Origin of the sequence: Acinetobacter sp. GSS19, from assembly GCF_028621895.1 — a bacterium.
Taxonomy (GTDB): domain Bacteria; phylum Pseudomonadota; class Gammaproteobacteria; order Pseudomonadales; family Moraxellaceae; genus Acinetobacter.
The window spans coordinates 1,095,486-1,153,156 of record NZ_CP117520.1; the positions used below are offsets into that span (position 1 = coordinate 1,095,486).

General features: G+C 42.5%; 52 protein-coding genes, 1 other RNA gene, 2 pseudogenes and 1 other annotated feature (1 of these 56 only partly in view). Of the genes and pseudogenes, 23 read left to right on the forward strand and 32 right to left on the reverse strand.

Features of this window, described 5'->3' with window-relative positions; all coding sequences use genetic code 11:
* Window positions 1–51 precede the first annotated feature (51 nt).
* Window positions 52–897 carry a YbgF trimerization domain-containing protein gene (locus tag PGW99_RS05300; RefSeq protein WP_273779163.1) on the reverse strand — a complete coding sequence of 282 codons (846 nt, stop codon included), beginning with the start codon at window positions 895–897 and terminating at the stop codon, window positions 52–54.
* Between the two features lie 314 nt (window positions 898–1,211).
* Between PGW99_RS05300 and ffs the strand changes: the two genes are divergently transcribed.
* Window positions 1,212–1,308: signal recognition particle sRNA small type (gene ffs / locus PGW99_RS05305), an RNA gene on the forward strand.
* A gap of 9 nt (window positions 1,309–1,317) precedes the next feature.
* On the opposite strand, the gene PGW99_RS05310 is transcribed toward ffs, so the two are convergent.
* From PGW99_RS05310 to PGW99_RS05330, 5 genes are all read right to left on the reverse strand, one after another.
* Window positions 1,318–1,803: a regulatory protein RecX gene (locus PGW99_RS05310; RefSeq protein ID WP_273779164.1), complete on the reverse strand. Its 486-nt coding sequence runs from the start codon at window positions 1,801–1,803 to the stop codon at window positions 1,318–1,320.
* A gap of 51 nt (window positions 1,804–1,854) precedes the next feature.
* A complete protein-coding gene (gene recA, locus PGW99_RS05315) occupies window positions 1,855–2,907 on the reverse strand; it encodes a recombinase RecA (protein WP_273779165.1) in 1,053 nt (350 codons plus the stop codon).
* 146 nt (window positions 2,908–3,053) lie between these two features.
* Window positions 3,054–3,494, reverse strand: coding sequence for an RNA-binding S4 domain-containing protein (locus PGW99_RS05320; protein WP_273779166.1), 441 nt, complete (start codon window positions 3,492–3,494; stop codon window positions 3,054–3,056).
* A complete protein-coding gene (locus PGW99_RS05325) occupies window positions 3,478–4,167 on the reverse strand; it encodes an HAD-IA family hydrolase (RefSeq protein ID WP_273779167.1) in 690 nt (229 codons plus the stop codon). The genes PGW99_RS05320 and PGW99_RS05325 overlap by 17 nt, the downstream gene beginning before the upstream one ends.
* Window positions 4,168–4,349: 182 nt before the next feature.
* Window positions 4,350–5,447, reverse strand: coding sequence for a cation transporter (locus PGW99_RS05330; RefSeq protein WP_273779168.1), 1,098 nt, complete (start codon window positions 5,445–5,447; stop codon window positions 4,350–4,352).
* Window positions 5,448–5,783: 336 nt separating this feature from the next.
* On the opposite strand from PGW99_RS05330, the gene PGW99_RS05335 reads away from it, so the two are divergent.
* The gene (locus tag PGW99_RS05335; RefSeq protein ID WP_273779169.1) at window positions 5,784–6,638 is read left to right on the forward strand and encodes a 3'(2'),5'-bisphosphate nucleotidase CysQ family protein; all 855 of its coding nucleotides are present in this window, start codon (window positions 5,784–5,786) and stop codon (window positions 6,636–6,638) included.
* 65 nt (window positions 6,639–6,703) lie between these two features.
* Complete coding sequence (locus tag PGW99_RS05340; protein ID WP_273779170.1) at window positions 6,704–7,450, forward strand: phosphoglycerate mutase family protein; 747 nt, start codon at window positions 6,704–6,706, stop codon at window positions 7,448–7,450.
* Between the two features lie 89 nt (window positions 7,451–7,539).
* Here PGW99_RS05340 and rpsT read toward each other — a convergent pair whose 3' ends face one another.
* On the reverse strand, window positions 7,540–7,809 hold the full coding sequence (gene rpsT / locus PGW99_RS05345) for a 30S ribosomal protein S20 (RefSeq protein WP_273779171.1): 270 nt from the start codon (window positions 7,807–7,809) through the stop codon (window positions 7,540–7,542).
* Window positions 7,810–8,022: 213 nt separating this feature from the next.
* On the opposite strand from rpsT, the gene PGW99_RS05350 reads away from it, so the two are divergent.
* The 6 genes from PGW99_RS05350 to PGW99_RS05375 all read left to right on the forward strand — a co-directional run bounded on the left by PGW99_RS05350 (window position 8,023) and on the right by PGW99_RS05375 (window position 15,742).
* Window positions 8,023–8,688, forward strand: a complete 666-nt coding sequence (locus tag PGW99_RS05350; RefSeq protein WP_273779172.1) for a nucleoside-diphosphate sugar epimerase — start codon at window positions 8,023–8,025, stop codon at window positions 8,686–8,688.
* 14 nt (window positions 8,689–8,702) lie between these two features.
* The gene (gene rraA / locus PGW99_RS05355; RefSeq protein ID WP_273779173.1) at window positions 8,703–9,218 is read left to right on the forward strand and encodes a ribonuclease E activity regulator RraA; all 516 of its coding nucleotides are present in this window, start codon (window positions 8,703–8,705) and stop codon (window positions 9,216–9,218) included.
* Window positions 9,219–9,530: 312 nt separating this feature from the next.
* Complete coding sequence (locus PGW99_RS05360; protein ID WP_273779174.1) at window positions 9,531–9,887, forward strand: hypothetical protein; 357 nt, start codon at window positions 9,531–9,533, stop codon at window positions 9,885–9,887.
* Window positions 9,888–10,063: 176 nt separating this feature from the next.
* On the forward strand, window positions 10,064–13,525 hold the full coding sequence (gene mfd, locus PGW99_RS05365) for a transcription-repair coupling factor (RefSeq protein ID WP_273779175.1): 3,462 nt from the start codon (window positions 10,064–10,066) through the stop codon (window positions 13,523–13,525).
* Between the two features lie 231 nt (window positions 13,526–13,756).
* Entirely contained in the window at window positions 13,757–14,191 is a 435-nt protein-coding gene (locus PGW99_RS05370) for an HIT domain-containing protein (protein ID WP_273779176.1), read from the forward strand.
* Between the two features lie 63 nt (window positions 14,192–14,254).
* Window positions 14,255–15,742, forward strand: a complete 1,488-nt coding sequence (locus tag PGW99_RS05375) for an adenylate/guanylate cyclase domain-containing protein (RefSeq protein ID WP_273779177.1) — start codon at window positions 14,255–14,257, stop codon at window positions 15,740–15,742.
* 51 nt (window positions 15,743–15,793) lie between these two features.
* On the opposite strand, the gene fdx is transcribed toward PGW99_RS05375, so the two are convergent.
* The 8 genes from fdx to PGW99_RS05415 all read right to left on the reverse strand — a co-directional run bounded on the left by fdx (window position 15,794) and on the right by PGW99_RS05415 (window position 21,901).
* The gene (gene fdx / locus PGW99_RS05380; protein ID WP_273779178.1) at window positions 15,794–16,132 is read right to left on the reverse strand and encodes an ISC system 2Fe-2S type ferredoxin; all 339 of its coding nucleotides are present in this window, start codon (window positions 16,130–16,132) and stop codon (window positions 15,794–15,796) included.
* 15 nt (window positions 16,133–16,147) lie between these two features.
* Entirely contained in the window at window positions 16,148–18,007 is a 1,860-nt protein-coding gene (gene hscA, locus PGW99_RS05385) for a Fe-S protein assembly chaperone HscA (RefSeq protein WP_273779180.1), read from the reverse strand.
* A gap of 38 nt (window positions 18,008–18,045) precedes the next feature.
* Window positions 18,046–18,561: a Fe-S protein assembly co-chaperone HscB gene (gene hscB, locus PGW99_RS05390; RefSeq protein WP_273779181.1), complete on the reverse strand. Its 516-nt coding sequence runs from the start codon at window positions 18,559–18,561 to the stop codon at window positions 18,046–18,048.
* 81 nt (window positions 18,562–18,642) lie between these two features.
* Entirely contained in the window at window positions 18,643–18,963 is a 321-nt protein-coding gene (gene iscA / locus PGW99_RS05395) for an iron-sulfur cluster assembly protein IscA (protein WP_273779182.1), read from the reverse strand.
* Between the two features lie 35 nt (window positions 18,964–18,998).
* Window positions 18,999–19,385, reverse strand: a complete 387-nt coding sequence (gene iscU / locus PGW99_RS05400; protein ID WP_273779183.1) for a Fe-S cluster assembly scaffold IscU — start codon at window positions 19,383–19,385, stop codon at window positions 18,999–19,001.
* A 67-nt stretch (window positions 19,386–19,452) separates the two neighbouring features.
* Window positions 19,453–20,670, reverse strand: coding sequence for an IscS subfamily cysteine desulfurase (locus PGW99_RS05405; RefSeq protein ID WP_273779185.1), 1,218 nt, complete (start codon window positions 20,668–20,670; stop codon window positions 19,453–19,455).
* Window position 20,671: 1 nt separating this feature from the next.
* Window positions 20,672–21,145, reverse strand: a complete 474-nt coding sequence (locus PGW99_RS05410) for an Rrf2 family transcriptional regulator (RefSeq protein WP_273779187.1) — start codon at window positions 21,143–21,145, stop codon at window positions 20,672–20,674.
* Window positions 21,146–21,256: 111 nt separating this feature from the next.
* The gene (locus PGW99_RS05415; protein ID WP_273779189.1) at window positions 21,257–21,901 is read right to left on the reverse strand and encodes a hypothetical protein; all 645 of its coding nucleotides are present in this window, start codon (window positions 21,899–21,901) and stop codon (window positions 21,257–21,259) included.
* Between the two features lie 682 nt (window positions 21,902–22,583).
* On the opposite strand from PGW99_RS05415, the gene PGW99_RS05420 reads away from it, so the two are divergent.
* Both PGW99_RS05420 and PGW99_RS05425 read left to right on the forward strand, forming a co-directional pair.
* Window positions 22,584–22,856 (forward strand): HU family DNA-binding protein, encoded by a 273-nt coding sequence (locus tag PGW99_RS05420; protein WP_273779190.1) that lies wholly within the window; start codon window positions 22,584–22,586, stop codon window positions 22,854–22,856.
* Window positions 22,857–22,985: 129 nt separating this feature from the next.
* Complete coding sequence (locus PGW99_RS05425; RefSeq protein WP_273779191.1) at window positions 22,986–24,854, forward strand: peptidylprolyl isomerase; 1,869 nt, start codon at window positions 22,986–22,988, stop codon at window positions 24,852–24,854.
* A 187-nt stretch (window positions 24,855–25,041) separates the two neighbouring features.
* On the opposite strand, the gene PGW99_RS05430 is transcribed toward PGW99_RS05425, so the two are convergent.
* On the reverse strand, window positions 25,042–26,415 hold the full coding sequence (locus PGW99_RS05430) for an ABC1 kinase family protein (protein ID WP_273779192.1): 1,374 nt from the start codon (window positions 26,413–26,415) through the stop codon (window positions 25,042–25,044).
* A gap of 176 nt (window positions 26,416–26,591) precedes the next feature.
* Window positions 26,592–26,897 (reverse strand): hypothetical protein, encoded by a 306-nt coding sequence (locus PGW99_RS05435; protein ID WP_273779193.1) that lies wholly within the window; start codon window positions 26,895–26,897, stop codon window positions 26,592–26,594.
* 153 nt (window positions 26,898–27,050) lie between these two features.
* On the opposite strand from PGW99_RS05435, the gene PGW99_RS05440 reads away from it, so the two are divergent.
* The 3 genes from PGW99_RS05440 (at window position 27,051) to aroC (ending at window position 29,792) form a co-directional block, all read left to right on the forward strand.
* A complete protein-coding gene (locus tag PGW99_RS05440) occupies window positions 27,051–27,293 on the forward strand; it encodes a hypothetical protein (protein WP_273779195.1) in 243 nt (80 codons plus the stop codon).
* Between the two features lie 384 nt (window positions 27,294–27,677).
* Window positions 27,678–28,688 carry a 50S ribosomal protein L3 N(5)-glutamine methyltransferase gene (prmB, locus tag PGW99_RS05445; RefSeq protein ID WP_273779196.1) on the forward strand — a complete coding sequence of 337 codons (1,011 nt, stop codon included), beginning with the start codon at window positions 27,678–27,680 and terminating at the stop codon, window positions 28,686–28,688.
* Between the two features lie 12 nt (window positions 28,689–28,700).
* Window positions 28,701–29,792 (forward strand): chorismate synthase, encoded by a 1,092-nt coding sequence (aroC, locus tag PGW99_RS05450; protein ID WP_273779197.1) that lies wholly within the window; start codon window positions 28,701–28,703, stop codon window positions 29,790–29,792.
* 152 nt (window positions 29,793–29,944) lie between these two features.
* Here the strand turns inward: aroC and PGW99_RS05455 are convergent, their stop codons facing one another.
* From PGW99_RS05455 to PGW99_RS05465, 3 genes are all read right to left on the reverse strand, one after another.
* Window positions 29,945–30,436 carry a CinA family protein gene (locus PGW99_RS05455; protein ID WP_273779198.1) on the reverse strand — a complete coding sequence of 164 codons (492 nt, stop codon included), beginning with the start codon at window positions 30,434–30,436 and terminating at the stop codon, window positions 29,945–29,947.
* A 317-nt stretch (window positions 30,437–30,753) separates the two neighbouring features.
* The gene (locus tag PGW99_RS05460) at window positions 30,754–31,239 is read right to left on the reverse strand and encodes a MarR family winged helix-turn-helix transcriptional regulator (RefSeq protein WP_273779199.1); all 486 of its coding nucleotides are present in this window, start codon (window positions 31,237–31,239) and stop codon (window positions 30,754–30,756) included.
* 651 nt (window positions 31,240–31,890) lie between these two features.
* On the reverse strand, window positions 31,891–33,183 hold the full coding sequence (locus PGW99_RS05465) for a sigma-54 interaction domain-containing protein (protein ID WP_273779200.1): 1,293 nt from the start codon (window positions 33,181–33,183) through the stop codon (window positions 31,891–31,893).
* Window positions 33,184–33,386: 203 nt separating this feature from the next.
* On the opposite strand from PGW99_RS05465, the gene PGW99_RS05470 reads away from it, so the two are divergent.
* The 3 genes from PGW99_RS05470 to PGW99_RS05480 all read left to right on the forward strand — a co-directional run bounded on the left by PGW99_RS05470 (window position 33,387) and on the right by PGW99_RS05480 (window position 36,649).
* Window positions 33,387–34,076 (forward strand): MBL fold metallo-hydrolase, encoded by a 690-nt coding sequence (locus PGW99_RS05470; RefSeq protein ID WP_273779201.1) that lies wholly within the window; start codon window positions 33,387–33,389, stop codon window positions 34,074–34,076.
* An 18-nt stretch (window positions 34,077–34,094) separates the two neighbouring features.
* On the forward strand, window positions 34,095–35,762 hold the full coding sequence (locus PGW99_RS05475; RefSeq protein ID WP_273779202.1) for a bifunctional protein tyrosine phosphatase family protein/NAD(P)/FAD-dependent oxidoreductase: 1,668 nt from the start codon (window positions 34,095–34,097) through the stop codon (window positions 35,760–35,762).
* Window positions 35,763–35,857: 95 nt separating this feature from the next.
* Entirely contained in the window at window positions 35,858–36,649 is a 792-nt protein-coding gene (locus tag PGW99_RS05480; RefSeq protein WP_273779203.1) for a sulfite exporter TauE/SafE family protein, read from the forward strand.
* A gap of 88 nt (window positions 36,650–36,737) precedes the next feature.
* On the opposite strand, the gene ppk1 is transcribed toward PGW99_RS05480, so the two are convergent.
* Window positions 36,738–38,801: a polyphosphate kinase 1 gene (gene ppk1 / locus PGW99_RS05485; protein WP_273779204.1), complete on the reverse strand. Its 2,064-nt coding sequence runs from the start codon at window positions 38,799–38,801 to the stop codon at window positions 36,738–36,740.
* Window positions 38,802–39,292: 491 nt separating this feature from the next.
* Between ppk1 and PGW99_RS05490 the strand changes: the two genes are divergently transcribed.
* The 3 genes from PGW99_RS05490 to PGW99_RS05500 all read left to right on the forward strand — a co-directional run bounded on the left by PGW99_RS05490 (window position 39,293) and on the right by PGW99_RS05500 (window position 42,395).
* Window positions 39,293–40,147, forward strand: coding sequence for a hypothetical protein (locus tag PGW99_RS05490; protein ID WP_273779205.1), 855 nt, complete (start codon window positions 39,293–39,295; stop codon window positions 40,145–40,147).
* Window positions 40,148–40,227: 80 nt separating this feature from the next.
* Window positions 40,228–41,447 (forward strand): IS3-like element ISAba2 family transposase gene (locus tag PGW99_RS05495; protein WP_099527933.1). Its coding sequence is split into 2 segments (ribosomal slippage): window positions 40,228–40,504 and window positions 40,504–41,447, totalling 1,221 coding nucleotides; the frame shifts between segments, so codons are not numbered across the junction.
* Window positions 40,503–40,619, forward strand: a sequence feature (AL1L pseudoknot). It overlaps the preceding gene by 117 nt.
* A 60-nt stretch (window positions 41,448–41,507) precedes the next feature.
* Complete coding sequence (locus tag PGW99_RS05500) at window positions 41,508–42,395, forward strand: diguanylate cyclase (RefSeq protein ID WP_273779207.1); 888 nt, start codon at window positions 41,508–41,510, stop codon at window positions 42,393–42,395.
* Window positions 42,396–43,118: 723 nt separating this feature from the next.
* Here PGW99_RS05500 and mtlD read toward each other — a convergent pair.
* Window positions 43,119–45,260, reverse strand: coding sequence for a bifunctional mannitol-1-phosphate dehydrogenase/phosphatase (mtlD, locus tag PGW99_RS05505; protein ID WP_273779208.1), 2,142 nt, complete (start codon window positions 45,258–45,260; stop codon window positions 43,119–43,121).
* Between the two features lie 260 nt (window positions 45,261–45,520).
* Here mtlD and PGW99_RS05510 point away from each other — a divergent pair, with 260 nt between their 5' ends.
* The 3 genes and pseudogenes from PGW99_RS05510 to PGW99_RS05520 form a co-directional block, all read left to right on the forward strand.
* Window positions 45,521–46,903, forward strand: coding sequence for a TIGR00341 family protein (locus PGW99_RS05510; RefSeq protein ID WP_273779209.1), 1,383 nt, complete (start codon window positions 45,521–45,523; stop codon window positions 46,901–46,903).
* A 239-nt stretch (window positions 46,904–47,142) separates the two neighbouring features.
* Window positions 47,143–48,281, forward strand: a protein-coding gene (locus PGW99_RS05515; protein ID WP_100223103.1) for an IS3 family transposase whose coding sequence is annotated in 2 segments (ribosomal slippage) — window positions 47,143–47,401 and window positions 47,401–48,281 — 1,140 coding nt in all. Because the reading frame shifts where the segments join, the coding sequence is not laid out codon by codon here.
* Between the two features lie 389 nt (window positions 48,282–48,670).
* Window positions 48,671–48,820, forward strand: a pseudogene (locus tag PGW99_RS05520) (helix-turn-helix domain-containing protein); the annotation flags it as partial.
* 73 nt (window positions 48,821–48,893) lie between these two features.
* Here the strand turns inward: PGW99_RS05520 and PGW99_RS05525 are convergent.
* The 10 genes and pseudogenes from PGW99_RS05525 to PGW99_RS05570 all read right to left on the reverse strand — a co-directional run.
* Window positions 48,894–49,550, reverse strand: coding sequence for an ATP-binding cassette domain-containing protein (locus PGW99_RS05525; protein ID WP_273779211.1), 657 nt, complete (start codon window positions 49,548–49,550; stop codon window positions 48,894–48,896).
* Between the two features lies 1 nt (window position 49,551).
* Window positions 49,552–50,235 (reverse strand): molybdate ABC transporter permease subunit, encoded by a 684-nt coding sequence (modB, locus tag PGW99_RS05530; protein ID WP_273779213.1) that lies wholly within the window; start codon window positions 50,233–50,235, stop codon window positions 49,552–49,554.
* A 23-nt stretch (window positions 50,236–50,258) separates the two neighbouring features.
* Complete coding sequence (modA, locus tag PGW99_RS05535; RefSeq protein ID WP_273779214.1) at window positions 50,259–51,020, reverse strand: molybdate ABC transporter substrate-binding protein; 762 nt, start codon at window positions 51,018–51,020, stop codon at window positions 50,259–50,261.
* Between the two features lie 10 nt (window positions 51,021–51,030).
* Window positions 51,031–52,263 (reverse strand): molybdopterin molybdotransferase MoeA, encoded by a 1,233-nt coding sequence (locus PGW99_RS05540; protein ID WP_273779215.1) that lies wholly within the window; start codon window positions 52,261–52,263, stop codon window positions 51,031–51,033.
* Window positions 52,263–53,198, reverse strand: a pseudogene (gene moaCB, locus PGW99_RS05545) (bifunctional molybdenum cofactor biosynthesis protein MoaC/MoaB); the annotation flags it as partial. The pseudogene moaCB and the gene PGW99_RS05540, both read right to left, overlap by 1 nt.
* A gap of 48 nt (window positions 53,199–53,246) precedes the next feature.
* Window positions 53,247–53,777, reverse strand: coding sequence for a molybdenum cofactor biosynthesis protein MoaE (locus tag PGW99_RS05550; RefSeq protein WP_273779217.1), 531 nt, complete (start codon window positions 53,775–53,777; stop codon window positions 53,247–53,249).
* A 1-nt stretch (window position 53,778) separates the two neighbouring features.
* On the reverse strand, window positions 53,779–54,030 hold the full coding sequence (locus PGW99_RS05555; protein ID WP_273779218.1) for a MoaD/ThiS family protein: 252 nt from the start codon (window positions 54,028–54,030) through the stop codon (window positions 53,779–53,781).
* Between the two features lies 1 nt (window position 54,031).
* Window positions 54,032–55,060: a GTP 3',8-cyclase MoaA gene (gene moaA / locus PGW99_RS05560; RefSeq protein WP_273779220.1), complete on the reverse strand. Its 1,029-nt coding sequence runs from the start codon at window positions 55,058–55,060 to the stop codon at window positions 54,032–54,034.
* Between the two features lie 125 nt (window positions 55,061–55,185).
* The gene (gene mobA / locus PGW99_RS05565) at window positions 55,186–55,818 is read right to left on the reverse strand and encodes a molybdenum cofactor guanylyltransferase (protein WP_273779222.1); all 633 of its coding nucleotides are present in this window, start codon (window positions 55,816–55,818) and stop codon (window positions 55,186–55,188) included.
* On the reverse strand, window positions 55,815–57,671 hold the 3' portion of the coding sequence (locus PGW99_RS05570) for a nitrate reductase (RefSeq protein WP_273779223.1). 924 nt of this gene lie beyond the right edge of the window; the window shows 1,857 of its 2,781 coding nt (coding positions 925–2,781); its start codon lies off the right edge, out of view; it ends in the stop codon at window positions 55,815–55,817. The genes mobA and PGW99_RS05570 overlap by 4 nt, the downstream gene beginning before the upstream one ends.

Sequence of the window (57,671 nt, forward strand, 5' to 3'; positions counted from 1 at the left end):
AAGACACCCTAGGCGGTGTCTTTTTTTATGCAGGCATGTGCGAAGCAGATTTTATTTTTTCACAAAACCTGCTTCTTCAGACTTTGGATAAGTAGCCAACAATTTTGTGCGATATTGACTGGCTAAGATATTATTGCGGTCAACGTTCTTGGCAATACTGTAGAGTTGATACAGAGCACGGGGAGCCTTTGCTGACTGAGAAAATTTGGTGGAGACTATCGTATAATTCTTTTTCGCTTCCGCATAGTTTGGCGGATCAATCGCTAGATTAAATTCAGCTAACCAGTAATAGGCATTACCTGTGTAAACGCTGTTTGGATGGTTCTTCACAAAATTTTGCATGGGGGTAATGGCTTTTTTTGCTCCCCCTTGCTTATAGGCGTCTAATGCCACTGTGTAGGCTGCTTTTTCCAATTCACTCGATTCTGCTATTTTGCTTGCAGCCGTTATTGATGGGGGCGTACTTGCTATTGCAGAACTAGGCGTAGTTACTTGGGAAGTCGGTACGGCGGCTGGTTGACTTGGTGTTACAGTATCTTGAGGGGGTGTCTGATTCTCTTCTTCAGTAGATGTTTCAGGTTCAATTTTTTGTTGTAATAACTGTAGACGCTGATCTAGATCGGTATAGCGATTGGTCAGTTCACTTTTTAGTTTTTCAATTTCATTTTCTTGTTCTTCTAGTTTGCCCCGTAGGCTGCGAATATCATTTTCCAGTTGCTGATTCTTTTGAATGAGCTGCCAGTTTAAATTGCCTGCAGGTGATTCTTGTGGAGCAAGGGCATAGCTTGGGCTGCTGCGATTTGATTCACTCAAAGCACGTGATTCAATCGGAATATTGGCATAAACGGAAGCGGAACCCATTAGGGCAAGTAGAGAGAAAACATGCTGTTTGAGCATAAGAGTGTAATCCATCGTGTAATGCAAAGGGTATAAAGCCATTAGCTAAAGCTAGCAGATGCTTTTACCACCATAATTGAGTAATAGTGCCATTTAAAACGGCTCGTTTATGAATTGCAATCATGTTTTACAATGTTCAAGTATTTTTATTTAAATCTTATTGAGTGATCGGGCATTTTTATGGGGGGAATTATCATTATCTCTATATATTTGTTGAGGAAATAAGCAAATAGTATGGGAATGTCTCAAAATGAGTGGCTGGGGCTTGCAAGTTAATGAAAAATCTCTATACTCTGTTCCTGCAATGGTAGCCCTGCTGGTGGCTTCGCAATTGTACTCTGTAAACCCCGCCAGGACCGGAAGGTAGCAACGGTAGCAGATCTATAATGTGCCGAGGTTTTGCTAGTAGGGTTGCCACCATCATTCTTCTGTCGTTCGACAAATTGCTTTCATTATCGCTTCCATATCAAAACCTCTATATTGCAAAAAGCGGATCTGCTTGGCTTTGGTTTTCATATCTGGTGCGACTGCTGTTCCAAATTTCTTAACTTTTAATTGATAAGCCTGTTCAGCCCAATCCATTTCTTGTAAATCTTCAGCAATCAAAAGCGTATCGATCTGTTTATCTTTGAGTGCCTGTTTGATCCGGTTGGGTCCCTTGCCACGACGAATTTGGCTATTGACGATGAGTTCGGCCACACGCTGATCACTCTGATAGTGGTTTTCACTCAGTTCTTCGACCAGATGTTCGACTTCCTGTAAATCCGCTGCATGCAAACCCAGTTTGGCAAGTAGCTCTGCTTTGGAGTATTCCCGTTTGGTCAGTAGGGCAAAGGCATAAGAGCGTAAACGGCTGCCAGTCAGGAGCTGGCGCTGAGGTTTTTCATTTGCTGTCATATTGATCATGATCCCTTGATGTAAAAAACGCCCCGAAGGGCGTTTTTTATTGAATATCGGTTAGCCTTCTAAAAAATCAGGTTGTTCATCATCTTCAAGTTCTGCATTCGCAGGTGCGCTATTGGCTGAGGTTAGCAATTGATCGCGGATCATGCGTTCAATTTCGTCTGCCAAAGCCAGGTTTTCTTCTAGGTAACGGATAACATTGTTTTTACCTTGGCCAATTTTATTGCCCTGATAAGAGTACCATGCACCAGCTTTTTGGATTAGATCTTGTTGTACCGCTAAATCAACTAACTCGCCCATATGGTTGACCCCTTTGCCATACAGAATTTGGAAGAGGGCTTCTTTAAATGGTGGAGCCATTTTGTTTTTCACGACTTTAACTTTGGTTTCCGAACCAATAATCTCATCGCCTTCTTTGACTTGACCTACGCGGCGAATATCCAGGCGTACAGAAGCATAGAACTTCAGGGCATTACCACCAGTAGTGGTTTCGGGGCTACCAAACATCACGCCAATCTTCATACGGATCTGGTTGATGAAGATTACCATACAGTTAGAACGTTTGGCATTACCGGTGATTTTACGCAGTGCCTGACTCATCAAGCGTGCCTGCAGACCCATGTGGGAATCACCCATTTCGCCTTCAATTTCGGCGCGTGGCGTCAAGGCGGCCACGGAGTCGACGACAATCAGGTCAATCGCACCTGAACGAACTAGCATGTCGGCAATTTCTAGTGCCTGTTCACCATTGTCTGGTTGAGAGACCAGAAGATTGTCGATGTCGACACCCAGTTTACGTGCATATTGTGGGTCAAGTGCATGTTCTGCATCGATAAACGCACAGGTGCCACCAGCCTTTTGACATTGCGCAATTGCTTGCAAAGTCATAGTGGTTTTACCTGAAGATTCAGGACCGTAGATTTCCACGATGCGGCCTTTTGGCAAACCGCCAATGCCTAACGCGATATCTAGGGTAAGCGAACCTGTTGATACGGCTTCAACCGCCTGAACCGTGTTATCACCCAAACGCATGACGGTATTTTTACCAAATTGCTTTTCAATCTGGCTTAAAGCAGCATTCAGCGCTTTACTCTTATTCTCATCCATCTCGTAACCTCAAAACGATACACATTCACTATTCACTTAAGTGGATGGTTAAACTTTCAACTTGTTTCCACCGTTTTATAGTGACAGATCTTTCTTTTATATTCCATGTCATATCCGTCTGCTACGACATGATATGACGTCCTGTTTTAATCATCATTATAAGACCAATGCTGGTCATATTGTTGATCATTATCCTGTTTAAACTTGCTGATTTGACGACGGTCCTTTTTGCTTGGTCGATGATCAGGTCGTGCTAGATTATGCAATTTTCGTTGCGATGCGATTAATTCCCGACGAGCAACACTGACTTCTGTCTCGCGATACAGTTGCTGAGCGATCGGTGCAGGTCCACGTACAGCTGAAAGGGCTTCTACAACCACGGTTTTACGATCGAAACCCTGTTGAATCGTCAGTTCCATACCAATACGGATTTCTTTGGAGACTTTCACCCGTTCATTGTTGTGGTGGACTTTGCCACCTTCAATGGCCGCTTTAGCCATTGAACGGGTTTTAAAAAAACGTGCAGCCCAAAGCCACTTGTCCACACGCATACTTTCAGTGGTCGAAAGGTCAAGCTGTTTTTGCATCGAGGTCCTTTAAATTGAATTGAGCGAGTAGGGGAAGGAATTCGGTTAAATGATCAATAGCGGGGTAGTCAAGTTCATGTGACTGGCGCTGTGCTTTTTGGGTGGAGGGTTGGGTTATGGTCACCAAATGCTGGATCCCGAAACGTTGCGCACCAGCAAGGACGGCTGCAGTGTCATCGATTAATACAGCCTGGGTTGGATCGAAAGGATGCATGGATTGCAGGATCTGCCAGAACTCAACATATTCTTTGGAATAGCCGATCTGCTCACTGCTGATCATCACGTCAAAATAGGGTTGTAGGTCGACATTCTCAAGCTTAAGCGCTAGACCAGCACAGTCCGCATTCGTTACTAGCCAGCAGCGATAACCTTGCTCTTTGAGCATTTTGAGTAGTTCAAAGCAACCCCTACGAGGTTTGATGTGTGCCTGGAATTCTTTTTGCAGCTCTAACGTATCGACACCGACTTTTTCGGTCCAATAACGTGATGAATACCAGGAAATGGTATGTTTATGTTGCTGATAAAACTCAAACAAAGTGGCCTGGCTCTGCTGTAATGAACAGTGATGAGCAAGAGCATGACGTTCCGGTAAACGGTGATTCCAGATCAGATCATCGAAGGCCAAATCTAAAAGAGTACCGTCCATGTCAAACATGATAATCGGTCGGGTCATGTATGTTTCCTTATGGTACAGCAGGCTTGAAAATCGATCGGCACAGCGAAATTTTGCATGTTAAGGTGGCAACCTTGAGTTAATTTTAAAAGTCGAAATTTCATGAGATTTGAGTATTTGGCTTTTAGTCTTTTGCCAGAAACTTTGTTTATAGAATGGTGTGTTTTTCGGAATATTCAAGTCTATTTTAATGCGAGAATTTTGCACGCGCCTTTAAAAACCAGTACAGCGACAATTGAACCAATGATCAGGTCAGGATAGGCAGACTGTGTGACATAGACCAGTATTCCTGCCACAATGACACCGACATTGACGAGGACGTCGTTGGAAGAAAAAATCCAGCTTGCCTGCATATGTACCCCATCTTCCTTGTGACCAGAAATTAAATACAGGCAGTAAGCATTACCGGCAAGGGCAATCAGGCTAATGATCATCATTAACCCTGCCTCAGGTTCACTGCCAAATATAAAACGTCGGATCACATCGCTGATCACCATAAAGGCCAATAAAATCTGTAACCAGCCGGATATATGTGCTGCTTGCAGTTGATATTTTTGTGCTTTACCGACCGCATATAACGCGATGCCATAAACGGCAGCATCAGCAAACATATCCAGAGAGTCTGCAATCAGACCTGTTGAGGAAGCCAAAATACCCGTGACCAGTTCAACGATAAACAGCACAGCATTGATGGCTAACAGTGCGAGTAGAACTCGGCGCTGTTGTTCGGGGCTGTTTTGCACTGGTATTGAAGCATGAATTTTAGATGACGATTGTAAAGTACTGCCCAAATGTAATTGTTCAAGTGCAGAGCTAATCGCGGCTGTATCTCCTGAATGTTGAACTTCAAGCGTGCGCTGTTTGAGATCAAATGTGAGATGCTGGATATGCTTTAAGGGGGCTAAAGCCATACGGATCATTTGTTCTTCTGCTGGACAATCCATCTGTGAAATGTGGTAACACGTCGTATAGCTGATTTCTGCAGGGTTTGTAGCTGATACTGTTTGCAAGCATTCAGCACCTAAACGCAGGCTTTCTAAGGCTGTTGTAATTTCTTCTGCACGATCTTGATGCCAAACAGTCAATTTACGCTGTGGCAAATCAAATTTTAGTTGCTGAATTTGGCTGATATTGGCAAGCTTCATTCGGATCAATTGCTCTTCTGAAGAACAGTCCATCTGTGGGATTTTATAATCACTAATAAAGGAGAGTGTTGGTTCAATCAAAACAGCACGCTGTGGTGAGTCCGCTGGAGTCGATTTACATCCGCAGCCGCTCATAGTCATTTTCCCGATAGATAGCCTTGAGCGTTCAAGATTAGAGAATCCATTCTGATTCTACAAGGTGTGGAGTAAGGCGGGTGACGTAAGTGTGTGCTCTTTTCCAATGTTGAAAGTCAACAGCAATGCACCTATACAAGCTAGTCTGAAAGACTAATAGGTGTTTTAAGCAGGATTGGTCTAATATAGGAAGAAGAAATACCTTGAGTGATCAATCTGGAAGTGGATTCATAGACAGTTGTTCTTTTAACGGTATCACATTTATAAATCTTTCCAGATCTAGCACGCAGGTGATGTCTGTTGTTCAGCATCAGGTCGTGTGGAGATAGGTAATCTATGTTTGTACACACTCAAGCACCTACTGATGAGCTGATGCTCAAATTACTGCCTATTTTACAACAGGCTGGTCAGATTTTACTGGAGGAGTATCAGGCTTACTGTGCCGGTCAAGATTTTGATATCGATGAAAAGCATGATCAGTCACCCGTGACGCAAGCAGATTTGAAAGTCAATGCTTTTTTATTGGCACAGCTGGCAGAGCTCACCCCCAATCTTCCTGTGCTTTCTGAAGAGAGTGATTATTCGCAGCGCCATCACTGGCCACGTTGCTGGATGTTAGACCCGCTGGATGGAACCAAAGAGTTTATCCATGAGCGTGATGAATTCACCATCAATTTAAGTTTGATTGAGCAGCATCAAACTGTGCTGTCAATTATTGTGGTGCCTTGTGAGCAGGTGGTTTATCTGGGCTATACGCATGAGTTGCCTTACAAATATCAATTTTCACAGCAGGTCTGGTTACAGTACTGTTTGCAGCCACGTGCAGAGCAAACCATCCAGGTGGGCTTAAGCCATAACAGCCGTGATCCGCGCTATCAAAATTATATTGAATGGATTGAGCAGCATAAGCCTGTAGTGCGTCGTGAAGCGGGCAGTGCATATAAATTCTGTATGATGCTCGAGGGAGAAATTGATATCTATCCTCGTTTCCACCCGACCTCTGAATGGGATACCAGTGCAGGTCAGGGACTTTTGGAAAGTATTCAAGGTGGTTTGTTAACTTTACAAGGTAAGCCTTTTGTGTATAACCAGCGCGATACAGTATTAAATGAAGGATTTATCGCATTTGTAAGTCCTGAAACACGTCAGCTTGCCCTGGATGCCTTACAAAATCATGATAAGTGTAATTAACGGTTCCTCTGTCGTATGGATGGGGTATAGTGAAAGCATAACTCAGGATAGAAACAGATAACGTCATGTCTCTCGAACTGCTACCCTCCAGCATGTTACATGCTATTGATTTGCTTCCCGATGCTCAAACACCGGTGACCTTGTTTACCCGTCATTCGGTAAGAGAAATTCAGGACGGGCAGGGACTGGCCGGCTATGATTTGCAATTAACCCCGCAGGGGCGTGAGCTTGCTCAAGCGTGGGGAGCATACCTGATTCAAAATACCGGTCGTGTAGTGCAGCATTGTATTTCCAGTCCGATCCAGCGTTGTATCGATACAGCGGCATTGATGATTGAGGGTGCAGATCAGGTCAAGCAATCCCAACATAATACACATCGCATTGAAATTGTGGAGCAGGGCTTATTGGTTGAGCCTGGCAGTTTTGTGTTGGATATCAAGCAAGCCGCACCGTATTTTAAGCAACAAGGTGCATTGGGATTTATTAACAGCTTTGTTAATAATGCATTACCCGGTATGAAACATCCGATTCATGGGGTAGCTGATGTGCTGGAGCTGATTTATAACACCCATCCACAAACCGCGCAGGGCTTAAGTTTGGCAGTGAGCCATGATACGATTATTGCCGCGATTATTGCGGTCATCTCAGGACACAAGCAAATTGCCCAAGAAGACTGGCCAGCAATGATGGAAGGGCTATTTGTTTGGTTTGAAGGTGAAGAATTTAGTAACAGTCAACTGAAATGGATCTGGCGAGGTAAGGTACAGCAGTTGCATATTCCAGAATTTTTACAGCGTCATTCTGTACACTAACAATTTGAAAGAAATACAATTTTTATAACAGGATATCAATCTTTAGTCATAAAAAAAGCCCTGTGAAGGGCTTTTTTTACATGCATCAATTAGTTAGCAGCAAGTGCTTTAACTTGAGCATTTAAACGGCTCTTATGACGAGCAGCTTTATTTTTGTGGATGATGCCTTTATCAGCCATACGGTCGATTACAGGAACAGCTTTTTTGTAAGCTTCTGTAGCAACAGCATAATCACCAGCAGCGATTGCACTTACAGTACGTTTGATGTAAGTACGAACCATAGAACGCAAGCTTGCGTTGTGTTTACGCGCTTTAACGTTTTGACGCGCACGTTTTTTAGCCTGAGCAGAGTTTGCCACTCTTGCACTCCTTGAAATTGATTGGTCTGGGCGGGCTGTAGTTTAAACTGACATTTGCCAGAACACACTATCACCAGCCCGTAAACAAGTGCCATATTTTGATGAAATGGCACACCGAAGTCAAGCTTTGAGACGCTTTGACAACATTTTAGATGAAGATAAAAATGAAAGAAAACGTTAGATTATAAGAAATCTCCGGAGATAGAATAAAAAATGACTAAAATCATTAAGAAAGCAATTGTACTTGGGGCGAGTGGTCTGGTTGGGCGAGCCTTGGTGCAAAGCTTGCATGAGCTGGGGCAATGCGAACAAATCACAGTGATTGTAAGGCACGCGATTAGCGAGTTTGAGCATCTGGAAAAAGTCCAGCAATTGGTACTCGAAGATTTTCTCCTGTTAAATGATGAGGATGTGAATGGCCATACCCATGCGTTTAGCTGTTTGGGGACGACCTTGAAAAAGGCAGGTTCTCGACAAAATTTTTACGATATTGATTTTGAAATCAATGCGCATTTTGCTGATCTGTTACAAGATAAACCGATTCATTACCTATTGGTGAGCACACTCGGTGCAGATTCAAATTCCTGGTTTTTTTATAATCAGGTCAAAGGCGAACTCGAAGACTATATTCAGAGTTTGAATCTGGCTCAGGTGTCTATTTTTCGACCGTCGCTGTTATTAGGACAACGTCAAGACACACGTGTTCTGGAGCATTTTGCCCAAAAAGCCTATGGCATTGTTGAACCTTGGATTAAAAAGCGATTTCGCTATAAACCGATTTCAGCACAACAACTGGCTCATACTATGGTCGAGGTTGCACAATCGCAAACGGAAGCCTTTCAAATTTATGATAATTTAAGCCTACAAAAAAACCGATAGATGCGGAGAGAGAAATGACTACAGCAGCATTTGTAACCTGTGATTTACTTGATGATCATCCTGAGCTGGACTTGCAAGTGGTAAGCCCTTCATTGGATGGTAAATTTTTTAAAAGTTACGGAGCACGCAAAACCTTTGGTGGGCAGGTAGTCACTGTAAAATGTTTTGAAGACAATTCTCGAGTCAAAGAGCTGCTTGCAACCGACGGAACAGGGAAAGTTCTGGTTGTGGATGGCGGCGCTTCGATGCGTTGTGCCTTGATGGGGGATTTAATCGCTGAATCTGCGGTAAAAAACCATTGGAATGGTGTGATTATTTACGGTTGTGTACGTGATGTAGACGCGATTGCTCAGCTGGATCTCGGCGTCCATGCTTTGGCCGCTATTCCGCAAAAAAGTAACCGTAAAGGTCTAGGTGAAGTTGATATTACTTTGCATTTTGGTGGTGTTACCATTCAGTCCGGTGATTACATTTATGCAGATAACAACGGTATCGTGGTGGCAAAACAAGCTTTGGTGAATTTAGCCTGACGAGTCGATGCCTTAAACAAGTAAAACCCTTGCTATTTTTACTCAATAAAAAAGACAGATAAATCGTTTATCTGTCTTTTTTATGATGGATAGGAAAAGATTTTACTCAAAACGAAAATACATAAAATCTAAACGTGTACTTTAAAAATCAATTGTTCGGATAAGAAACGGGTTCTTCTGAACTTGCTAGATGCTGAGTCAATATAAAATAGCCTAAGCATGTAAACAATTACTTCTGTAAATCAAACAAGTGTGGAAAAAACCTAGTTAAAATAGATGTAATATTTTTTTGAATCAGAAAAGGATGAGGAAATGTTAAAGAAGCTCACTGACCTCTTTAAACCAAGCGCTAAGGAAACTGAAGAGCAAGTCTATTTACGTGAACAGAATATCCAGTTTGATCCGGAACAGGGTCCAATTGTTGATGGTATTGTCGTGAATCTTCTGGCTGCACGATTGGAGTATTTTTCTAACCGAAAACTTGAAAATTTTAATGATCTCAAAAAACTGTTTGAAATTACCCCGCAGATCAACGAAAAAATTGATCTGGAAATCGCCACGCAACGTTTTGTGGAGCGTTTGGGTAATACTCAGGCTAACCTAAATGAGTTGAAACAGATTATCCAGAAATTGAATGCTTACTTTGTGAAATTTCAACGAAATAAATAAAAATGAGAGTGCTCAGAAGGGCAGATTAGTCAATTCCAATAGGCTCGTTTTGGCTGGAGTCAGGTGCAGAATAATTGTGAGTTACCACATCATCGAAGTTGAGAAAAATTAACTAAACTGACGTTCGCATCATGCTAGTATTAGCAACAATGTCATTTAGGCCCAGATCTATCTACATGTTTCAAAAAGAAATCTCTCAGCTCAATTTGTCACAGCTCAAAGCCGGTGAAAAACGTTGGATCGGTTCAATTTTAGGCTCAGCAGCAGCATTAGTCTTTAAAGAAATCAGTGAACAGTCACAGCAGCTTCTGGTGATTGTTGCGCGAAATAACCAGCATCTGGCCCAATTAGAAAGCGAACTGGAATTTTATGGGGTGAAACCCACGATTTTTCCTGATTGGGAAATTTTGCCTTATGACCGTCTTTCTCCGCACCAAGACATTGTTTCTGAACGTTTGTCCATCTTGTCCAATATGCCAAAACAGGGCATTTTGCTGCTTTCGGCATCCACGCTTGCGCAGCGTGTCGCGCCGGTTTCCTGGATTCTAGGTGAACATTTTGATATTCAGGTCGGTCAGAAATTTGATCTGGAGCAACAAAAAAGCCGTCTGATTCAGGCAGGTTACCATTTGGTCGATACGGTATATGACCATGGTGAGTTCGCCGTTCGTGGCAGTATCATGGATATTTATGCATCAGGTCAGCAGTCGCCGATCCGCATCGACCTGTTTGATGATGAAATTGAAACGCTACGATTTTTTGATCCTGAAACCCAGCGTACAACCGAAAGTTTGCAAAGTTTCAGTATCTTGCCGGCCAAAGAATTTCCCTTAAAAGAAGCACGCTCGACTTTTAGAGATCGCTACGCGGAAAGTTTTCCTACAGCAAATCCAAAGAAAAATCCGATCTATCAAGATGTATTGGAAGGCATTGCGACGCCCGGATTGGAATTTTATTTTCCACTTTTCTTTAGTAAAGAGATGATGCAAAGTCAATCAACCCTTGCATCGTACTTACCAAGGAATTGCATTGTCATTACAAATAAGCAGATCGAAGGGGAGCTGACTGCTTTTTGGAAAGATGTCATCCGTCGTTATGAAGAACGTCAGCATAATATTGATCAGCCGATTTTACCGCCAGAAGAGATTTTTATTCCGGTAAATCAGATCTTGTCCATGCTCAATCAGTTCCCGCGAATAATTGCATCTGCTGATGAGGTGGAACTCAAGGCGGGAGCGCTGAATTTAGAAACGCAGGAACCGCCTAAACTCCCAGTTGATCCGAAGCAAGAGCAACCTTTTTTTAGAATCAAGCAATATGTTGAGGCGTCAAATTCACCTGTATTGTTGGTTGCAGAAAGTGCGGGACGCCGTGAAACGCTGAAAGATGCACTTAGAAGCAGTCTGGGTGAAATCCCAAGCGTACAGAATTTTGCCGAATTTATCGCACAGAAACACGCTGTAGCCATTACCAGTGCACCTTTAGACCGTGGTTTACTGCTGACGGATCAGCTCTCCGTTATTTCAGAAAATCAGCTCTATGAGCATCGTGTTGTACAGCGACGTCGTAAACGTCAGCAGGAAGTGTCGGAAGAATTTTTAATTCGCAGCCTGACAGAACTGAATATTGGTGCTCCCGTAGTACATATTGATCACGGTGTAGGGCGGTATGCTGGTTTAATGACCCTAGAAATTGATGGGCAAACCCATGAATTTTTGCAACTTGATTATGCAGAAGGAGCCAAAGTTTATGTACCTGTGACCAACCTGCATCTGATCAGCCGTTATAGTGGCGGTGATCCGGACTTGGCACCTTTACATAAGCTGGGAACCGATACTTGGAATAAGGCAAAACGTAAAGCGCTCGAGCAGATCCATGATGTAGCTGCTGAGTTGCTGCATATCCAGGCACGACGTCAATCTAAACCTGGCTTTGCATTCGAGCTCGATCATACTCTGTATATGCAGTTCGCAAGCGGTTTTGCCTATGAAGAAACACTGGATCAGGCCAATGCAATTGAAGCTACCTTGCATGATATGCAGCGTGCACAACCCATGGATCGTTTGGTCTGTGGCGATGTTGGCTTTGGTAAAACCGAAGTTGCTATGCGTGCAGCCTTTGTAGCGGTACAGAACAATAAGCAGGTAGCGGTACTGGTGCCGACTACCTTACTGGCTCAACAGCACTATGAATCCTTTAAAGACCGTTTTGCAGATTGGCCGGTACGCATTGAAGTCTTATCGCGTTTTGGTTCGAGTAAGGCACATTTGAAGACCATCGAGGATTTGATTGAAGGTAAAGTCGATATTGTCATTGGTACCCATAAAATCCTGCAGGAAAATGTACAGTTTAAAGATCTGGGTCTCATGATTGTGGATGAGGAACACCGTTTTGGTGTGCGCGATAAAGAACGCATTAAAGCTATGCGTGCCAATATTGACATGCTTACGCTAACGGCAACTCCTATTCCACGGACCTTGAATATGGCCTTTAGCGGTATGCGTGATTTGTCGATTATCGCGACGCCTCCGGCACGACGCCTTGCGGTGAAGACCTTTGTCACGGAACACACTGGCGATGCGATTAAGGAAGCGATTCTGCGTGAGCTATTGCGTGGGGGGCAGGTGTACTTTCTGCATAATGAAGTCGAAAGCATCGAGCGCGCTGCTGAAAATATACGTCAAATGGTGCCTGAAGCCCGTGTCGCAGTGGCTCATGGGCAAATGCGTGAACGTGAGCTCGAACAGGTCATGCAGCAATTTTATCATAAAGAATATAACGTGCTGGTGTGCTCGACCATTATTGAAACCGGGATTGATGTGCCAAATGCCAATACTATTTTGATTGATCGGGCAGATAAACTGGGTCTAGCTCAGCTACATCAGTTGCGGGGCCGTGTTGGACGTTCCCACCATCAGGCCTATGCCTATTTACTGGTGCCTTCGATCAAACATCTGAAGGGCGATGCGGAAAAACGTTTGGATGCCATCCAGCGTGCGTCAACCTTGGGTGCTGGTTTTATGTTGGCTACTGAGGATTTGGAAATCCGTGGTGCAGGAGAGCTGCTTGGTGAGCAACAAAGTGGTTCGATGCAGGCGATTGGTTATAGTCTTTATATGGAAATGCTGGAAAAAGCCACCAAAGCCATTCAAAAAGGCAAGACGCCGAATTTCGATGCACCGCTATCGCTGACTGCAGAAATTAACCTGCACATGCCGGCCTTAATTCCAGATGATTATTTGGGAGATGTACATCAGCGTCTTTTATTCTATAAACGCATCAGTAATGCCGACAGTCAGGAGAAATTGGATCATATCCGTATGGAATTGATTGACCGTTTTGGGATCTCGCCACAAGCAGTGAAACAGCTTTTCAGTGTGCACCAAATTCGTTTACAGGCCGAACAGTTGGGCATTACCAAGGTTGACCTTAATCGCCAGGGTGGACATATTGAATTTTCCCCCGATACACCGGTGCAGGCGGTTAGTATCATTCAATTGATGCAGAAGCATCCAACGTATTACCGAATGGATGGTGGTCAACGTCTGAAAGTGACAGTGGAACTCGAAGATTATGCGAAACGCTTACAGTTCATTCATGATGTGCTGAAAGGTCTGTTACAAGACTTGGCGAGATAAGGCTGATGTAACGGAATCCTATACAGGACTTCCGTTACATTTCACGGATTGTCCAAACAAACAGCATTTATTCCAACAAAGGCTTGATTATTTAAAGAGATTCTTTAAAGTGCTGATATTGGGTATAAAAGTGATACGCTGATTTGGCATAAAACCCTTTACGTACAATATTCACACCACATCTGATGTGGTAGTATTAACCATCATAGTTATTGCATCATTTATAAAGATATGTTTAGTTTGCACCCACAACTTGCTCAAGATACTTTTTTGGTTGGCGATTTTCCGCTATCAACATGTCGTTTAATGAATGATATGCAATTCCCATGGCTGATTTTGGTACCACGTGTACCAGGCGTCACTGAGTTATATGAATTAAGTCAGGCGGATCAGGAACAGTTTCTGCGTGAATCGAGCTGGTTATCCAGCCAATTATCCCGCGTGTTCCGTGCAGATAAAATGAATGTAGCGGCTTTGGGGAATATGGTGCCCCAGTTACATTTCCATCATGTGGTGCGTTATCAGAATGATGTGGCATGGCCAAAACCAGTGTGGGGCACACCAGCAGTTCCTTATAGCAATGAAGTCCTTGCACACATGCGTCAGACCTTGATGTTGGCTTTGCGCGGGCAAGGTGACATGCCATTTGATTGGCGTATGGATTAATCCAGATCGGTTTCCTGTCACGCGTATTGCGCGTGACAAAGATTTGAGCATTGGGGTGCCATTGTGCCATTAGCAAGCTGGGTTGAGAAAGAACCAAGACAATTCGCGTATTTCCATCGCCTGATGGGGTATTTGATGCTGTCTTTGTTAGTGGTCATTTATTATTACACGGCACCTGATGTTAACTACCAGATTTACACCCCACTGTTTTTTTTATTTGTTCTTCTGATTCACCCTAAATTATCACGTTGGCTACTGTATCGTTATAATAAAAGAATTAATAATTATGTGATGTTCGCTCTAGATGTGATGGTGGTTGCGGTCACTTTATCGGCTGTTCATCTGAGCTTGGTCCTGAGTTTTATTGCCTTATTTGCTTTGTTGTATACGGCAATCAATAACAAAATTCCATTCCTGATTGTCTCAATGGCAAGTTTGTTGGGTATTACAGTTTTCTACCTGAGCAATATCTTTATCTTTGGTTTTGCTGAATATTTTGATCACACCAGTACCGAACTGATTGTATTGGGTTTTATCTGTCTCATTGCTTACTTTGGTGTCGGCAGCTTTTATCAAAACCAGCGTGCGAGTTTCCTTAATAAAAATCGTCAGCATTATTATGAGGAAATGAACCGTTATATGGAGCTGGCCAATCAGCTCAGCCGCTATGCACCGCTGCAGTTATGGCAATCCATTATGCGTGGAGAGGCACAAGCTAAAATTGAATATAAACGTAAGAAAATGACCATTTTCTTTTCGGATATTCAAGGCTTTACCGAATTATCTGAAACCCTGATTCCCGATGATTTGGCTTTCTTGCTTAATGATTATCTCAGTCACATGACCGATATTGCGAAGCAATATGGTGGCACAGTTGATAAATTCATGGGTGATGCCATCCTGATTTTCTTTGGTGATCCACATTCGAATGGTGTTGCCCAAGATGCGAAAACTTGTGTAGAAATGGCTTTGGCCATGCGACAGCAAATGAAGCTGTTGCGCGAACGTTGGGTGAAAATGGGCTATCCGGCATTACATATCCGTATGGGCGTGAGCACGGGATATTGTCATGTGGGTAACTATGGGGCTACTCACCGTATGGCGTATACGATTGTTGGTCGAGATGCTAACTTGGCTGCCCGTTTGCAAAGTGCAGCAAAAGTGGATGAAATTCTGATCTCTGATGATACCTATCAGCTGATTAAAAGTGATTTTCTGTGTTCGCCGAAGCCCCCTATCTTTCTGAAAGGTATTCAGGGGCCGGTGAAGACTTGGCAAATCATGGAAAAATATAATGTTCGTAAACTCGATAATCAGCAATGGTTTGATTATGAATACAAAGGTTTCCATCTTCTGTTGAATTTAGATGAAGCACAAAATTTCGAATATCCTGAGCTGATTAAGGTGCTCGAAAACATGATCCAGCGTTTAGAATTACAGCGTAAGCTGACAAATTCGCAAGGGATCGTGAAATTGCATATTGAAGACGAAGTGATTCAGATGCCTAAACGTGATACGGTATCCTCTGTGTCACAACACCAAAATATATAAAATTCAAGCAAATAAAAAACCACTCAACTGAGTGGTTTTTTATTGGAGAAGTTAGTGACTTTCCGAAGCATGATTGATGGTGTATTTCGGAATCTCAATTTCTAGATCTTCATCCTCAACAATCACCTGACAGGAGAGACGTGAATCTGGTTCTAAGCCCCACGCACGATCAAGTAGGTCTGCTTCAACATCGTTCATTTCTTCCAGACTGTCAAAACCTTTACGTACAATCACATGGCAGGTTGTACATGCACATGACATATCACAGGCATGTTCAATCTTGATGTTGTGATCGAGCAGGCTTTGGCAAAGATTGGCATCTTTTTCAACTTCAAACTCAGCACCTTCGGGGCAAATTTGTGCATGCGGTAGAACTTTAATACGTGGCATAATCTTCACCTATGGTTAGTTTGAGTTTGACCAGTCATCCAACTTAGTGCCTTTTAAGGCCTGATCAACATGTTGATTCATACGTAATGCAGCAAAAGCATCACTGTGGACTTTCAGTTGTTGTACTGCATTTTCAATCGATTTGATATCAGCATGATTGAGTTGTAGTTCTAACTGAAGTTTTGCTTCTTGTAGCGCTGTCAGTTGTTGCTCAGTCAACAAATGAGCATCGGCTTTCAGGGCTTGTTCCAAAGCTTCTAGTTCCCGTTGAGCTTCCACTTTGGTTTCTTGAAGATGACGTAACTGTTTGTCTTCTTCCGCAAACTTGAAACCTTCAAGTAATAAGCGTTCGGTATCGGTTTCCGATAAACCATAGGATGGCTTAATGTCGATATGGGCTTGTACACCTGAAGTGGTTTCTTTGGCAGTTACAGTAAGCAAACCATCTGCATCCACCTGGAAGGTGACTTCAATACGGGCTTGGCCCGCGGTCATTGGTGGAATGCCACGCAATACAAAACGGCCAAGTGAGCGGCAGTGCTCGACGAGATCACGTTCACCTTGTACTACATGAATCAGCATTGCTGTCTGACCATCCTGATAGGTGGTGAATTCCTGACGACGTGCCACTGGAATCGCGGTATTGCGTGAAATTAGACGTTCAACTAATCCGCCCATCGTCTCCAAACCTAGAGACAGTGGAGTAACATCCAAAAGTAATGAGCCATCTTGGCTATTACCAATTAATTGATTCGCGGTAATCGCCGCACCAATCGCAACGACTTCATCTGGATTGATTGTACAAAGAGGCGTTTGTTGGAAAACTTCAGCAACGACTTTCTGTACAGCATAGGAGCGTGTTGAGCCACCTACTAATACGACATTTTGAATCTCATCCAGTTCAAGTTTAGCATCACGCATCACGCGTTTACATACACTGATGGTTTTGTCCAAAGCGACTTGGATGATCTCTTCAAAGGTTGCACGGTCGAGCTGTAAAGTTTGCCCAACCATCTCTAGAGAGACAGAGGGATGATCTGTGAGAGTTTCTTTGGCTTGACGTGCAGCGACAATCGCATGGGCATATTGCTGATCATCCAGGATGTCCAGATTTAACTGTTTTTTGGCCCATTTTACAATCAGGCGGTCTAAGTCATCACCACCGAGTGCAGTATGGCCACCTGTCGCTAAAACTTCAAAAACGCCTTGTGAAAAACGTAAAATAGAAACGTCAAAAGTGCCGCCACCCAAGTCATAAATGACATAGTTGCGGTCGGTTTCTAGATTGGTTTCTTGATCTAAACCGTAGGCCACAGCAGCAGCAGTAGGTTCATTGAGTAGACGTAATACGTTTAAACCGGCTAACTGGGCTGCATCTCGTGTTGCTTGGCGCTGTGCTTCATCAAAATAGGCAGGAACGGTAATGACTGCACCATTGATCGGATTTTGCAGGCTTTTTTCAGCACGTTCTTTTAACTGCTTAAGAATTTCAGCAGAAATTTCAACTGGAGTTTTACGTCCTGCACGTGTTTCGAAAGCAGGCATTTCATTGGCTTCACCCACCAGATCATAAGGATGCTGGAATTTTATGTCTGCTTGTGAACGTCCCATGAAACGTTTGACAGACACAATGGTGTTTTTCGGATCGCTAGTAATGAACGGTTTGGCTTCATCGCCATATTCAGTCGAGTTTTCCGAATAATGAACAATAGAAGGAAGTAATACACGACCTTGTTCATCATTAAGGACTTTGGCTTTACCTGAAAGCACTGTTGCTACAAGCGAGTGGGTAGTTCCCAAATCAATACCAATCGCAATACGGTGTTCATGCGGCGCACTTGATTGACCTGGTTCTGCAATTTGCAAGAGTGCCATGTTTAAATCCCTTGAAAACAAATCATGATAGGTTTGGTTTAGAAGTCATCATCGAGGTTAAAGCTGTCATCATCAAGTAGTTGATCTTCAGCTTTTTCAATATCATTCATGACACGTTGGAAGAAGCGTAATTTGCGTACGGTATCACGTGCTTCAGACCAGTCTTCATCCTGATAATCAATCTTGAATTCTCTGATGAGTCCATCAATCCACTGTTTAACTTCGTCTTTTAGGGTTTGAAGTTGTGTGGAATCCTGGGCTTCATCCAGTTGTTCACGGATTTCGAGAGCGGATTGTAGAAACTCAAAATCATGAATGGATTGGTCGAGGTGATGATCCTGTTTTTTTAAGGCCAACAGATAAGCGGCACGACTATCAACTGCAGACAGGACTTTATAGGCCTGATTAATCTCACTCGATTGAATCAGTGCCTGTTCTTTGTCGGTTGCTTTATCAGGATGATATTGTTGCTGCAATTTTAAAAACTGTGATTTTAAAGCTGCTAAATCAATATCGAGTGCTACAGGAAGGTCGAACAACTCAAAATGATTCATGGGAGACGATTTCCACGATAATTAAATGCAATTAAAACAGTGTAATATACACTGTTTTAATGCTCAGTGAAGAGGGGTGGCTTAAACAGTGAAGGATTCACCGCAACCACATTCACCTTTTTTATTTGGATTATTAAATTCGAAGCCTTCATTTAACCCATTTTTCACGTAGTCCATCTCCATACCATCAAGATAGACTAAACTTTTTGGGTCTACGAACACTTTAACACCAAACTGTTCAAATACTTGGTCATGTGCATCGATGTCATCAACAAACTCAAGCACATAGGCCAAACCTGAACAGCCTGAAGTTTTCACTCCAACGCGAATGCCTTCACCCTTACCGCGATTTTTTAAGTAATTGCTGATATGAGTTGCAGCATTTTCAGTTAAATGGATCATGAAAACTCCGTTAATTTATCCAGGTCACACTACAATTAAGCTTGCGTTTTTTTGCTACGGTAATCTTCAATCGCAGCTTTAATTGCATCTTCTGCAAGTACAGAACAGTGTACTTTTACAGGAGGTAACGCAAGTTCTTTCGCGATATCGATATTCTTAATTGCCTGTGCTTCGTCTAGAGTTTTTCCTTTTAACCATTCGGTTACTAACGAGCTAGATGCAATGGCTGAACCGCAACCATAAGTCTTAAAGCGTGCTTCTTCAATCACACCTTCATCATTGACTTGGATTTGCAAACGCATCACGTCACCACAAGCCGGTGCACCGACCATACCTGTGCCTACGTTTTCAGCATTTTTGTCTAGAACGCCCACATTACGAGGGTTTTCGTAATGATCAATTACTTTATCACTATAAGCCATGTTGCTTCTCCAAACCTCGGGGTCAGCCTAATATTAATATGAGGGGTAAAACACTAATTTCAACGAATTAGTGTTCTGTCCATTCAACTTTAGAAAGATCAATCCCGTCTTTGTACATATCCCAAAGCGGTGAAAGTTCACGTAATTTATTTACAGCTGTTTTTGAGATTTCGATGACATAATCGATATCTTCTTCAGTGGTATATTTACCAAAACTGAAACGAATTGAGCTGTGAGCGAGTTCGTCAGAAAGACCCAATGCACGTAATACATAAGAAGGTTCTAGTGTCGCTGATGTACATGCTGAACCACTAGATACCGCTACATCTTTCAATGCCATCATTAATGACTCACCTTCAACAAAGTTGAAGCTGACATTCAGGAAGTTCGGTACGTTTTGGGTTGGGTGACCATTTAGGAATACTTGTTCAAGCTCTTGTAAGCCATTCCAAAGTTTGTCACGTAAAATACGCAGACGTGCTTGTTCAGCTTGCAGATTTTTCCCAGCGAGTTCAAACGCTTCACCCATACCTACAATTTGATGAGTTGCTAATGTGCCTGAACGCATACCACGTTCGTGACCGCCACCATGCATTTGGGCTTTTAAACGCACGCGCGGGCTACGGCGTACAAAGAGAGCACCAATACCTTTAGGACCATATGCTTTATGGGCAGAGAAGCTCATCAAGTCTACTTTTAAAGTTGAAAGATCAATTTCAACCTTACCGGCGGCCTGTGCAGCATCTACGTGGAAGAATGTTTTGTTGGCACGTGTCAATTCACCGATCGCCGCAACATCAGTCACAGTTCCAAGTTCGTTGTTCACCATCATTAATGAAACAAGAATGGTATCAGGACGAAGGGCAGCCGCTACCATTTCAGGTGTGATCAAACCGGTTTGTGGTTGTGGCTCAAGATAGGTGATTTCAAAACCTTCTGATTCAAGCTCACGGCAAGTGTCCAAAATCGCTTTGTGTTCAATTTGGCTCGTAATGATGTGCTTGCCTTTAGAAGCGTAGAACTGTGCTACACCTTTAAGTGCAAGGTTGTCGGACTCTGTTGCACCTGAGGTCCAGACAATTTCACGAGGATCCGCTTTCACCAAATTAGCGACTTGTTCACGCGCATATTCGACTTTTTCTTCTGCTTGCCAACCATAAGCGTGCGAGCGAGAAGCAGCATTACCGAATGTGCCATCAAAGGTTAAACATTCCATCATACGTTCAGCGACTTGAGGATCAACTGGGGTGGTTGCTGCGTAGTCAAGATAGATCGGACGTTTCATGTCAAATACCTGTAACCGATAAAAGGGCGGAATCGTAAGCTGAAGTGTTTTGGCGAATGGCGACGGTTTGTACGTGGTCACGTGCAACCAGATCAGCTAGGGTGATTTTGGCGAGATAATCGGCAATGTGGTGGGAGAGTTCGTGCCATAAATCGTGAGTCAAGCACATTGCACCATTTTGGCAATTGCCTTTATGGTCACAACGGGTGGCATCGACTGTTTCATTTACAGCTTCAATAATCTCTAAAACAGTGATGTCTTCAGGCTTACGTGCTAAATGGTAGCCTCCATTTGCACCACGAATGCTGGAAACTAAACCATGACGCTTAAGTTTGGCAAATAATTGCTCAAGATAGGCAACTGAAATAGTTTGGCGAGCTGCGATTTCTGCGAGCGTGATCGTTTGTTCAGTTGGCTGCAAAGCTAAATCAAGTAGAGCAGTCACCGCGTAGCGACCGCGAGTAGTAAGACGCATGATTCGATACACATGTTTAGACTAGATGATTTGATTTTATGAATCCTGACTAAAATAGTCAAGTTTTTTTAATATTAGTATGCTTGATTTATTCTAATGTAGTATGAGTGCTTAATTTGCGAGCCAAGTATACAGTAAGATTGCCAGTAATAGCAGTGTGATAGAGGCGAAAATCAGGTTGATCCAGCGCTGTTTTTGCTGCATACGGCGTAAACGGTTTTTATATTGTTTAACCTCAACTTGCAGACTGTTGATTTGCGAACGTTGCTGATCAATTTTTTCTAATAAAGGCAGGATACGTTTTTTGGATGCCACAATATTTTGTTCGTCGGCCGGTTGTTTGAGCCACTCTCTCCAATCGGACAACAATTTAGGCAAACTGAAATGTAAGACTAAATCATAAAACTCATCTTTTAATATGCTATCACCTTGAATCCGCATATGTTTTACACTGCGACGGTTGGCAAAAACGAAAATTCGAATCAGGTCAAGCAGGGTGGTATTTACTTCTAGATCAATTTTTTCTGGTGGAGTTAAATCGAATAGAATACCTTTTGGCGTAAATTGCACATAAAAATCAAAATAGGGAATATAGCTGTTAATTTTGACTGAAACTTTTTGTTCTACCCATTTTTTTGTTTGTAGACGAACCACTCGATCGTATTTCAATACAAACGAGAATACAGTTTCTAAAGCAATGATCAGCATATTGAGCAAAATATGCTGTTGATCTTTGCTTTGGTTCGCTTCACTCATCTAGATTTATCCTGCATTTATACATAAAGATTTTATAGTCTTTATTCATCGTTTTACGGCACCAAAACGTGGCCTGTAAATAAATTAAACAGCTTTGTAGACCACTTTAGCAAAAGGTTCAAGCTTTAATCTTGATATTATAAAGATATTTTTGTTGTTTACTGTTGCCGCTAGCCGATAAAACCAACAGTAAACAATATAATGGTACGAGTGAAGTGCACGTTTTGAAGAAAAATCGCCCATTTAATGCTTTGCTATCTCTATAATTCAACGAAACGGCAACTTTTTCCAAAGAGAAACAGCTGTGTCTAAATTGTCGGTTGGGCTAGTCTGTGATGAATTGGACGTTTACTTTGGGATAGCTAAAACCTCACTTGTGCCTTATGAATTCATGAAAAATCAATTAAATTTTCAATAAAGTAATAGTGGGCTTTTGCAAGTGTTAAAATAGTGCAAATTTTATCCATAATTGCCTCATCATGGACATGCTGCACCAGATTGTGCAGCGATAAAAATAATTTAATACTTTCACTATTTTTCAATGATTTTTTGAGATTTATTTTTCTGAAAAGCTTTAGGCAAGTATTGCGTTTCCCCCTAAAGCATTGCTATAAAGGCATCATAGTAGTTTCAATGACAGTTTTGGATCTTAAATAAACGATATTAAGAGGATACGAGTTTCATGAATAAATCAGAATTAATCGATGCAATTGCAGAGAAAGGGGGATTGTCTAAGACTGATGCAGGTAAAGCATTGGACGCGACAATTGCTTCAATTACTGACGCACTTAAATCTGGTGACACAGTAACTTTAGTTGGCTTTGGTACTTTCGGTGTGAAAGAGCGTGCTGCGCGCACAGGTCGTAACCCAAAAACTGGCGAAGAACTACAAATTAAAGCAAGCAAAGTCCCAAGCTTTAAAGCCGGTAAAGGTTTAAAAGATTCAGTTGCCTAATTGGGCTGAACTTATAAACGCGCCAACAGGCGCGTTTTTTTATTAAAAGCTCAAAATGCCGGGCTGAATGCGTTCATTCATGCGGGCTTTTCAGTTAAAATGCGCTCGAAGTAAAATATTGGAATACTTATGGAATCGTTTCGTAAAGTCATTAGGGGTTGGTTGGGCAAAGTTCTACTTATTTTGTTTTTAACCCCTTTAGCGCTTGTAGGTATTGAAGGATATTTCAGCGGGAAAAATAAGGCTGATGTCGCTCAGACGGTTAACGGACAAGACATCTCGAAAAAAGAATTAGAAGCGACGATTAAAAACTATAAACAGCAGTATTTACCTATGGTGAATGGTGACGAAACGCTATTGAACCAGCCGTTTATTGAAAAAGCGGCGTTGAACAGCCTGACAGCGCGTACTTTATTGATCCAGCAGGCAGAAAAATTGGGAATTTCCTTGAGTGATGCCCAAATTGAGCAAATGCTAGCTCAACAGCCAAGTTTCCAGGAAAATGGTAAATTCTCAAATGCTTTATATGAAAATTACCTGCGTTCTGTAGGCATGACCAGCCAAGCTTTAATCGCGAACTTGCGTGCTGACCATGCATTAAAAATGTTGACTAGCACGGTACTCGATTACGCTTTAGTGAGTCCAGTTGATGTTCAGCAGGTGGCAAATTTACAGACTGAACAGCGTACGCTGCATTTATCTAGCATCTCATTGAACGCTGATAAGCAAAATATTAAAGTTAGTGCGCAAGAAATCAGTGATTATTACAACAAACACAAAAACAGCTTGAAGCAGATCGCGAGTGTCGATGTTGACTATATCGTATTGTCACCTCCACAAATGTCCACGACTACAGCACCTGTGACAGAAACTGAATTACAACAAGCATATGCCAAGTTTGTCGAAACACAGGGTAAAAACGCTAAACGTGAAGTGAAACATATTTTAATCACTGCAGAGAGCCGTGGGGATGCCGAAGCACAAAAATTAGCTCAACAGGTTTTCGCAAAAATCAAAGCAGGTTTGCCATTTGCACAGGCCGCAGCACAATATTCTGAAGATCCTGACTCTAAGAGCAAAGGTGGTCTGATTGAAAGCTACGCGGTAGGCGTATTTGGTACTGCATTCGATCAGGCGGTGGCATCAGCTCAGGCTAATAACGTAACTGCACCAGTGAAAACTCAATATGGTTATCACTTGATCCAAAGCAAGACTTTGGGTACCACGGTTCCAAGTTTAGCGACAGAAAAAGCACGTTTGACTGCCGAAATTCAGAAAGCAAAAGCTGCGAATGCTTATGCAGATGCCGTAAATAGTCTGAATGAAATGGTGGTAGGCAGTGATTCCTTGGATCTAGTTGCACAAGAAGTGAAAGGTACCCGGGTTGAACGTGTGAAAGGTATGACCCTTTCGACTGTTCATCCTTATCTAAGTGATGCGAATGTTAAAGCCAAGCTGTTTAATGATGAAGTCAAGAACGGTGATCGCAATGCCTCAAGCAGTATCCAATTGGCCAATGGCGATACCATCTGGGTTAAAGTTAGTCACTATACACCAAGTGGTGTGATGTCTTTAGCTCAAGCAACTCCTATCATTAAAGCAAAATTGACAGATCAAAAAGCCTTTAATGCAGCAAAAGCAAAATTGGCAGCCATGCTTAAAGATTTTAATAGCAAGCCAGCTGCTGAAGTGGTGGCGAAATATGGCGTGGCTTTTGAAAATGCAGGTACTTTTGTACGTTCACAAGGCTTAAAACGAGAAATTGAGCGAGCTGCTTTTAGCTTAACAGCGCCTAAACCGGGTTACTGGTCTGTTACAACAGCCGCTTTGCCAAATGAGTTAGTTGTGGTTGCAGTATCGAATGTTAACAAGAGTGCCGCAGCTACTTTGGCACCTGAACAGGCTCAGGAATTAAGAAAACTCTATCAGCAATTACGCGGACAGCAAGAGTTGGATGATTACACCCAATACCTGAAGTCTCATGCCAAAATTAAGTAACTGTATGAAATAAAAAAAGCGCTTCGGCGCTTTTTTTATGGCTTTAGAATTTTCTTTTTAATTGAACATTAAATTTTGGAACGAATTTGATTGGAACTAAGAGCTGATAACCCATAAATAGCCTAAGTATATTGTATCCATTAAAAACCCCAGGAAAGTAACTTTTCTGGGGTTTATATTCTAAATATTAAGCGTATTGGCGAATCATGGCACGCACATTCGTTTTCGCGTCAATCACCGTCATAAAGGTATAAGCACCGATAAATTTTCGGCTGATAAACATGAACTCCTTGGGTGGCACACTAAAGAAACGCGACGCCATAGATTTGCTGGCTTGTTGCATGACGCGTGTATGCAACTGGCTGTTTTTCCAGTCATAACGTTCATGTTCATCCATAAGACCCGCAGGCATTTCACGGTTATTTCGTGGGTCACTAAAGGCTTCGGTGGCGAGTAAAAAAACCTTGGCCATATCAGGTTTGATGCTTTGTGGAATTGAGTCAAAGAAATCATAACCAGTCATGGCATTGACCATCGCTTGTGGATCATGATGATAACCGGCTTTAATCAACTGGCGCGCCAGCTGCAGGAGGTGATCATCAAATTGACGGATTGCACCGAAATCAAGCAGGACAATTTTATCTTGTACATCCGCACCATTGCCCAGTCGAACCAGATAGTTACCAAAGTTCGGATCGGTTTGCATTTCACCCCATTCAAAGATTTCACGTACTGTGACTTCTAAGGAGGCTTCACCTAACAGGTTGCGGCGTTCCTGTGGAAGGGAGAGCATCGCAGGGCTATTGATTGGAACACCACGCTCGAAGGTCATGCACAAAATCCGATTGGTACAATACTCATCAATGATTTTTGGCACAATGTAACGGTGATCGTCTTTGAGTCGTTCTGCAAAACGGCGTGTGGTTGTGGCTTCGAGATGGTAGTTCACTTCCCGATGCATCATTTCACGCACTTCATCAAACCACTGATCAAACTCGCGTGTTTGTGGCACCATCCGTGTCAGCTTGAGCATATTTTTAAACAGATTCATATCCGAATCAATCGCATCGGCCACACCTGGATATTGTACTTTTAATACCAGTTCAAGTCCGTCCGACTTGCGTGTTGCACGATGGACTTGACCTAAGGATGCGGTACCAATCGGTTCGTGATCAATGATCAGATCATCAAGCTTGTGACCAAGTTGATCTTTAAGTTGTTCTTTAATCGCTGGCCAGGCGAGGGCAACCGTCTGGTTGTTTAAGGTATTCAGGGCTTGGGTAATTTCTTCTGGCAGGAAGTGTTCACCATACAGCGCCATCATTTGCCCGATTTTGACAATAGAACCTTTTAATTTGCCGATTTCTGAAACCAGATAATCCGCCTGTTCTTTCATGGCCTGTTTACGCTTTTTTTCTTTATCTGCTTCACTCGAAAAAATGGACGTTGCATTAGAAGCGGCCCAGCGCGTGCCCGCGAGAAGGGAAGCTTTTGCGATCGATAAGCGTCGATCCATGGAGGAAGTTTTTAACTGTTTAAGCTTATCGTTCTGATCTGACATGAAGATAAAGTCCTTTAAGCGAATCGAGCAGAGGATGAAACATAAAGAATTTTACATGTTCCTGGCTTATTTAAATAGTTGAGTTGGCTGAATGTGCGGGTGATTTTGCAAATTAATACAACAGTTTTGTTTCTGCTTCCGTTGAGTTCTAGCAAAATCAGAGGATCGGCTCGAATTTACATCCTAAATTGGATTTTGACAGGTTCACGCTGAGCTAGGCGGTTTTTATTCTCTGCAATAAATTGTTCAATCATGGACTGCACTTGTACATGTTGAAAGCCTAGAGCATAGCCTTTGACAATCACAATACTTGGGAGTGCGAAAAATACGTATTTGACATCCTCTAGGTCTGGATTTGGAAAGACTTCATAACGTATTAAAGTGTCTCGCAAAAACAGTTTTTCTTGCTGAACTTCCTCTGAGTGCTGATCATTCCAGTAACGCTCGCGCATGGCGAGAAGATTGTTATGTTTATAGCTCATAAATTTATATCTTGAGTGAACGTTTTCTATATGAGGTCAGGGCGAAAAATCTCAATCTTCTAGAGATTTGCTCTATTGATTAGATTGATTAAATAAGCATCACACGTTATAACTTTAAACAGAGTGAAATAACAATAACATCAAGGTAAAGCCATGAGTAAAAAAATCAAAGTCCAATTACATTTTGCCGCATGTGAAGCGTTTGGCGAGCTAAGTAATTTTGTTTATGACATCAAATTACACACTGTTCCACGTGTAGGTGAAATTTTATACGTAGAAATAGAAAATGAAGTATTGAATTGTGCGGTGAGGCAAGTGATGTATAACTTGTCCTTGAAAAAGAATAAGACCAAGCAAGACATCATGATTGACCTGATACCTTATGTAGAGCAATAAGGTTATCGACCATTTTAAACGCTAAAAATTAACCGGATATTCCAGATGTCGACTTTAGTCTAAAAAGGATAAAAATAAGATAATTTGTATTGCAAATAGATTAAAAAATAATCAATATTTAAATGTGTTTTCAAGTGGTCTTGTTGTAGTTTTGTCTTTACCCATGCCTAGCATGGGTTTTTTTATGTTCATAATTAAAGCAGATTCAGCACAACCTAATTCTAGGTAAATGGCATGCTCAAATCTAATGAATTAAAGTTCGGTTGTTTCTCTAAAGGGTTTTTCTTGCTTACAATAAGCTCTTACTCGACAAAAGCTGCTATGTGCGGGAAAAACAAGGTAGAATAGAGCGTTTTTTGCAATGATACCTTTGGAGAGCGCTGAGTGGAGCGACCGACTATTAGCCCTGAAAGCTTACAAGAAGCCGCGGAGCATCTAAGTACAATTCGTGATTTTATTCGTTTTGGTGTATCGGCATTACGCCAATATGATGCACATTTAGGGCAAGGGACTGAGGATTATTTTGCAGAAAGCTCTGCTCTCGTGTTGCAAACACTGGCTTTGGAATGGAATGCCGATGCTGAAATTCTTGATGCAAAACTATTGCCGAGTGAAAAAGCAGAATTTTTAGATTTATTGCAGCGCCGGATCAATGAGCGTATTCCAACTTCATACTTATTAAATCTGGCTTATTTCTGTAACAAGCCATTCTACGTGGATGAGCGTGTTTTAATTCCACGTTCTCCAATTGCCGAATTGATCGATCAGCGTTTTGCGCCGTATTGTCTGGATGAAAATGGTGAAATGCGCGAGGCTTTAAATGCCTTGCCAGAAAATCCAAATCCACAAATGCCACGCCGTATTCTTGATATGTGTACCGGTTCGGGCTGTATCGCAGTAGCATTGGCCTATGCTTTTCCAGATGCTGAGGTCGATGCGACGGATATCTCGAAAGATGCACTGGAAGTGGCTGCACTGAATGTTGAACATCACAACATGCAATATCAGGTGGCTTTGTTGGAGTCAGATTTGTTTGCGAAGATCCCGGCTGAAAACCAGTATGACCTGATTGTCTCTAATCCACCTTATGTGGATGCAGAAGATATGGCTGATTTGCCAGAAGAGTTCTTGCATGAACCTGAGTTGGCCCTTGCTGCGGGTCAGGATGGTTTGGATTTAGTGCGTAAAATGTTGGCGCAGGCCGCAGATTACTTAACCGAAGATGGTCTGATTGTGATTGAAGTCGGCAACAGTGAATGGGCGATGAAGCAAAACTTCAATACTGTTGATTTCCACTGGTTAAAATTCCAGAAAGGCGGTTCAGGCATCTTTGCTTTGACAGCCGAGCAATGCCGTCGTTATCAACAACTATTTCAAGAATCTGTTCAATCATAAGGAGTCGTGAACATGGCAGGTAATAGTATTGGACAACTCTTCCGTGTGACGACTTGTGGTGAATCTCACGGCGCTGGTTTGATGGCGATTGTTGATGGTGTTCCACCGGGAATTGAACTGTGCGAAGAAGACTTGCAAAAAGATCTGGATCGCCGTAAACCTGGAACTTCAAAATTTGCCACACAACGCAAAGAACCCGATCAGGTCGAAATTATTTCAGGTGTTTTTGAAGGAAAAACAACGGGAACCCCGATTGGTCTGTTGATCCGTAATACCGACCAAAAATCGAAAGATTATGGCAATATTGCGCAGACTTTCCGACCAGGACATGCCGACTACACCTATACACAAAAATACGGTTTCCGTGATTACCGTGGTGGTGGTCGTTCAAGCGCTCGTGAAACAGCGATGCGTGTCGCTGCGGGAGCGATTGCCAAGAAATATTTGGCTGAGAAATTTGGTATCGTCATTCGTGGCCATGTGACTCAGATCGGTACTGAAAAAGCAACACAATTGGATTGGGATCAGGTTACACAGAACCCATTTTTCTGTGGTGATGTCGATGCAGTTCCTCGTTTTGAAGCATTGGTGACTTCATTGCGTGAACAGGGGACCAGTTGTGGTGCCAAGCTGGAAATTCTCGCTGAAAATGTTCCGGTTGGTTGGGGTGAACCCGTTTTTGACCGTCTGGATGCGGATATTGCACATGCCATGATGGGTATTAATGCAGTCAAAGGCGTTGAAATTGGTGATGGTTTCGCAGTTGCAGAACAGTTTGGCCACGAAACACGTGACGAATTGACAACACATGGTTTCTTGGCAAACCATGCGGGTGGCATTTTAGGCGGGATTTCTTCTGGGCAGACCATTCGTGTGGCGATTGCCTTAAAGCCGACTGCTAGTATTACAACACCTGGAAAAACCATCAATATTGATCGTGAAGATACCGATGTGTTGACCAAAGGTCGCCATGATCCTTGTGTAGGTGTCCGTGCCACACCAATTGCTGAAGCGATGCTCGCGATTGTCCTGATGGATCATTTCATGCGACATCGTGCACAAAATGCCGATGTGGTCGTGCCATTTGCACCGATTGCACCGTAATTTTCAATGGACTAATTTTTTATAAAAATTGATCAGTTTTCTACCGATCAAGAAAAACGGGTAGCCTTAAGGTTGCCCGTTTTTATTTGATTTCATCACTCGAAAAAATAAGCAAAATTTCCTCATCTATTCGTTTAAATTGGATGAATGACTTAATATGTGTCGGTTGACTCGTGACTAATGAGTTCGATTAGTTCGCTGGCAACACATTCGGTCAATTGATTCAGTTTTTCAGTCGCTGTGCCAGAAAGTAGATAGTGAAAATGATATTGCATTTGCTGATGCTGAATACAGACAAAGAAGGTTCCGACGGGTTTGTTTTCGCAGGCACTTCCACCCGGTTTAAGCAGCCCGGTACAGGCAATCACATAATCTGCATGCTGAAACAGCATTTGACCTTGGCTTGCTAGGGCAGCCGTGACTTCAGGTGATTCCGCTGTGTATTGTGCAATTAAAGCAGGATCAATTTTGAGAATTTCCACTTTAATACTGGGGTCATAAGAGACCATGCTTCCCAAAAGGATTTTCGCACCACTATTTTTATAAATTGAAAACTGACTACACAAATAGCCGGAACTAGCACTTTCTACGAAGGCGATTTTAAGCTTTTTTTGTTCGAGTAGATCACAACATTGCTTCAGCATAAATTTCCCAAACAAACAAACCTGACTCATCAAAATACGCGATCTAAGATGCACTGAATAGCTGAAACGTAAAAAATGTGCAGGTGTTTATGGATTCGACAATATGCCATGATTCTGTCATAAACGTCGCGCATACTGCTTAGCATAATAACAAACAATCATTCAGCGCAGTTTTCACTGGCTGTACTTACGGTCTGCCCGTTTCTCATCACATGCGTCCGAGAAGCGGGCTATATTTTTATGGCTGATTATAAAATTTAAGAAGAATTTGAAGATGAAAACAGCCAGTTCTTTTAAACTGGCCGCTTTATGTTCATTTAAGACTGATAACGCATTTCAGGTGCTAGATTATGAAATAGCGTTTTCAGATTCATAATCAACTTATCAATTTGTAATGGGGTCAGCCCAGAAAATGAATCCTCCAATAATGCAGAGGTTAGTTCTGTAGCTTTTTGAACCGTTTTCTGGCCTTTTTCAGTTAAGTACACCCGGGTAATTCGTGCATCATTTTTGCAAGGGTAGGTTTCAATCAAGCCATCTGATTTCAACCGTTGCAAAATTTTAACTGTTGTCGACATTTTTGAAATCATGCGTTCAGAAAGTTCAGAAATACTGGCATGTGGATGCGTATAGATCGCATGAAGAAATTTGCCTTCCGAATAATTTAAGCCTAACTTTTTGAGCACTTTTTCAAGTTGATGAACATATTGTGCATAGACTTGAGTAACCCAAAAATAAGGGAAAGTTTCTGTGTTTTTGGAGTCTTGATAGCTTGGCAAAAATTTTTCGTATTTTTTATTCATAAGCATCACCCAAATTTATATGAGTTATTGTTTGGTGTTTTTATTATAAGGTAAAATTGTGATCTATTTTGTTTTTTGCTTAATAAATAGAGGTAAATATGTAAAAAAAATCAACATATAATTGAAAAATTTATTTTTTAAAGTGAATTTTCACTCTTTTTTGATAGTATTTATATGTTGGAAATCTATTTTTTAAAGAGATTTTTGATTTTTATTTTGGTGCTTGTTGAAAATTATTTTTATGATTTATAAGGTTTTTTTATTTTTATCTAAAAATAAAATTTATTTCTTTAAATTTTAATTTAAATTAAAAGTTTAAAAAATAATATAATGTATTGGTGATTTTAAATGTCTTTAAATTAATGTTTAATTCATGAGTAATATAAAGAAAAAATATCAATATTAATTGATTGATATATATTTTGATACATTTTACAGGAGTAAAACCTTATTTTTTGTGTGGGATTTATTGATTAAGCGAAGTTGATGTGTGTATATTAATTAAACAACAAGAAGAGCGAAAAGCTCCCTCCACACTGCAGTAAGGTGCAGCTAATACCCATCCCCCCGAATGGGTATTTTTTTATCTATATTTTGCAGTGTTGAGTAATCTTTCGAATAGCTGTTTAGCCTGAGCTGTAGTTAAAACATTTATAAATGATACTTTTTGCGATAACGCCATAAAGTGGTTCGGCTGATGCCTAATTCATCGGCAGCCTGTTGTTGATCATTGTGATATTTTGCTAAGACTAAGCGCAGCTTTTCTGCGGTAATCACGGGTGTATTTGTTACATTCGAATTCTGAAGAGGGACATTTTCCATAATTTCCTGAGGTAAATCCTCAAGATCAATCTGTTCTTTATCATGTGCCATAATCAGGGCATACAGCAGGGTGTTTCTGAGTTCTCGTACATTTCCCGGCCAGTCATAAGCCATCAGGCTTTGCATGGCGGCTTTAGAAATCCTGATCGGATTTGTACGTTCCGCAGTGGTATTTTCTGAAAGGATAAATTGAGTGAGTAAAGGAAGATCTTCTTTGCGTTCCCTTAACGGTGGGATAAAAATAGGAATCACACGTAAACGATATAATAGGTCTTGGCGGAAGCGTCCCTGACGCGCTTCTTCACGTAGGGCACGGTGGGTGGCAGCAATAATTCGCACATTGGCACGAATGGGTTTTTCCCCCCCTAAAGGCGTAAATTCTCCGGTTTCCAGCACCCTTAATAGCTTGGCTTGCAACTCAAGTGGAATTTCTGCAATTTCATCTAGAAAGAGTGTGCCTCCCGCAGCTTGCTCAAATACGCCTTTATGATCGCGAATAGCCCCTGTGAATGCACCTTTTACGTGGCCAAATAACTCACTTTCCAGAATATTTGCATTGAGCGCCGCACAGTTGATCGCGATAAAAACCTGATCCTTGCGCAGGCTAAAATCATGAATTGCTTTTGCCACCAGTTCTTTGCCACTACCGGATTCTCCACGTACGAGTACGGGAAACTCTGTAACCGCAACGCGTTGGATGATAGAAAACATCTGTTGCATTTTGGGTGAACTACTGTGGAAGCGTTGTGCAAATTGTTCACTCACTTGGACTGATGGCGTCGTATAGACTGTCTGTTTTGCTGGTGGGGTGTGGGGCAAAATCAGATACAGCCAGCCTTCTTGTTTTTCTTGAATAAGCTGCACTTGCTGCCGATAGTGTAATAACTGCATAACATGCTGTTGTTTATCCTGTAGTTGAATGACAGGAGATAAGGGCGATTCAGATTTGAGCTGATCAAGCAGATTTTGCATGTCTATTGTTGGGGAATCAGTCCCTTGTGTTAGCCAAATGACCTGATGCGTGAGATCACAAAGCAACAGGATGCTTTGGGGAAATAATTGCAGACTTTGTGCAGAGCGTTCTTTGAGTTGTGCTAATGATGTTAGAAGGAGTTTTGTCATATAAAATGTGATTAATGTTTCAACTATTGTTTCATGGTATATCGGTGAAACATTAATTGAAACAAAAATCATGGTGCTACTTTCAAATATATCTTTTCAAAATTTATAAGATATTGAAATATAAAAATAAATTATATTATTGAAAATATGGCACATCCTTTGCATTATAAGAGTAGGTTTTCAAATTAAATGGATTCAAGACAATGTTATTTAAGCAATTTTTTGAAAAGGAAAGTTCAACATATACCTATTTACTGGCATGTGAACAGACGAAAGAAGCTGTACTGATTGATCCGGTTACTTCGGAAGTCGAGCATTATTTGGCTGAGCTGGAACAGCATGGATTAAAGCTGCTCTATACCTTGGATACCCATGTACATGCTGACCACGTGACGGCTGCGAATGCGTTAAGAGAGATTTGTGGTTCACGTTCAATCCTGCATCGTAACAGTGGCGTTGAGTGTGGGGATATCTATATTACGGATCGCAGTGCAGTACGGGTGGGCACGTTCCTGATTGAAGCACGTTATACCCCAGGCCATACCAATGCCTGTACCAGTTATGTGGTCGATAACATGGTGTTTACTGGAGATGCATTGTTAATTGATGGTTGTGGCCGTACCGATTTCCAGGAAGGCAATGCGAACACCCTATATGACAGTATTCATCAACAGCTGTTTACTTTGCCTGACGAAACGATCGTTTATCCAGGACATGATTATAAAGGGCGTTTATCGTCTACGATTGGCCATGAGCGTCAATACAATTCACGTTTGGGACAGCATCGCAGCCGTGAAGAATTCATTGAAATTATGAATAACCTGAATCTACCGTATCCAGCCAAGATTGATATTGCCTTACCTGCAAATAAAGCGTGTGGCGCAAGCAAGTAAGCGATTAGGAGTAAATCGATGAAATTGAAACAGATCAACGCTGAGTTTTGGGTCGCAGACCAAATTAGCATTCAAGATGTTGCTGAGCTTGCAGAAAAAGGGATTAAAACCATTTTCTGTAACCGCCCAGATGGTGAAGGTAGTGATCAGCCAAACTTTATCGAAATTCAGAAAATGGCTGAGCAATATGGTATCGCGATTCAATATCAGCCTGTGCTGAGCGGAAAAATTACCGATACACAGGCACAAGAATTTGCTGCAAATTATCGTGCTGCAGAGAAACCTGTATTGGCCTATTGCCGTTCGGGAACACGCTCGATTTCATTGTGGGCTTTATCTGAGGTACAGCCACAATCTTATGAGGAGATGTTGGCTCGCAGTAGTGCAGCAGGTTATGACTTACGTGCCATTGTACCGCGTTTGATGAAAAAGAATTTTCCAAGTCAAGAAATTGCCTGTTATTCGGTGGTGATTGTTGGGGCGGGGGCCGCGGGGATTTCGGTTGCGGCTAGTCTGCTTAGCCGCCAACCGAATCTGGATATTGCCATTATTGATCCGGCTGATGTGCACTATTATCAGCCAGGCTGGACCATGGTGGGTGGAGGGATCTTTTCTCCTCAGACAACCGCACGACCAATGCAGAGTGTGTTGCCGAAACAGGTGAAGTGGATTCAGGCTGCAGTCGCTGCGTTTGATCCTGAACAACGCCAAGTGATTCTGGAAGGTTGCATGCCGCTTAGTTACCGTACCTTGGTGGTGTGTCCAGGATTAAAACTGAACTGGCATGGTATTGATGGTCTGGTCGAAACGCTGGGTCAAAATGGAGTCACTTCAAATTATCGTTATGATCTGGCACCTTATACTTGGCAGTTAGTACAAAACCTGAAAAAGGGTAAAGCGATCTTTACCCAACCGCCGATGCCGATCAAATGTGCCGGTGCACCACAAAAGGCAATGTATCTGTCTGCGGATTACTGGTTAAAACAAGGGGTTTTGAAAGACATTTCCATCGATTTCTATAATACGGGTGCCGTGCTGTTTGGAGTGAAAGAGTATGTCCCGGCATTAATGGAATATGTAAAACGTTATCAGGCCAATCTGCATTTTAATCATCAACTGGTGAAAGTGGATGGTCCGAATAAAAAAGCCTGGTTTAAAGTGACGGATGGTGATCAGATTTCTACTGTTGAAACTGATTTTGATTTCTTGCATGTGGTTCCACCACAGCAGGCACCTGATTTTATTCGTGCCAGTACCTTAACCGATGAAGCAGGCTGGGTCAGTGTGAATCCTGCAACTTTACAGCACACCCGTTATCCAGACATTTTTGCGTTGGGGGATGTCAGCAATACCCCGAATGCGAAAACAGCTGCTGCTGCGCGTGCACAGGCTCCGATTGTGGCTGAGAATGTTTTGGCCCAGCTTCAGGGCGGTCAGAAATTCTTTGAATATAACGGTTATGGTTCATGTCCACTTACGGTTGAGCGTGGCAAGATCGTATTAGCTGAATTCGGTTATGGCGGTAAGTTGTTACCAAGTTTTCCAAAATGGTTCATCGATGGGACTCAGCCATCACGCATGGCTTGGCTGCTGAAAGAGCAGATCCTGCCACCAATTTACTGGCAAGGGATGCTTAAAGGCCGCGAGTGGATGGTCAAGCCCAAAAAACAGGTTGAAACTGTTTAATCTGCTGTTTTTGCAATACAATTTGGCGCTCTGTAGCCAATTCAATAAGACGGTGGCTTCTCTCAGGAGAGCCACCAGACTTAGGAATAATTTTCATGATGCTATTGGTGATTGAAGGCATTCTCATTGGTTTACTGCTAGGTTTGACCGGAGCAGGCGGCGGCATTCTGGCTGTACCTGCCTTGATGGTAAGCCAGGGCTGGACTGTTTCTCAGGCGGCACCAGTAGGTTTGCTGGCTGTAACGTTTTCAGCACTGATCGGAACCGTACAAGGCCTGATGAAGAGAATTGTACGTTATCGTGCAGCCATGTGGATTGCGCTGATTTCATCACCGATGGCTTATGTTGGGGTGCGTTTGGCCCAGCAGATTCCTGCAGTCTGGCTGGCTTTGGCATTCAGTGGTGTGATGTTTATTGTGGCTTACCGATTGTTCGCTCATGGCAGTTCGGAGTTTTCCAATCCACCGTGCAAGATCAACCCTGAAACCGGTAAGCTGATCTGGAATGTGAAAACAGCAGGTGTGCTGGGTATGATTGGTGTCATTGCCGGGCTACTGACTGGAATGCTCGGAGTGGGTGGTGGATTTGTGATTGTACCCGCCTTACGTAAAGCCACCAATTTGAGTATGCACAGTATCGTGGCGACTTCCCTGATGATCATTTTCCTGATCGGTGGCATGAGTATCGCGATTAACGTGCTCGAAGGGTTTGATTATCCTGTATCGGTTACACTGACCTTTGTCGCAGCTTGTGTGACCGGGATGTTAATCGGACGTGTGGCGATCAGTAAAATTCCTGCAGGTTTGGTACAAAAAATCTTTGCCTTTACGGTGATTGGTGTTGCGCTATATATGCTGATCAAAGCTGTACTGCAATTAATCGCATAACAGTTATGGATAAATATAGGTAAAATAAAAAAGTCTGCTATCGGGCAGACTTTTTTATTTTGAGCAGATGCTGTTTAACGCCCTAGAATTATATTTTCAGCAACTTTTGATTGAGTAAATATTGCTGGGCGCTGTGAGGACTCTGTCCTGCGATAGGCTGGGCTTCATGCCATTCTCCTGTTGCACTGAGTTCCCATGCACCTTGGTTATCATGCAGATAATTAATCAGGCCATCTTCAAAGATTTTTTTCTTGACTTTCTTGTTGAGGATTGGAAAACAGGTTTCTACCCGAGAAAACAGGTTACGTCCCATCCAGTCTGCACTGGCACAAAACAGTTTATCTTCACCGCCATGTTTAAAATAATAAACCCGGGTATGTTCTAAAAAACGTCCGACAATTGAACGCACATGAATATTTTCTGATAGACCTTTGACTTGCGGGATCAGGCAGCAAATCGAGCGGATGATCAGGTCAATTTTGACACCTGCATTGGACGCCTTATATAACGCTGTGATCAGTTGTGGTTCCGTTAAGGCATTGACCTTAATAATAATGTGAGCACTTTCACCAGCCTGTGCAAAAGTAATTTCCTGTTCAATTAGCTTAAGCAGTTCATTGTGCAGCGTAAATGGGGCATGGAACAGTTTATTGAGTTTTGCCATGCGCCCCATACCGGTCAGTTCCTGGAACATCTTATGCACATCTTCACAAATGTCGGCTTCTGTCGTCATCAGGCCATAATCCGTATACATTTTGGCATTACCGGCATGATAGTTTCCGGTGCCGAGATGGACATAACGCGCTAGGTGATGTTCTTCGCGACGCACGATCAGGATCATTTTGGCATGTGTCTTATAACCGACGATGCCATACACGACAACGGCACCCGCTTCCTGCAAGATGTTCGCGACGGTAATATTGGATTCTTCATCAAAACGTGCGCGTAACTCAATCACGGCAGTGACTTCTTTCCCGTTACGTGCCGCCTCTGCTAAGACCTGAACAATTTCCGAATCCGGTCCGCTACGATACAGCGTTTGTTTGATGGCCAAGACATTCGGATCTTTGGCTGCTTCTTTTAACAGGTTAATGACTGGGTTAAAAGAGTCAAAAGGATGATGCAGCAGGACATCTTCTTTTTTTAGCAATTCAAAAATCGATTTGGCCTTATAGATGGCTTTAGGAATCGTGGGAGTAAACTTTGTGTGCTTCAGCTCTGGATAGGGAAAATCAGTCGTCAAACGTGACAAATTAATCGGGCCATCAATCAGATAAAGCTGTTGTTCATCCAGATCGAATTGATCCAGTAAGTAAGCAACAATTTCCTTTGGACATTCCTGATTGACTTCCAGACGTACCGCACGTCCAAAACGCCGTGAAGACAATTCATCTTTCAAGGCAACAGCCAAATCATCAATATCTTCTGCAAGAGTCAAGTCAGCATTACGTGTCACCCGGAAAGCATAACATCCCGTTGCTTTCATGCCAGGGAACAGGTCATTGATATGCTCTTGAATGATCGCCGAAAGGAAAATATGTTCTTCGGCACCACCCGCAACGTCTGGGGGTAATTTGATCAATCGCGGTAATGAGCGTGGAGCAGGTACAATCGCCATACTGATTTCCCGACCGAAGGCATCTTTACCTTCCAGACTGACAATAAAGTTCAGGCTTTTGTTCACTAAGCGTGGAAAAGGATGAGAAGGGTCCAGGCTAATAGGCGTAACAACCGGTTGAACCTGTTTAGCGAAGTAAGCTGCGATCCAGTTTTTATGCTTAGCCAGAATATCTTTGTGTTGAATAAAATGAATGCCTAAACCCTGCAATTGCGGCAGAATGGCATAATTCAAAATATTGTACTGTTCCTGTACCGCTTGATGCACATTCTGTGAAAGTTCACTCAGTACGCATTCTGTCGGAAGACCATCTGGTGTTCGGGTAGCATTATTTAAATCAAATTGTTTCATTAAACCCGCAACGCGGATTTCAAAAAATTCATCCAGATTTCGTGAAAAAATCATCAAGAAATTGAGTCTTTCCAATAAAGGTAATTCTAGATTTTTGGCTTGCGCAAGGACACGACGGTTAAACTCGAATAATGAAAGTTCACGGTTAAAATAGGTCTTTGATGAGTGCTGAAAATCGTCCATATCGTGGAAATTCACTATACAAGAGGGGGAGAAAGATTTTTAATGTATAGCCATGCTAGGTTTTATATATGACAGTAATGTTACATTAAATTTTTAAATATATAAGAAAAATAAATATAAAATATAAACTTAGTTTTACTTTTAATTTAAATTTCGCAATCGTGACAGAATTATAAAATTTATATGACAGAAATGTGAAATATCCAGAGATTGTGTACTTTTACTACATGATAGAAAATGCTCTATTTTTGTGCGTTTAGAATGATTCCTCTTATATTTAACTTCACAACTGTTTTAATAGAAAAAATTAAGCAATTAAAGATAATTGAAGGTGAAGCCAGAGCGCTGACTGGCACATGGAAATTTTTGTATAAAAGGTTTAAATGTGATTTAAATCACATTTTGTTAAGATATTCACTAGTTAAGAATAGCTGAAATAAACGGCAAACTCGCTGTAAATTTTGACCTGAAAAATTGATAGAAGGATAGCAATGAAAAAAATAATGTTGTGCGGTGTATTGGCTTCTAGCTTCATGTTCTCGCCGATGGTTTTAGCAAAAGCAGTTGTATTTAATGCGACTACAATCGCCAAAACCCAGCTCGACTCATTAAGTTTTAAAAACCTGATGCGCACTTTATATCCAGGACAAATGGTCAATGTTGATGTGCAGGATGAGAGCATTGCGCAGATGCCTCACATTGGATTAGGAAGACCCGACCGTGACAATAATCAAACCGTTGCCGTGATGCATCCCGTGCTCAGCTATCCAAATACCTCACAACAGAAGCGCTATCTGGTGATGATTGAAAAGCTGCAAGTCAGTGATGGAGCAGTACAAAGTTGTCATGCTTGTAGTGCTGATGCGGATCTTTATCTGTTTAAACAGTTGCCGAATGGGCGATTCCAGCTGGTCAGCCGGAGTGCTCCGAAAGCACAATTTGGTGGCTCATGGGGACGAGTTGATATAGATCTTAAACAGATTCAACAGAATCTCCAGCCCTTCGGTAAACAGCTCACTGGAAGTTATTTCAAAAGTGGTTATACCAGTACCGGAACAACCATGAGTAGCTGGCAAGCGTTATTTTTATCCGAGAATGACTATATTCGCAGTTATGAAATTGCGGATGGCGGTGCAGATAATGCCGGCAATTATGAGCCAGATTCGCCGTTATTTTACAATTATACGAGCACTTTAAAAATAATTCCGAATGGTGCAGCTTATTATCCTGTTTGTGTGACTTACACAGGTGAGAAACCGATGGCAGATGACACGATTCGGCATGTGAACTATAGCGAGAATTTACGCTTTGATCCGGTTCAAGGCAAATATAAATCTGTACCTTGATCACTCAAGTCTAGACAACAAAAAAGCCCATGAACCGTACCGGGTTTGTCGGAGACCAACTTTCTTGAGAGAATGTCCCGATGACAAAACCAAAATATACCCCTGAAATCCGAGATAGAGCGGTTCAATTATTGATTGAATCCGAAAAAGATTATCCATCGAATTGGGCTGCAATCACTGCTATTGCTCCCAAGATAGGTTGTACTCCTGAAACACTGCGTGTTTGGTATTTAAAACATCTCGATCAACAAAATCCTATCAAAGTACAACAGGCATCAGATCAAGAAAAAATGAAGCAGATGGAACGTGAAATCAAAGAATTAAAGCGTGCCAATGAAATTCTACGTAAAGCAGCTGCTTTTTTCGCCCAGGCGGAGCTCGACCGCCCACACAAATAATGGTGGATTTCATCCATAACAATAAAGACTTATATGGTGTTGATGCGATTTGTAGGATTTTACCGATCGCAGCTTCAACCTATTACCGAACTTTAGATCTCGCGGACAATCCAGAACATCGAGCGAAGCGAGATTTACATGACTTGCATCATGCTGAACAAATTAAACGAATTTGGAAGGAAAGTTCAGGTCGATATGGTGTACGTAAAGTTTGGCAAAAATTGAAACGTGAAGGCTATATTATTGCACGCTGTACAGTTGCTCGATTGATGCAAAAGCTAGGTATACAAGGTGTTTGGCGAGGTAAGAATAAACAAACTACCCATAGCCGAGATGATCAAAAACGAGCAGATGACTTGGTGAAACGCAATTTTAGTGCTGATCACCCTGACCAGCTGTGGGTCGCTGACTTTACGTATATTCAAACAAATTCAGGCTGGGTCTATACCGCCTTTATTATTGATGTGTTCTCGCGAGCAATTGTTGGATGGAAAGTATCAACACGGATGAATACAGACATGGTGCTCGATGCACTGGAGCAAGCATTGCATGATCGAGGCATGCCAAAGAACGTGATTCATCATAGTGACAGAGGTGTGCAATATCTTTCCATTCGTTATACCAATCGTTTAGAAGCAGCAAATTTACGAGCATCAGTCGGTACGACCGGTGATTCATACGATAATGCTTTGGCTGAAACGGTGAATGGCTTATACAAAACAGAGGTGATTGAATATTTAAAAGCGGATTGGCAAGGTTTAGCGGATGTACAACTTGCGACACTAAACTGGGTAGATTGGTTCAATAAAGAGCGTGTACATAGTGCACTAGGTTATGTGTCACCTTTTGATTTTGAAGCAATGTACTATGATAAAATTAACCCATTAGGTCAGGTGGCCTAACTTAAATAAAAAGTCTCCCACAAACCCGGTACGGTTCACTTATTTAAGATATTCTTTTCCATGGATCAATTAGAACAAACTAAAAATTCTCAAAATTCAGAACTGATCGAGATCGATGAGGGTATTCGACTACATATCACTTGGGCGCAAAAAGTATTTGAATACCTCGTTTTAAAAACACCTGCAGAACCTCAATTTTCGGCTGAAAATAGTCATTTATTGTGTCAATTTGGCAAATGGTTTCAATCAAATCACAGCAAGTTTGAACAAATCAATCCTGATAAAACCCGGGAATTGGAACAAGCGCATTATCTTGTCCATCATCATTTGCATAATATCCTTTCCAGGCTCGGTGGAGATCAGCATGTAGATACAGATTTAGTCAGCCAATATCAAACAAGTCAAAGAGATTTGATTGAGCTCCTGATTTATTTTAGAACCCATTTTATTACCAAGAAATTACAGTATGACCCTTTAACCGGTTTGGCTTTAAGATATGGGATAGAAAATAAATTCGCTATCCTGCGTCAGAGTACAGAAAAATACCAGAAAACATTGGCGGTCGGTTTACTGGATTTGGATTATTTTAAACGGGTGAATGATCAATATGGGCATCAGGCGGGTGATGAAGTTCTTGCCTATACTGCGAAGTTACTCCGTGATTCTCTTCGAGATACGGACAACATTTTTCGCTTTGGCGGAGAAGAGTTTTTAATCTTTCTAGAAGTGAGCAATGTTGATTCCCTGCATAGGATTATTGACAGAATTTTCCAGTCACTGCATAACAATCCGATCCAATTAGAAAGTGGTGAAGTCATCCATATTACCGCAACAATCGGCATTATCATTGTAGAGCCTGATGAAACCATGGAAAACGCGATTGCCAGAGCAGACCGAGCCCTTTATTTAGGAAAACAGCAGGGACGTGACCAGGCAGTTTTTGCATGATCGGATGAATTTGCCGGGTTCATTTATATTCAGCAGAGGCGCTGTTGCAAATAACTACGAATGATAAGCTGAAGAGTTTCATGATAAACATCGTTTTAGTGTGTATGCCTTGGCTATGGCTGAATAGACATTCCACCTGCATTAAGAGGAGAAAGGTGGAGTGATATATGAAAACTATTTGGTGCGCTTGTCGATGCAGAGAAACACATCGGTGCTGCTCAATATGAGTTAGAACGCGACCATGGAATTAAAATCCAATTATTATGATTTAACTTTATGATTTTTTGAATTTCTTACTTTAGATAATTCTGGATATTGAATATTTTTTTGCAGTAGTTTGATAGGGGAAAGATGCATCCCCTTGTTTTAAGTTTAAAGCAGGACTAGTCGTGGGCTGGGTAGGATTTTTCTTTACCGAAATTATTTTTTTCTCGATAAAGAACCCTCAACCGTTTTATGAAAGTCAGTTTTGACAAATTATTCATAATTTGAGCTTTCAGTTTGGTATTTGGCTTATTATGGGCGTGCCATTCTCAATGGCATGTGGATTTTTTGCGGATATTTTCATTAGTCACTTCAAAGGTTGAGTATTGTAAAAAATAATACGATTTGTTCGTACGTATTCTCTGTGAATTCATAGAAATAAAATGAGGCCAGTGTGATCGACCTCATCAATATAGGTTCTTTATTCAGATAAAACCTGAAGATCTTTGTATGAGGTAATCAGGTCAGAATATATCCTGCTTGTTTTGGGAGATGGATGGAGCAAGAATTCTGAGTCTTATGCTTAACCGTGAGCAATTGAGCTAACTGTGTTTCAATATTTCGCTGCAGGGTTTGCTGATGTTGCTCGCTTAATCCGGATTGCGCTAACTGAATTTCTAGATGTTCAATTGCTTCACCATAACTAATCTCTTTTTGTTCAATAGCATAGTAGTAACCATATAAGGCACCCTGATTTAAGTTCTGGTAGGGTAAGCCCTGCTGAATATTAAAAGCTATTGACCCCAAAACGCGTTCAGAGGCGGCTAACTTCCGCAAAGGATCACGTGCGACACGTTCACATGGATCTTTGTAAGCATTGACACAGGAGTTAATGAAGCTTTGTGCTAGGTCATTAAGGTTTTTTTGGCGATGCGGCAGGGTAAGGGCAAGTCCCGCTTTCACTTCTTCTAAAAGATCCTGCATAAACTCTCGAACTTTTAGGTCGGTCATGGATAAACCAATCGTTTCGTAACCTAATCGTGCCGCATACCAGGCAGTCATGGCATGAACACCATTCCATAATCGGTTTTTGATCAGCTGAATTTCTTGGATATCTTCCACTAAAATCATTTGACGCATTTTGCTGAGTAAAGGGCTGTTATTTTCTACGTAAATCGGCATATCCACTTCTGCATGGAAGAGAATCAAATCCATGGTTTGTAAAATATGACTCGGTTTAAAGTTGTTACACATCTCCTCCACATACATTGAAGCCAACCGTTCCTGCTCAGGATTTAAACGAGTGGCATCTTCAATATCGGTCTGATCAAGTTCATGATCCAGCTGATATTGCTTAAAGATGTTGTACTTAATACGAAGTTGCCGATAAAGATTTTGGTCGGTCAATTTGGAAACCATGCGGTTAACGACCGTATCACAAAAATAGTGTTGATCTAGAATCTTCTCAGCCACGTTTAAAGTCGTGATTTCACTCAAAGCAGTCCGTAGATGTTCAAGTAAGACATTCTTGGCACCAACTTTATTTAAGATAATGAGGATGGTTAAAGGGTGGGTGCATTGCTCGTCATATGCAATGTAACGGGCATACAAGCCTTGGGCAATAGTTTTAGCCTCGCTGGCTAGCGCATGCTCCGGCAAGCAAAGTGCAATCATGCTTGATGTAGTATACATCTCCTGCATTTGTTCAATATTGCTTGCATCAATGATATGCATATTTTCAATACGTTCATCATAGGACAACTGCCCATAACGAATACAATAACTGCCAAAGGCATTGACTGCTGATCGATACAAAGGATTATGTGTTGAAGCATAGATCCGTTTTGGGCGTGTATAACCATCCCAATGCGACATAATCTGTGCCATAAAACCACCACCAATCGCACCAAATCCATGAATGCCGACGGTTAACTGATTCAGACTTTGTGGGAAAGGCTCCTGAAGCATGGGCATTTCAAGGCTTGGTGTATATTGATCCAGTTCATGCAGACAGTCATACATACTTGCAAAGAAGTAATCTGCCTTATCCAGCATATTGGTATTCGGTTCTTTGATGTCTTGAAGCAAGATGGTTACTCCACCAGCCTCATAGGCTGAAGTAATACCATTTTCAGAGTCTTCGAACATCAGGCATTCAGATGAGGGTAAACTAAGTTTCTCAGCGGCTGACAGAAAAATTTCCGGGTGTGGTTTACCTTGCTGTACTTCATCACCACACACCAGTACATCAAAGAATTTATAAACATTTGCATTTATCAAATATTCTTCAGCAATTAAGCGACGGCTTGATGTAGCTACAGCCATGCGTAAACCAGATTTACGTAAGCGTTCTAGCACCTGTACCAACCCTTTTTTGATTGGTACACCAAAACTTCTCACACTTTCAAGTTCGAGTTCATCCGCTCGTTTTCGAATCTCTGCGTAAGGGATATCTTCTCCATACTGCTGTTTGGCCAGTTGATGTGCACTGGTTGCACTGAGTCCCAGGCAAGCCATTAAATAGGCATCACTAAATGAAACCCCAATTAATTCCTGAGAAGCCTGTTTCAATGTTTTGAAACGTAGACGCTCAGTATCGAACATGGTTCCATCCATGTCGAAAATTGCCCCATGAATAATATCATTATTAAATTTAAGCACTTATAATCCCTCTTACTGTAACACTACAATCAAATACAGCATAAGGAAAACTGTTAACATGATGGAACGATTATAAAAAATGAAACAGTTTTGTTTATTTTTTAGTCGCTTGATAGCTGGATTTACAAAATTATGTAATTTTAAGTAAAGTTACTTTTCTGAAGTGTATATATGTCCCAGGGTAGAGCGTAATCCAAAGACTCATGAATCAGTAGAAATTCAAGATTTTCACTGATATGGATAAAACGTAGGATGTTAAATTGACAAACCACTCGAATGAACATAATTCACCCCCTAACTCAATCAGTAGATTAAGACGAGTCCGTCATCGTTTTAGTCTACTGGCAGATAAGGCTGAAGATGATGAAATAGAACGTCGGATTCGTGACGGGATTGAGCTATCAGGAGCAATTCCCTGGATTCTCATCTTCGCCATTTTTATTGCATCCGTCGGATTAAATATTAATTCAACCGCTGTGGTGATTGGAGCCATGCTGATTTCCCCACTCATGGGACCGATTATGGGGATCGGGTTAGGGGTAGCAGTTTATGATTTTAAACTGGTGAAACGTGCACTTTTCAATCTGGGTATTGCAACACTGATCAGTCTGGTCGTATCAACCCTATATTTCTCGATATCACCACTCGATAATGCACAATCCGAACTTTTATCACGGACTAGCCCAACAGTTTGGGATGTGCTTATCGCATTATTCGGTGGATTGGCAGGGATCATTGGGGTCACCCGGGAAGAAAAGTCGAATGTTATCCCTGGGGTGGCGATTGCGACTGCATTGATGCCACCAGTTTGTACTGCCGGATTTGGTATTGCGACCGAACAGTTGATCTTTGTCGGTGGCGCACTGTATTTATATACCATCAATTGTGTATTCATCAGCTTGGCAACGATCATCGGTATCCGAATTCTAAGGTTAAAACCACATAGTTTTGCTGATGAAAAAGTCGAAAGACGTGTGAAGATGTCATTGCTGATGATTGCGATTGTAACAGCAATTCCGAGCGCCTATCTGGCAACCAAATTAGTGAATGAAGAAGTCTTTAAATCCAATGCCAATAAATTCATTACACAAGAATTTACCTTCAAAGATACACAGGTCGCCAGTTCAAAAATTGATAGCAAAACACGTACGATTGAGCTGGCTCTGGTCGGTTTGCCATTAAGTCAGGCTACGTTGCAGAATATTGAGGGAAGACTTGCTGTTGCACAGCTCGAAGGAACTAAAATTATTGTTCATCAAACCAGCGATAATAAGGTGGATGTGACTGCCTTGAAGTCTGGATTACTGAGTGATTTGTATTTGAATGGACAAGAGGCCCTACGTCAAAAGGATGAACAGGTAAAACAGTTACAGCAAGAACTGAAGGTAAAAAATGCCTTATTTACCAATGCAGATGATATTTTTGCTGAACTTCGCGCACAGTATCCAAGCATAACCTCCGTCTTTCTTGGACAGGGCATTGATTTACCAACTGTTGCCAATCAAAAGCAAATACTTCAACTCAGCGTGAGAACATCTGAACCGCTATCTAGTGAAGATAAAGTGCGAATAGAAAATTGGTTCAAGGTCAGGACAAAAACAGATACTGTGCTGTTAAATTTCGTGGTAAATCAAGATAATTAGTTTGTGACGAATGCTTTTCATAAAAAATGGCTCTCTCACAGCAGAAAATTGGAGAACAATAAGCTCTCCAATTTATAGCTTAAAACAGTTCACAAGTGAATTAATCTAATTGTTCATCAACAAGCTATCAGTTAAAAGTAATATGGATTACTTTTTCTTGGTATGCCTCTTTAGTTACTGGACTGCCACCACTCTCCTAGACAAATTTCGTCTATTCTTTTTGCATAGGAGAGAACATTATGAGTGGACAACGATACACCCCAGAATTTAAAGATGAAGCTGTTAAATTGATTACCGAACGTGGATATTCTGTCACTGATGTGGCTGAACGTTTAGGTGTATCACAGCACAGCATTTATAAATGGCTAAAGGCCGTACAGCCTTTACGCAACAACCCTGATGAACATGAACTACTCGAAGCAAAGAAAGAGATCCTTCGTCTTAAAAGTCAGCTTAAGCAAACTGAAGAAGAGCGAGATATCTTAAAAAAGGCCGCAAGGTACTTTGCAAGCCTGCCCGAGTAAAGTATCAGTTTATCCTTGAGTACAGCCATCAATTTAAGATTAAAACGATGTGTCGGGTTCTTAAGATTGCTCGTGCTGGCTATTACGCCTGGCTACATGAACCCGAATCAGGCAGAACAATTGAAGACAAACGGTTATTACAACTGATCCGCTCTTCTTATGATGCCAGTTATGGCATCTATGGTTATCGTCGCATCACGCTGGATCTTAAAGAGCTAGGTGAAAGCTGTGGCCCCAATCGTGTGCTGAAGATCATGAAGAACAATGGCATTGCCGCTGTTCGAGGATATAAAAAGCATAAAAGTTATGGTTGTGGCCGTCCTCCGATTGTGCCACCAAATCACTTAAATCGAGAGTTCGCTGTGAGCACCCCTGATACTTCCTGGGTGACTGATATTACCTACATCCGTACTTGGCAAGGCTGGTTATATCTGGCTGTGGTTCTCGATTTATATTCAAGGAAAGTCATCGGTTGGTCAATGAAACCTACGCTTGCCAAGGATATCGTTTTGGATGCACTTTTAATGGCGGTATGGCGACGCAGACCCAATGAACCTGTGATCATACACTCAGACCAAGGCTCACAATACAGTAGCGGAGACTGGCAGAAATTCTGTCAAAAGCATAATTTAGTTCCGAGTATGAGTCGTCGTGGAAACTGTTGGGACAATGCTGTTGCTGAATCCTTTTTTAGTAGTTTAAAGAAGGAAAGAATTAAAAAGAGGATCTATAAAACACGAGAAATGGCCCGTGCGGATGTGTTTGATTATATCGAGATGTTTTACAATCGAATCAGGCGTCATTCGCATCTCGATGGGATGAGCCCAGAAGCATTTGAGACAGCTTCAAAATGAGGCGGTCTCATGTCTAGGATACTGGGAGCAGTCCACTGTTTCTGATTTTTAGAGAGGCTAGTGATGTGATATATAAACACACAAGCGACTACACCACATCACTAGACACTGATGAGTTATTTACGGATTTAGAAGGTAAATAAACTTATGATGGAGTAAGTGTCATGGATTATTAGGAACTTTGCTTAGTTTGAGAAAGAAATCAGGGCAAGGATAACAGCTAGTCATCATTCTATCCACTCTAGCAATCGGATTTAACATAATATACATTATGCGAAATCAGTCTGTTAGAACCCATTCAAAATGTCTATATTCTCACCAATAAAAATGTCTAGTTTATGATGGCTTAAACATCATGGACTGGATATGAAATATAGATGCTGATCACTATGTCTGACAAAGAAATTCAACGTCTTGCTGTTCTGCAAGACGTTCGAGATCAACGCATAACCCAGTCCCAAGCTGCTCAGCTACTTCATATTTCAGAGCGTCAGATCAGACGTTTATTGCAAAAATACAAAGCTCAAGGCCCAGCTGCATCTGTGCTTTAGTGGGACTGAAACAACCTTTGACTATATACTTTTCAAGCAGCACCTACATCGCATAGACATTTTAATTTATATGGGTGCCTACATTAATTAATTTCCCATTTCTCAATTCCATAACTTCCGCTTGTAAAAACTCAACTTCATCTAAGTGATGCGTGACGTAAATCATAGGTAATCTCATCTGATCTTTAACCCGCTTTAAAAACACTAAAAGCTGCTTTTTTAGTGCATCATCCAGCCCGGTCAAAGGCTCATCCAGTAACAGTAAATGTGGAGAAGACAACAAGGCGCGCCCAATAGAAACTCGTTGTGCTTCACCACCTGAGAGCTGAGATGTACGGCGTTGTAGTAATGGCGTGAGTTCCAGTAGTTCCACTACTTGCTCAAACTGAAATTTTCGCTCAAACGGCTTCAGCATTTTTTCTGCATAACACAGATTCTTCCGCACGTTCAAATGTGGGAACAGCAATGCCTGCTGGAAAATTAATGCAATCCTGCGTTGATGCATGGGAATATTGATATTGTGTACTGTGCTGAAAAGTACCTGTTGCTGAAATTGGATATTGCCTTGGGTCGGCCTGCACAGACCAACGATATTTTTTAATAAGGTGGTTTTACCACTTCCCGAAGCACCGACCAGCCCCATCATGGGCTGCTGCATGTTCAACTCAACCTGCAACCTAAAATCGGCATGTTGATATTCAAAAGCACATTGCAACATATCAGCTCCCTAACCTTTTCTGATAGTTTTTCAGAATCCATGAATTGGCCAACAAAGCTAAAAATGACAACAGTACAGACAACAGCACCAAGCGTATTGCCATGTTTTCGCCATTCGGCTGCTGCAGAAAAGAATAGATGGCTATCGAGAGCGTTTGGGTTTCATCTGGAATATTACCCACAAAGGTAATCGTTGCCCCAAACTCTCCAAGACTGCGACTAAAGCATAAGATACTGCCGATCAAAATCCCAGGAAATACCAAGGGTAAATTGATACTCCAAAAGACTTTCCACGGTGCTGCGCCCAGTGACCCCGCAATCTGTTCAAGTTGCGGATTCATCAATTGAAAGGATAATCGGATGGGTTGCACCATCAACGGAAAGGCCACCAGCATGGCGGCTAAAACGGCACCTTTCCAGTTGAATGCCAGCTCAATACCTAGCAGTTGCAGATATTGCCCCAGAAAACCCTGTTGACCGAAAGTCAGGAGCAGTAAATAACCCAACACCACGGGAGGTAAAACCATCGGCAATTGCAAAATAGCTTCCAGGATAAACTTCAGATGAAATTCATACCGGGCCAATAGCCAGGCCAGCGCTATAGCAAAAGGCAAACAGAACAATGTGGTACATATTGCGACCTTAGCTGACAAGATCAACGCGCTTAACTCTTCTGGGCTAAACATGCTTAACACTCCTGAATCTATAGTCAGGATTTCAACTGAAAACCGTATTGATGAAAGATAGCTTTGGCTTGCGAACTGTGCTGTAAAAACTGGATGAAACGCACGGCTTCCGGATTTTTTTCACCGCCTTGTGTCAGAGCTATGGGATAGACGATAGGACGATGTGACTGTGTAGGGAATGTCCCGAGGATTTTGACTTTTTGGCTCAACAAAGCATCCGTCTTATAGACAATACCCACCTCACATTCACCGCGTTCGACAAATGCTAGAGCTGAGCGTACATCTTGCGTTCCGACAATCCGCCCCTTCAGAGAGGTTAGCCAGTTGAACTGGCTCAAACTTTGTTTGGCATATTTACCGACTGGAACAGACTCCATATGACCTGTACACAGATAGCCCTGGAACGACTGGGCAAATTTAAAATTTGGGCTGGCAGTAAAGGTAATCTTGCGATTTTTTCGGCTAATCACTACCAGTTCATTACTTAGTAAAGGCTTGATAGTCTTGGAATCAACCACCTTTCGCTGCAACAGATAATTCATCCAGTCCGGATCAGATGAAAAAAATAGATCCGCTTTCGCACCCGCTTCGATTTGCTTGGCTAATGTAGAGGATGCTGCAAAAACCGGAATGATGTGCGTTGACTGATGCTGTATCTGATAGGCCTGTGCAATATCCGTCAGGGCATTGCTCAGGCTGGCCGCTGCATAAACTTTGACGCTACCGGCCTGTACTGTAACAATACTACTAGTCAAAGCGATGCCTACCCCCAGGGATGTTTTCATACACTTCTCCTTAGCCTTGGATGAGCAAAACCTTCACGATCTGCCCTGCATGTATTGCAGTCGCTGCAGGGACACGAACCAGCGCATTCGCTTGCATTAAATTACTCAGCATATGTGACTGTTGTTTAGATAAACTTGTAACCTTTAAGGTTGCCTGATCCACAGTCAAGGACATACGTAAAAAGCGCTCTCTCTCATCCGGTTTCAGGTCATGTGTCAAAATGGCAGTTATCCAGTGGGGTTGTTGCTGCTGCCCTTGTAAGGCGAACAGCAAAGTCGAGACATATACTTGCATGCCGACATAAACGGCGGCCGGATTACCAGGCAAACCCAATAAATAACAATGTGAGCCATCTTCACGGCGCTGTCGGGCAAAGAACATTGGCTTTCCCGGTTTCTGCTTCACTTTCCAGAAAATCTGTTGAAAACCCGAATCCAGAGCAGCCGGACGGATAAAATCATAATCTCCCACCGAAATGCCGCCCGTGCTTAGGATGAGATCATAATGTTCGCTTAAGCTTTGCAGTAAGGTTTTGACCGCAGCAGCACTATCCTCGACGTGGATAATATCGACAGAATGTCCGGCTTGCTGGAACCAGACATGGATTAATGGGGTATTGGCATCAAAAATTTTACCGGATGCCAGGTCCTCTATGTTTTCTGCTACCTCATCACCCGTAATTACCACAGCCACTTTCGGGTAACAAAAGACCTCGACTGTTTGAATACCTGCCATACCTAAAGAAGCAATCGCACCGACTGATAAATACTGTCCTTGTTCGGCCAGTAATTGTCCGCAAGTGATTTCTTCTCCAGCATGACGAATATCCACATCCAGACTTAGATTTTTCTCGACCTTAATGCAGGTCGAATTACCCCGATGGACAATTTCCTGACGTGCAACTGTAGTTGTCCCGGTTGGAATCGGAGCACCGGTAAAAATCCTGACGGCTTGTTCAGCCTTGAGTGACACAGCTGCCTGTTGTCCGGCACGAATTTCACCGATCAACTCAAATTCCGTATCTTCTTCAATCACCGATTGTGCACAAATCGCATAACCATCCACCGCACTTTGTGCAAATATAGGCAGATTAATCTTGGAATAAACATCTTCTGCCAAATACCGGTACAATGCCTGATTTAACATGAGCTGTTCTGTCTTCAAAGCTTTGGTCTCATGCAGAATGAGATCCAACGCCTGATCAACACTGATCAACCCCTGCTCTGTATCACATCCTGACATTATTGATACCCACCTTGATGTGGAATATTTTTTTGCACGTCAAATAAATGCACCAAGGCGGGCAACACCGCGATTAAAGATTCTTTTGCCCCTTGTCGACTGCCAGGCAAGGTCATCACCAGACTATTTTCAATATAGCCTGCCACCCCACGGCTCAAGGCCGCATATGGTGTACGTTTCTGGCCAAAACTACGCGATGCTTCCATTAACCCGGGAATTTCGCGTTGCAATAAGGGTTGCAGGGTTTCTACCGTTAAATCTTTAGCTCCAAGTCCGGTTCCACCCACCGTTAGAATCAAAGGATAATCATTTTTTTGCTGTTCGATCAGAGCCAATAATTGTTCAGGACTATCTGCAATCACCTGATATGAAATTTCGTCAAAATTGGCTTCCTTTAAAATCTGCAAAACATTTTTCCCGGCAGTATCGGGTTTTCTACCCGCAGCAACCGTATCTGAAAGCACAATCACCGATGCTGGCATGGCCTGTTTGAGCACGCGAGTAAAATGAGACTTACCGCCTTTTTTTTGCTGCAATTTACATTGATCGAGAGATAAATCTTCCGGCTCACAATGTGGTTTAAGCATGTCATACAAGGTCAGACCAGCCAGGCTCACCGCCGTCAAGGCTTCCATTTCTACACCGGTCGGACCAATGGTTTCCACGGTAGCAATAATCTCAACATGGGCATCAAAGAGTTCATATTCCACATCCGCACGATAAATCGGCAATGGATGACACAGCGGGATCAACTCATCCGTCCGTTTTGCAGCCAAAATGCCTGCAATCCGGGCTGTCTTCAATGCATCGCCTTTCTCCGTATTGCCATTGCGTAACAGTTCAATGCAATGTGACGGGGCATGCAGGATCCCTGTCGCTACGGCAGTACGATAACTTTCAGCTTTCATTCCGACATTTTTCATTGCGGCTTCCCTAGATTCATTCTGATTCCGATGTTAAAGATGGTTGTGGCGTGTGAAGTGCTAGACAGAATGCGCATGATGGCAATGCAAATGTTCAGCGTGTTGAGATGTTTTTAGGGATAAATCTGCTACATATCTGGCATTCGCATAATCTTGACGGATACAGCAACCTTCTACATATTGACTGCTCCCATCCAGATAGAACTCTTCTTTCCAGACCGGGACTTCATGTTTCACCCGTTCGACCACCGCTTCGCATGCAGCAAAAGCCTCACGCCGATGTGCTGCGTAAGCGACTGCAATAATTGCTTCTTCACTAATCTGCAAGGTTCCGATGCGATGCATAACACGGACATAAGACACGCCATATTGCTGCTGGATGTCCTGTTCAATCTGGCGAATCATTTTCTCTGCCACAGGTGCGTAGGCCGTATATCTCAAGGCCTTGACCGCTTTACCTTCATGATGGTTACGCACCGTCCCGATAAACACGCCAACCCCACCACATTTAGGAAAATGCTGAACAGTATCAAAACGGTCCAGGCTCAAACGCGTCTCTGAAATGCGTGCAAAGGATTTAAGTTCGTCCATATCATCCTCCTGCCACAGGTGAAAGCAAAACCAGCGTGCTGTCTTGTCGTAAGATAGCTTGCCGTGGAATGATGTCTTCTCCAATGGCACAGGCACAGCGCTGCAATAGCAGATTTGACTCTGGATAATCCTGTGCCACCTGATCAAGTACATCAGCAACACTTTGGCCTGAATTACAACGTATCTCCAGAACTTGAGGAAGGTTGCGTTCAATTGCACCAAATGCTTCGATTTTAATTTTGAGGGTCTGCATCCTAACCTCCTAGCATGTGCATGCTGATTTTTCGTGAGAACTGAGTACCCGTCTGCTGGGTAATAGCCTGAAAGCCAGATTCTTTGTGCCAGATATAATCGGAAAGTGCCGTCTGTAAGTGCAATGCAGCGAAAGGTTCAGCAGCCATCAAGGCTCTGATTTGATTTTTCAGACTCAGTCCTTTCGGGGCAAATAAACAGTTATAAAAATCACCTTGTGCCGTTAAGCGTAGCCGATCACAGCTGCCACAAAAGGAATGGGTAATGGTCGAAATAATTCCAATAGGATGGCCATCAATTAAATATTGCCGTGCCGGATCAGCTGAATGCCGGTTCAGGACAGTAAGATCAAATTCAGTGGCAAGCGTTTCCAGAATTTGCTGCTCGCTGACCACATGTGCACTGGACCATCGATGTTCACCATCAAGTGGCATAAATTCAATAAAGCGTAAAATAAACTTGTTCTGGATTGACCAGCGTGCTAAACGCAGAATCTGATCTTCATTCACGCCACGCATTAATACGCTATTGATCTTGATCGGAAAACCTGCAGCTTGTGCGGCCTCAATTCCTTCAAGAACCGGTATCAAATCTTTTTGTGTCAACTGTTGAAACTGGGCCGCATCCAGGCTGTCTAAACTGATATTCAGATCATCCAGCCCGGCCTGTTTTAATGCACTCGCATAGTATCTGAGATAATACGCATTACTGGTCATAGCGATACGCTTCAAGCCAATCGCTTTCAGTTGCTGCAATTGCGCAATAAAGTGCACCACTCCCTGACGCATTAAGGGTTCACCGCCGGTGATGCGAATCTCCTGAATGCCACGGCGCACCATAAAATCGCAAAACAGGTAAAGTTCTTCAAAACTGAGCAGGTCTTTTTTATTAATCCATTCTGGATGCTCAGGCATACAATAGACACACTTAAAATTGCAGCGATCTGTCACTGAAATCCGCAGTTTCCGTTTATGACGACCAAACTGATCCACAAAGCGCATGTTAGTTTTAGGCTGTGTCCTCATATTCATGTGGAATATCCCTCTTCAGGCTTGTGCCGCCACACGACCATAATCAGTGCGCGATATCGGCATTGCCCCATCTTGTTATTATTTAATTTGCAATAAGCGTTCCAACTTTGTGGTGGCGTAAAAAATTAGTGGCTGTGCAGAAATTTAAGCTGCTGGTACTGCTGCAATTCATCGAAGGAATTAATACTGTGAAAAAACAGTGCGTGATTTCTAAAACGTGCAACTTGAGCGTGCAGATCAGCAAAACAACCTTTTAAACTGTGCTGTTTTTGCGCCAAATGCTCTAGGAATTGGGCAAGACTGTCGCGTTTCACCAGACAAAACGGATATAAGGCTGTGCCATTGATTTCAACATAGGCCACCTGGGCCAGAGGATGTCTAGCCAAAGCCTGATGCAGCCGGCTCAGGACATTTGGTGGAATAAAAGTCACATCACATGGGACAAAGAGCACGTGGTCCGCTTGTACGTGCGACCAGGCACTTTTCATGCCCATCAATGGTCCTAAAAAGCCGCTTTGGTCATCACTATAACAGTGAACGCTGCCAATGAGGTGTTGATAAATGGACGCATCGCGATGACTATTGATCCAGACCTGTGCAACACTCGCTTTCAGTTGCTGGTGTATTTTGATCAATTGCATCTGATCATCAAATGTCTGGAGCAACTTGTTGACGCCATTCATTCTTCGTGCCTGACCACCGGCCAGGATCACTAGGTCGGTAACAGGGTAATCTTTTTTCTTGAGAACACGACTCATTGTGCCACCTCCGTCTGACAAGCTTTAATCAGCCCGCGAATCTCAGGCAAACATGAGCCACAGTTGCCCCCGGCTTTCAAGCAGGCAGTCACCTGTTTTTCATCGGTCATGTTTTGGCTTAGGATGGTTTCAATAATTCGGTTTTTACCCACTTTAAAACAGCTACAGACCAGTGGACCATCATTATTGAGCATCGACATCGCTTGTCCAGCCAGTAAGGCTTTACGGTGCATGAGACTTAAACGTTCCCGCTTGAACAAACTGGCTATCCAGTCCCGATCGGGTAATAAGTGTTGAGGTGCGATATACAGACTGGTAATCAACTGTCCTTCTTTTAACACTACACTGTGACTGATCTGTGCAGTCTGGTCTTCAAGATTCAGCCATTCAAAGCTTTCTTCCTGAAAAGGCAACCATTCTTTTAAATGTTCGGTGGTTTCTGCCAGTTTCTTACGGTCTGCTATCTCATAACGTACGGCACTAAACAGGGTAATTTTTGTCCACCATGCCATCTTTTCCAATGCTGGCCTTATACGCTGTTCATAGCCTTGACGTATGTATAACACCCCCTGCCATTGGCTATAAAAAGGCTCAATCATGACCGGGGTATGCTTAAATTCCGGCTCGCCTGAAATGACATCCACTACTGGATTGACCACTTTTCCGATACGGGCATCAGAAGCAACTTGATCATTCCAGTGAATAGGTGCAAAAACCTGCCCACGGCGGATATTCTGGCTCAGCTGGGCACGCAGCACGCAGCTACCCCATTGAGATTTCACCTTAACTAACCCAGCGTCCTGGATGCCATATTTCAATGCATCTTGCGGATGAATTTCACAGTAGGGTTCTGCACGATGGCTGCTGAGATTGGCTGACAGCCCAGTGCGGCTCATGGTATGCCACTGGTCCCGAATCCTTCCGGTATTTAAAATCAAAGGAAACGCATGACAAGTTTGATGTACCGGATTGATTGCTATGGTAGCGATAAATTTTGCTTTGCCATTTACATGGCTGAACTGCGCTTGATCATAGAGACGTATCGCTGCAGGATTCGGTTGATCTCTGGACCAGACCGGCCATTGAACCGGTTGCAGTGCCGCATATTCATCAGGGGTTAAATCGGTTAAACCCTGCAGGTTAAAATAACGAAAATGTGGCTTTGTAGTGCGCTGAGCCAGATCCGAATTTTCCAGCGCTGATAACCGCGCATGTTCGAGAAAGATCTCATGGCTGCTACGATAGTCAAAATGCTGAAAACCTATACGTTGTGCCACCTGGCTGATGGCCCACCAATCGGGTTTTGCAGCATAAGGTGCTGGTAAAAAAGCCCGTTGTCTGGAAATACGGCGTTCTGAGTTGGTCACGGTCCCGTCTTTTTCACCCCATCCCAGCGCAGGCAAAAGTACATCAGCATATTGCGTGGTGTCAGTATTCAGGCAGATATCCGATACCACCACAAATTCACATTTTTCCAGTGCACGTTTGACCTGATCAGCATCAGGCAAACTCACCACAGGATTGGTGGCCATGATCCAGATGGCCTTTATTTTTCCGCTTTCTACCGCACGAAATAAATCGACGGCCTTCAAGCCGGGCTGCTGGGCAATATGCGGACTTTGCCAAAAATTCTGTACCAGTTGTTGGTGCGCTGGATTGTCCAGTTCCAGATGTGCTGCCAGCATATTCGCCAATCCACCGACTTCACGCCCCCCCATGGCATTTGGTTGCCCTGTCATGGAGAATGGTGCTGCACCAGGTTTGCCTATTTTGCCGGTCAGCAAATGACAGTTGATAATGCTATTGGCTTTGTCCACGCCTTGCGACGACTGATTAACCCCCATCGAAAATAG

What these genes read in the sequence shown, in the direction of transcription:
- PGW99_RS05480 (WP_273779203.1), top strand. Translation starts at nt 35,858, where the DNA reads ATGATGCTATTGGTGATTGAAGGCATTCTCATTGGTTTACTGCTAGGT.
- PGW99_RS05540 (WP_273779215.1), bottom strand. Translation starts at nt 52,263, where the DNA reads ATGTCAGGATGTGATACAGAGCAGGGGTTGATCAGTGTTGATCAGGCG.
- PGW99_RS05330 (WP_273779168.1), bottom strand. Translation starts at nt 5,447, where the DNA reads ATGAGCGGCTGCGGATGTAAATCGACTCCAGCGGACTCACCACAGCGT.
- PGW99_RS05490 (WP_273779205.1), top strand. Translation starts at nt 39,293, where the DNA reads ATGAAAAAAATAATGTTGTGCGGTGTATTGGCTTCTAGCTTCATGTTC.
- PGW99_RS05415 (WP_273779189.1), bottom strand. Translation starts at nt 21,901, where the DNA reads ATGAGTGAAGCGAACCAAAGCAAAGATCAACAGCATATTTTGCTCAAT.
- iscA (WP_273779182.1), bottom strand. Translation starts at nt 18,963, where the DNA reads ATGATCCATTTAACTGAAAATGCTGCAACTCATATCAGCAATTACTTA.
- aroC (WP_273779197.1), top strand. Translation starts at nt 28,701, where the DNA reads ATGGCAGGTAATAGTATTGGACAACTCTTCCGTGTGACGACTTGTGGT.
- PGW99_RS05430 (WP_273779192.1), bottom strand. Translation starts at nt 26,415, where the DNA reads ATGTCAGATCAGAACGATAAGCTTAAACAGTTAAAAACTTCCTCCATG.
- mobA (WP_273779222.1), bottom strand. Translation starts at nt 55,818, where the DNA reads ATGAGTCGTGTTCTCAAGAAAAAAGATTACCCTGTTACCGACCTAGTG.
- PGW99_RS05550 (WP_273779217.1), bottom strand. Translation starts at nt 53,777, where the DNA reads ATGGACGAACTTAAATCCTTTGCACGCATTTCAGAGACGCGTTTGAGC.
- recA (WP_273779165.1), bottom strand. Translation starts at nt 2,907, where the DNA reads ATGGATGAGAATAAGAGTAAAGCGCTGAATGCTGCTTTAAGCCAGATT.
- modB (WP_273779213.1), bottom strand. Translation starts at nt 50,235, where the DNA reads ATGTTTAGCCCAGAAGAGTTAAGCGCGTTGATCTTGTCAGCTAAGGTC.
- ppk1 (WP_273779204.1), bottom strand. Translation starts at nt 38,801, where the DNA reads ATGGACGATTTTCAGCACTCATCAAAGACCTATTTTAACCGTGAACTT.
- iscU (WP_273779183.1), bottom strand. Translation starts at nt 19,385, where the DNA reads ATGGCTTATAGTGATAAAGTAATTGATCATTACGAAAACCCTCGTAAT.
- PGW99_RS05420 (WP_273779190.1), top strand. Translation starts at nt 22,584, where the DNA reads ATGAATAAATCAGAATTAATCGATGCAATTGCAGAGAAAGGGGGATTG.
- rraA (WP_273779173.1), top strand. Translation starts at nt 8,703, where the DNA reads ATGACTACAGCAGCATTTGTAACCTGTGATTTACTTGATGATCATCCT.
- PGW99_RS05320 (WP_273779166.1), bottom strand. Translation starts at nt 3,494, where the DNA reads ATGCAAAAACAGCTTGACCTTTCGACCACTGAAAGTATGCGTGTGGAC.
- PGW99_RS05470 (WP_273779201.1), top strand. Translation starts at nt 33,387, where the DNA reads ATGTTATTTAAGCAATTTTTTGAAAAGGAAAGTTCAACATATACCTAT.
- PGW99_RS05410 (WP_273779187.1), bottom strand. Translation starts at nt 21,145, where the DNA reads ATGCGTCTTACTACTCGCGGTCGCTACGCGGTGACTGCTCTACTTGAT.
- PGW99_RS05440 (WP_273779195.1), top strand. Translation starts at nt 27,051, where the DNA reads ATGAGTAAAAAAATCAAAGTCCAATTACATTTTGCCGCATGTGAAGCG.
- moaA (WP_273779220.1), bottom strand. Translation starts at nt 55,060, where the DNA reads ATGAATATGAGGACACAGCCTAAAACTAACATGCGCTTTGTGGATCAG.
- modA (WP_273779214.1), bottom strand. Translation starts at nt 51,020, where the DNA reads ATGAAAACATCCCTGGGGGTAGGCATCGCTTTGACTAGTAGTATTGTT.
- PGW99_RS05475 (WP_273779202.1), top strand. Translation starts at nt 34,095, where the DNA reads ATGAAATTGAAACAGATCAACGCTGAGTTTTGGGTCGCAGACCAAATT.
- PGW99_RS05500 (WP_273779207.1), top strand. Translation starts at nt 41,508, where the DNA reads ATGGATCAATTAGAACAAACTAAAAATTCTCAAAATTCAGAACTGATC.
- PGW99_RS05360 (WP_273779174.1), top strand. Translation starts at nt 9,531, where the DNA reads ATGTTAAAGAAGCTCACTGACCTCTTTAAACCAAGCGCTAAGGAAACT.
- PGW99_RS05370 (WP_273779176.1), top strand. Translation starts at nt 13,757, where the DNA reads ATGTTTAGTTTGCACCCACAACTTGCTCAAGATACTTTTTTGGTTGGC.
- PGW99_RS05335 (WP_273779169.1), top strand. Translation starts at nt 5,784, where the DNA reads ATGTTTGTACACACTCAAGCACCTACTGATGAGCTGATGCTCAAATTA.
- PGW99_RS05340 (WP_273779170.1), top strand. Translation starts at nt 6,704, where the DNA reads ATGTCTCTCGAACTGCTACCCTCCAGCATGTTACATGCTATTGATTTG.
- PGW99_RS05460 (WP_273779199.1), bottom strand. Translation starts at nt 31,239, where the DNA reads ATGAATAAAAAATACGAAAAATTTTTGCCAAGCTATCAAGACTCCAAA.
- PGW99_RS05350 (WP_273779172.1), top strand. Translation starts at nt 8,023, where the DNA reads ATGACTAAAATCATTAAGAAAGCAATTGTACTTGGGGCGAGTGGTCTG.
- PGW99_RS05555 (WP_273779218.1), bottom strand. Translation starts at nt 54,030, where the DNA reads ATGCAGACCCTCAAAATTAAAATCGAAGCATTTGGTGCAATTGAACGC.
- hscB (WP_273779181.1), bottom strand. Translation starts at nt 18,561, where the DNA reads ATGAATCATTTTGAGTTGTTCGACCTTCCTGTAGCACTCGATATTGAT.
- PGW99_RS05425 (WP_273779191.1), top strand. Translation starts at nt 22,986, where the DNA reads ATGGAATCGTTTCGTAAAGTCATTAGGGGTTGGTTGGGCAAAGTTCTA.
- PGW99_RS05310 (WP_273779164.1), bottom strand. Translation starts at nt 1,803, where the DNA reads ATGATCAATATGACAGCAAATGAAAAACCTCAGCGCCAGCTCCTGACT.
- PGW99_RS05300 (WP_273779163.1), bottom strand. Translation starts at nt 897, where the DNA reads ATGCTCAAACAGCATGTTTTCTCTCTACTTGCCCTAATGGGTTCCGCT.
- hscA (WP_273779180.1), bottom strand. Translation starts at nt 18,007, where the DNA reads ATGGCACTCTTGCAAATTGCAGAACCAGGTCAATCAAGTGCGCCGCAT.
- PGW99_RS05455 (WP_273779198.1), bottom strand. Translation starts at nt 30,436, where the DNA reads ATGCTGAAGCAATGTTGTGATCTACTCGAACAAAAAAAGCTTAAAATC.
- fdx (WP_273779178.1), bottom strand. Translation starts at nt 16,132, where the DNA reads ATGCCACGTATTAAAGTTCTACCGCATGCACAAATTTGCCCCGAAGGT.
- PGW99_RS05405 (WP_273779185.1), bottom strand. Translation starts at nt 20,670, where the DNA reads ATGAAACGTCCGATCTATCTTGACTACGCAGCAACCACCCCAGTTGAT.
- PGW99_RS05435 (WP_273779193.1), bottom strand. Translation starts at nt 26,897, where the DNA reads ATGAGCTATAAACATAACAATCTTCTCGCCATGCGCGAGCGTTACTGG.
- PGW99_RS05525 (WP_273779211.1), bottom strand. Translation starts at nt 49,550, where the DNA reads ATGTTGCAATGTGCTTTTGAATATCAACATGCCGATTTTAGGTTGCAG.
- mfd (WP_273779175.1), top strand. Translation starts at nt 10,064, where the DNA reads ATGTTTCAAAAAGAAATCTCTCAGCTCAATTTGTCACAGCTCAAAGCC.
- PGW99_RS05465 (WP_273779200.1), bottom strand. Translation starts at nt 33,183, where the DNA reads ATGACAAAACTCCTTCTAACATCATTAGCACAACTCAAAGAACGCTCT.
- PGW99_RS05325 (WP_273779167.1), bottom strand. Translation starts at nt 4,167, where the DNA reads ATGACCCGACCGATTATCATGTTTGACATGGACGGTACTCTTTTAGAT.